This is a genomic window from Mycobacterium colombiense (genome assembly GCF_003284935.1).
Classification (GTDB): domain Bacteria; phylum Actinomycetota; class Actinomycetes; order Mycobacteriales; family Mycobacteriaceae; genus Mycobacterium; species Mycobacterium arosiense_A.
Genome location: NZ_QMEV01000009.1, coordinates 1 through 56,445, shown reverse-complemented (window position 1 = coordinate 56,445; position 56,445 = coordinate 1). Strand labels below are relative to the sequence as shown.

Annotated in this window: 56 protein-coding genes, 1 tRNA gene and 3 pseudogenes (2 of these 60 cut by a window edge); 31 read left to right on the top strand and 29 right to left on the bottom strand. The window is 65.7% G+C overall.

The window, feature by feature from the left end:
* Window positions 1–11 carry the 5' end (the start) of a hypothetical protein gene (locus DQP57_RS06915; protein WP_165821767.1) on the bottom strand. The gene continues 571 nt to the left of window position 1, outside the view, so 11 of the gene's 582 nt are visible here — the first part of the coding sequence; its start codon is at window positions 9–11; the stop codon falls past the left edge of the window.
* Window positions 1–492 carry the 5' portion of a hypothetical protein gene (locus tag DQP57_RS06910; protein ID WP_240631690.1) on the bottom strand. Its footprint begins 9 nt before the window's first position, so 492 of the gene's 501 nt are visible here — the first part of the coding sequence; the start codon lies at window positions 490–492; its stop codon lies beyond the left edge, outside the window. The genes DQP57_RS06915 and DQP57_RS06910 overlap by 20 nt, the downstream gene beginning before the upstream one ends.
* 118 nt (window positions 493–610) lie before the next feature.
* Between DQP57_RS06910 and DQP57_RS06905 the strand changes: the two genes are divergently transcribed.
* Complete coding sequence (locus tag DQP57_RS06905; RefSeq protein ID WP_112632298.1) at window positions 611–1,576, top strand: DMT family transporter; 966 nt, start codon at window positions 611–613, stop codon at window positions 1,574–1,576.
* Here the strand turns inward: DQP57_RS06905 and DQP57_RS06900 are convergent.
* From DQP57_RS06900 to DQP57_RS06865, 8 genes are all read right to left on the bottom strand, one after another.
* Entirely contained in the window at window positions 1,564–1,977 is a 414-nt protein-coding gene (locus tag DQP57_RS06900) for a hypothetical protein (protein ID WP_240631689.1), read from the bottom strand. The genes DQP57_RS06905 and DQP57_RS06900 overlap by 13 nt on opposite strands.
* 140 nt (window positions 1,978–2,117) lie before the next feature.
* Complete coding sequence (locus tag DQP57_RS06895) at window positions 2,118–3,959, bottom strand: alpha/beta hydrolase (protein WP_112632297.1); 1,842 nt, start codon at window positions 3,957–3,959, stop codon at window positions 2,118–2,120.
* A gap of 317 nt (window positions 3,960–4,276) precedes the next feature.
* On the bottom strand, window positions 4,277–4,483 hold the full coding sequence (locus DQP57_RS06890) for a hypothetical protein (RefSeq protein WP_112632296.1): 207 nt from the start codon (window positions 4,481–4,483) through the stop codon (window positions 4,277–4,279).
* 621 nt (window positions 4,484–5,104) lie between these two features.
* The gene (locus DQP57_RS06885) at window positions 5,105–5,902 is read right to left on the bottom strand and encodes a hypothetical protein (RefSeq protein ID WP_240631688.1); all 798 of its coding nucleotides are present in this window, start codon (window positions 5,900–5,902) and stop codon (window positions 5,105–5,107) included.
* A gap of 35 nt (window positions 5,903–5,937) precedes the next feature.
* Window positions 5,938–8,280: a hypothetical protein gene (locus DQP57_RS06880; protein ID WP_112632295.1), complete on the bottom strand. Its 2,343-nt coding sequence runs from the start codon at window positions 8,278–8,280 to the stop codon at window positions 5,938–5,940.
* Window positions 8,281–8,527: 247 nt separating this feature from the next.
* Window positions 8,528–8,842 carry a hypothetical protein gene (locus tag DQP57_RS06875; RefSeq protein WP_112632294.1) on the bottom strand — a complete coding sequence of 105 codons (315 nt, stop codon included), beginning with the start codon at window positions 8,840–8,842 and terminating at the stop codon, window positions 8,528–8,530.
* A 306-nt stretch (window positions 8,843–9,148) separates the two neighbouring features.
* Entirely contained in the window at window positions 9,149–9,568 is a 420-nt protein-coding gene (locus tag DQP57_RS06870) for a hypothetical protein (protein ID WP_112632293.1), read from the bottom strand.
* Window positions 9,569–9,647: 79 nt separating this feature from the next.
* Entirely contained in the window at window positions 9,648–9,878 is a 231-nt protein-coding gene (locus DQP57_RS06865) for a helix-turn-helix domain-containing protein (protein WP_112632292.1), read from the bottom strand.
* 174 nt (window positions 9,879–10,052) lie between these two features.
* Between DQP57_RS06865 and DQP57_RS06860 the strand changes: the two genes are divergently transcribed.
* The 3 genes from DQP57_RS06860 to DQP57_RS26565 all read left to right on the top strand — a co-directional run bounded on the left by DQP57_RS06860 (window position 10,053) and on the right by DQP57_RS26565 (window position 11,833).
* Complete coding sequence (locus DQP57_RS06860) at window positions 10,053–10,331, top strand: DUF732 domain-containing protein (RefSeq protein ID WP_165821766.1); 279 nt, start codon at window positions 10,053–10,055, stop codon at window positions 10,329–10,331.
* Between the two features lie 498 nt (window positions 10,332–10,829).
* Window positions 10,830–11,207, top strand: a complete 378-nt coding sequence (locus DQP57_RS06850; RefSeq protein WP_112632290.1) for a DUF732 domain-containing protein — start codon at window positions 10,830–10,832, stop codon at window positions 11,205–11,207.
* A 98-nt stretch (window positions 11,208–11,305) separates the two neighbouring features.
* A complete protein-coding gene (locus tag DQP57_RS26565) occupies window positions 11,306–11,833 on the top strand; it encodes a hypothetical protein (protein WP_133259224.1) in 528 nt (175 codons plus the stop codon).
* Between the two features lie 578 nt (window positions 11,834–12,411).
* Here DQP57_RS26565 and DQP57_RS06845 read toward each other — a convergent pair.
* A complete protein-coding gene (locus DQP57_RS06845; RefSeq protein WP_112632289.1) occupies window positions 12,412–12,792 on the bottom strand; it encodes a DUF732 domain-containing protein in 381 nt (126 codons plus the stop codon).
* A 348-nt stretch (window positions 12,793–13,140) separates the two neighbouring features.
* On the opposite strand from DQP57_RS06845, the gene DQP57_RS06840 reads away from it, so the two are divergent.
* Window positions 13,141–13,485, top strand: a complete 345-nt coding sequence (locus DQP57_RS06840) for a hypothetical protein (RefSeq protein WP_112632288.1) — start codon at window positions 13,141–13,143, stop codon at window positions 13,483–13,485.
* A gap of 493 nt (window positions 13,486–13,978) precedes the next feature.
* A complete protein-coding gene (locus DQP57_RS06835; RefSeq protein ID WP_430918253.1) occupies window positions 13,979–14,620 on the top strand; it encodes a recombinase family protein in 642 nt (213 codons plus the stop codon).
* A 90-nt stretch (window positions 14,621–14,710) separates the two neighbouring features.
* Here the strand turns inward: DQP57_RS06835 and DQP57_RS06830 are convergent, their stop codons facing one another.
* A complete protein-coding gene (locus DQP57_RS06830; RefSeq protein WP_205869058.1) occupies window positions 14,711–16,267 on the bottom strand; it encodes a hypothetical protein in 1,557 nt (518 codons plus the stop codon).
* Between the two features lie 513 nt (window positions 16,268–16,780).
* Window positions 16,781–17,638, bottom strand: coding sequence for a hypothetical protein (locus DQP57_RS06825; protein WP_112632287.1), 858 nt, complete (start codon window positions 17,636–17,638; stop codon window positions 16,781–16,783).
* Window positions 17,639–18,496: 858 nt separating this feature from the next.
* On the opposite strand from DQP57_RS06825, the gene DQP57_RS06820 reads away from it, so the two are divergent.
* The 4 genes and pseudogenes from DQP57_RS06820 (at window position 18,497) to DQP57_RS06810 (ending at window position 22,584) form a co-directional block, all read left to right on the top strand.
* Window positions 18,497–19,588, top strand: a complete 1,092-nt coding sequence (locus DQP57_RS06820; RefSeq protein ID WP_112632286.1) for a hypothetical protein — start codon at window positions 18,497–18,499, stop codon at window positions 19,586–19,588.
* A gap of 506 nt (window positions 19,589–20,094) precedes the next feature.
* A pseudogene (locus DQP57_RS27605) lies at window positions 20,095–20,193 on the top strand (DUF2510 domain-containing protein); the annotation flags it as partial.
* Window positions 20,194–20,322: 129 nt separating this feature from the next.
* Window positions 20,323–21,804, top strand: coding sequence for a 3'-5' exonuclease (locus tag DQP57_RS06815; protein WP_165821764.1), 1,482 nt, complete (start codon window positions 20,323–20,325; stop codon window positions 21,802–21,804).
* A 288-nt stretch (window positions 21,805–22,092) separates the two neighbouring features.
* Window positions 22,093–22,584 carry a hypothetical protein gene (locus tag DQP57_RS06810; RefSeq protein ID WP_133259223.1) on the top strand — a complete coding sequence of 164 codons (492 nt, stop codon included), beginning with the start codon at window positions 22,093–22,095 and terminating at the stop codon, window positions 22,582–22,584.
* A gap of 50 nt (window positions 22,585–22,634) precedes the next feature.
* Here the strand turns inward: DQP57_RS06810 and DQP57_RS06805 are convergent, their stop codons facing one another.
* The gene (locus DQP57_RS06805) at window positions 22,635–22,859 is read right to left on the bottom strand and encodes a DUF2188 domain-containing protein (RefSeq protein ID WP_112632283.1); all 225 of its coding nucleotides are present in this window, start codon (window positions 22,857–22,859) and stop codon (window positions 22,635–22,637) included.
* Window positions 22,860–23,234: 375 nt separating this feature from the next.
* Between DQP57_RS06805 and DQP57_RS06800 the strand changes: the two genes are divergently transcribed.
* Window positions 23,235–23,912, top strand: a complete 678-nt coding sequence (locus tag DQP57_RS06800) for a hypothetical protein (RefSeq protein WP_112632282.1) — start codon at window positions 23,235–23,237, stop codon at window positions 23,910–23,912.
* Window positions 23,913–24,386: 474 nt separating this feature from the next.
* On the opposite strand, the gene DQP57_RS06795 is transcribed toward DQP57_RS06800, so the two are convergent.
* From DQP57_RS06795 to DQP57_RS06785, 3 genes are all read right to left on the bottom strand, one after another.
* Entirely contained in the window at window positions 24,387–25,577 is a 1,191-nt protein-coding gene (locus tag DQP57_RS06795; RefSeq protein ID WP_165821765.1) for an AAA family ATPase, read from the bottom strand.
* A gap of 20 nt (window positions 25,578–25,597) precedes the next feature.
* Window positions 25,598–26,488 (bottom strand): bifunctional DNA primase/polymerase, encoded by an 891-nt coding sequence (locus DQP57_RS06790; RefSeq protein WP_112632280.1) that lies wholly within the window; start codon window positions 26,486–26,488, stop codon window positions 25,598–25,600.
* A 74-nt stretch (window positions 26,489–26,562) separates the two neighbouring features.
* Window positions 26,563–26,742 carry a helix-turn-helix transcriptional regulator gene (locus DQP57_RS06785; RefSeq protein ID WP_346427293.1) on the bottom strand — a complete coding sequence of 60 codons (180 nt, stop codon included), beginning with the start codon at window positions 26,740–26,742 and terminating at the stop codon, window positions 26,563–26,565.
* Window positions 26,743–26,873: 131 nt separating this feature from the next.
* On the opposite strand from DQP57_RS06785, the gene DQP57_RS06780 reads away from it, so the two are divergent.
* The gene (locus DQP57_RS06780; RefSeq protein WP_112632279.1) at window positions 26,874–27,359 is read left to right on the top strand and encodes a helix-turn-helix domain-containing protein; all 486 of its coding nucleotides are present in this window, start codon (window positions 26,874–26,876) and stop codon (window positions 27,357–27,359) included.
* Between the two features lie 10 nt (window positions 27,360–27,369).
* Window positions 27,370–28,584 (top strand): tyrosine-type recombinase/integrase, encoded by a 1,215-nt coding sequence (locus DQP57_RS06775; RefSeq protein ID WP_112632278.1) that lies wholly within the window; start codon window positions 27,370–27,372, stop codon window positions 28,582–28,584.
* A 4-nt stretch (window positions 28,585–28,588) separates the two neighbouring features.
* Here DQP57_RS06775 and DQP57_RS06770 read toward each other — a convergent pair.
* Window positions 28,589–28,672, bottom strand: a tRNA-Tyr gene (locus DQP57_RS06770).
* Window positions 28,673–28,741: 69 nt separating this feature from the next.
* Between DQP57_RS06770 and DQP57_RS06765 the strand changes: the two genes are divergently transcribed.
* The 4 genes from DQP57_RS06765 (at window position 28,742) to DQP57_RS06745 (ending at window position 33,741) form a co-directional block, all read left to right on the top strand.
* Window positions 28,742–29,233, top strand: a complete 492-nt coding sequence (locus tag DQP57_RS06765) for a YajQ family cyclic di-GMP-binding protein (protein WP_066866403.1) — start codon at window positions 28,742–28,744, stop codon at window positions 29,231–29,233.
* Window positions 29,234–29,339: 106 nt separating this feature from the next.
* Window positions 29,340–30,851, top strand: coding sequence for a flavin-containing monooxygenase (locus DQP57_RS06760; protein ID WP_112632277.1), 1,512 nt, complete (start codon window positions 29,340–29,342; stop codon window positions 30,849–30,851).
* Between the two features lie 70 nt (window positions 30,852–30,921).
* On the top strand, window positions 30,922–31,947 hold the full coding sequence (locus DQP57_RS06755; RefSeq protein WP_112632276.1) for an NAD(P)H-dependent glycerol-3-phosphate dehydrogenase: 1,026 nt from the start codon (window positions 30,922–30,924) through the stop codon (window positions 31,945–31,947).
* A 288-nt stretch (window positions 31,948–32,235) separates the two neighbouring features.
* Window positions 32,236–33,741 carry a SulP family inorganic anion transporter gene (locus tag DQP57_RS06745; protein WP_205869059.1) on the top strand — a complete coding sequence of 502 codons (1,506 nt, stop codon included), beginning with the start codon at window positions 32,236–32,238 and terminating at the stop codon, window positions 33,739–33,741.
* A gap of 20 nt (window positions 33,742–33,761) precedes the next feature.
* On the opposite strand, the gene DQP57_RS06740 is transcribed toward DQP57_RS06745, so the two are convergent.
* The 3 genes from DQP57_RS06740 to grcC1 all read right to left on the bottom strand — a co-directional run bounded on the left by DQP57_RS06740 (window position 33,762) and on the right by grcC1 (window position 36,044).
* Entirely contained in the window at window positions 33,762–34,004 is a 243-nt protein-coding gene (locus DQP57_RS06740) for a helix-turn-helix domain-containing protein (protein ID WP_112632274.1), read from the bottom strand.
* 41 nt (window positions 34,005–34,045) lie between these two features.
* On the bottom strand, window positions 34,046–34,909 hold the full coding sequence (htpX, locus tag DQP57_RS06735) for a zinc metalloprotease HtpX (RefSeq protein ID WP_112632273.1): 864 nt from the start codon (window positions 34,907–34,909) through the stop codon (window positions 34,046–34,048).
* Between the two features lie 127 nt (window positions 34,910–35,036).
* Window positions 35,037–36,044 (bottom strand): nonaprenyl/(2E,6E)-farnesyl/geranylgeranyl diphosphat synthase, encoded by a 1,008-nt coding sequence (gene grcC1, locus DQP57_RS06730; RefSeq protein ID WP_112632272.1) that lies wholly within the window; start codon window positions 36,042–36,044, stop codon window positions 35,037–35,039.
* Between the two features lie 22 nt (window positions 36,045–36,066).
* Here grcC1 and menJ point away from each other — a divergent pair, with 22 nt between their 5' ends.
* Together menJ and DQP57_RS06720 are read left to right on the top strand one after the other, a co-directional pair.
* A complete protein-coding gene (gene menJ, locus DQP57_RS06725) occupies window positions 36,067–37,314 on the top strand; it encodes a menaquinone reductase (protein ID WP_112632271.1) in 1,248 nt (415 codons plus the stop codon).
* Between the two features lie 111 nt (window positions 37,315–37,425).
* Window positions 37,426–37,842 carry a DUF732 domain-containing protein gene (locus DQP57_RS06720; protein ID WP_112632270.1) on the top strand — a complete coding sequence of 139 codons (417 nt, stop codon included), beginning with the start codon at window positions 37,426–37,428 and terminating at the stop codon, window positions 37,840–37,842.
* Between the two features lie 6 nt (window positions 37,843–37,848).
* Here DQP57_RS06720 and DQP57_RS06715 read toward each other — a convergent pair whose 3' ends face one another.
* Complete coding sequence (locus DQP57_RS06715) at window positions 37,849–38,541, bottom strand: demethylmenaquinone methyltransferase (RefSeq protein WP_112632269.1); 693 nt, start codon at window positions 38,539–38,541, stop codon at window positions 37,849–37,851.
* Between the two features lie 58 nt (window positions 38,542–38,599).
* Here DQP57_RS06715 and DQP57_RS06710 point away from each other — a divergent pair, with 58 nt between their 5' ends.
* Entirely contained in the window at window positions 38,600–39,424 is an 825-nt protein-coding gene (locus DQP57_RS06710) for an SDR family oxidoreductase (protein WP_112632347.1), read from the top strand.
* Window positions 39,425–39,431: 7 nt separating this feature from the next.
* Here DQP57_RS06710 and DQP57_RS06705 read toward each other — a convergent pair whose 3' ends face one another.
* The 6 genes from DQP57_RS06705 to DQP57_RS06680 are packed head-to-tail and all read right to left on the bottom strand — an operon-like array spanning window position 39,432 to window position 46,262.
* Window positions 39,432–40,586 carry a glycosyltransferase family 4 protein gene (locus tag DQP57_RS06705; protein WP_112632268.1) on the bottom strand — a complete coding sequence of 385 codons (1,155 nt, stop codon included), beginning with the start codon at window positions 40,584–40,586 and terminating at the stop codon, window positions 39,432–39,434.
* 51 nt (window positions 40,587–40,637) lie between these two features.
* Window positions 40,638–41,195 (bottom strand): DUF3592 domain-containing protein, encoded by a 558-nt coding sequence (locus tag DQP57_RS06700; protein WP_240631687.1) that lies wholly within the window; start codon window positions 41,193–41,195, stop codon window positions 40,638–40,640.
* Window positions 41,196–42,842 (bottom strand): 2-succinyl-5-enolpyruvyl-6-hydroxy-3-cyclohexene-1-carboxylic-acid synthase, encoded by a 1,647-nt coding sequence (menD, locus tag DQP57_RS06695; protein WP_112632267.1) that lies wholly within the window; start codon window positions 42,840–42,842, stop codon window positions 41,196–41,198.
* A 56-nt stretch (window positions 42,843–42,898) separates the two neighbouring features.
* Entirely contained in the window at window positions 42,899–43,684 is a 786-nt protein-coding gene (locus DQP57_RS06690; protein WP_112632266.1) for an alpha/beta fold hydrolase, read from the bottom strand.
* Window positions 43,681–44,598 (bottom strand): o-succinylbenzoate synthase, encoded by a 918-nt coding sequence (locus DQP57_RS06685; protein ID WP_240631695.1) that lies wholly within the window; start codon window positions 44,596–44,598, stop codon window positions 43,681–43,683. The genes DQP57_RS06690 and DQP57_RS06685 overlap by 4 nt, the downstream gene beginning before the upstream one ends.
* A gap of 59 nt (window positions 44,599–44,657) precedes the next feature.
* Window positions 44,658–46,262 (bottom strand): amidohydrolase, encoded by a 1,605-nt coding sequence (locus DQP57_RS06680; protein WP_112632264.1) that lies wholly within the window; start codon window positions 46,260–46,262, stop codon window positions 44,658–44,660.
* Between the two features lie 77 nt (window positions 46,263–46,339).
* Here DQP57_RS06680 and fadD8 point away from each other — a divergent pair, with 77 nt between their 5' ends.
* Window positions 46,340–47,941, top strand: coding sequence for a fatty-acid--CoA ligase FadD8 (fadD8, locus tag DQP57_RS06675; RefSeq protein ID WP_112632263.1), 1,602 nt, complete (start codon window positions 46,340–46,342; stop codon window positions 47,939–47,941).
* Between the two features lie 69 nt (window positions 47,942–48,010).
* Here fadD8 and DQP57_RS06670 read toward each other — a convergent pair whose 3' ends face one another.
* On the bottom strand, window positions 48,011–48,550 hold the full coding sequence (locus tag DQP57_RS06670) for a TetR/AcrR family transcriptional regulator (RefSeq protein WP_112632262.1): 540 nt from the start codon (window positions 48,548–48,550) through the stop codon (window positions 48,011–48,013).
* A gap of 87 nt (window positions 48,551–48,637) precedes the next feature.
* Here DQP57_RS06670 and DQP57_RS06665 point away from each other — a divergent pair, with 87 nt between their 5' ends.
* The 10 genes and pseudogenes from DQP57_RS06665 to DQP57_RS06620 form a co-directional block, all read left to right on the top strand.
* Window positions 48,638–49,579: an aldo/keto reductase gene (locus DQP57_RS06665; protein ID WP_112632261.1), complete on the top strand. Its 942-nt coding sequence runs from the start codon at window positions 48,638–48,640 to the stop codon at window positions 49,577–49,579.
* A 14-nt stretch (window positions 49,580–49,593) separates the two neighbouring features.
* Window positions 49,594–50,049, top strand: coding sequence for a nitroreductase family deazaflavin-dependent oxidoreductase (locus DQP57_RS06660; protein ID WP_112632260.1), 456 nt, complete (start codon window positions 49,594–49,596; stop codon window positions 50,047–50,049).
* A 13-nt stretch (window positions 50,050–50,062) separates the two neighbouring features.
* Window positions 50,063–50,965, top strand: coding sequence for a 1,4-dihydroxy-2-naphthoyl-CoA synthase (locus DQP57_RS06655; protein ID WP_112632259.1), 903 nt, complete (start codon window positions 50,063–50,065; stop codon window positions 50,963–50,965).
* A gap of 40 nt (window positions 50,966–51,005) precedes the next feature.
* Window positions 51,006–51,902, top strand: a complete 897-nt coding sequence (locus DQP57_RS06650; RefSeq protein ID WP_112632258.1) for an SDR family oxidoreductase — start codon at window positions 51,006–51,008, stop codon at window positions 51,900–51,902.
* A 52-nt stretch (window positions 51,903–51,954) separates the two neighbouring features.
* The gene (locus tag DQP57_RS06645) at window positions 51,955–52,362 is read left to right on the top strand and encodes a VOC family protein (RefSeq protein ID WP_112632257.1); all 408 of its coding nucleotides are present in this window, start codon (window positions 51,955–51,957) and stop codon (window positions 52,360–52,362) included.
* 97 nt (window positions 52,363–52,459) lie between these two features.
* Window positions 52,460–53,660: pseudogene (locus tag DQP57_RS06640) on the top strand (inorganic phosphate transporter); the annotation flags it as partial.
* A 40-nt stretch (window positions 53,661–53,700) separates the two neighbouring features.
* Window positions 53,701–54,000, top strand: coding sequence for a hypothetical protein (locus tag DQP57_RS06635; protein ID WP_112632255.1), 300 nt, complete (start codon window positions 53,701–53,703; stop codon window positions 53,998–54,000).
* A gap of 56 nt (window positions 54,001–54,056) precedes the next feature.
* Window positions 54,057–54,359, top strand: coding sequence for a DUF3349 domain-containing protein (locus tag DQP57_RS06630; protein ID WP_112632254.1), 303 nt, complete (start codon window positions 54,057–54,059; stop codon window positions 54,357–54,359).
* 68 nt (window positions 54,360–54,427) lie between these two features.
* On the top strand, window positions 54,428–55,519 hold the full coding sequence (gene menE, locus DQP57_RS06625) for an o-succinylbenzoate--CoA ligase (RefSeq protein WP_240631694.1): 1,092 nt from the start codon (window positions 54,428–54,430) through the stop codon (window positions 55,517–55,519).
* 11 nt (window positions 55,520–55,530) lie between these two features.
* Window positions 55,531–56,445: pseudogene (locus DQP57_RS06620) on the top strand (hypothetical protein); the annotation flags it as partial.

Genomic DNA, 56,445 nt, shown 5'->3' with positions numbered 1-56,445 from the left:
TTCGCCGACAACGCTTTTCGTCCTGAAGGCGGCGAGCGCGGTGCAAGCCACCAGCACGGCGGTGGCCGCGGCCTCGGCAATCAGCGCGCCGGAGTTCAGCACCTGGCGGTCCGGCACCAGTGAAATGCCCATCTCGTTCTTGGCGTCGCCGCCCAATACCGCCGGATACACCAGACACACGGCGGCGGTGACGAACGCGACGACCGCGCATCCGCACCCGACGAACCCGAGCACCCGCACTCGCGCCGACGCGATGACCGCAACGGCGGCCGCTAACGAGGCGATCAACACGATCCATCCCGGCACGCTGTTCACCATGCCGGCGAGCAGGTGGCCATACGTTTCGCGGTCCTCGCCGATGTAGATGCCCAGCCCATTCCACCGAATGGGTAATCCCAGCCGGCTGACGTCGACCCAGGGCAGCAGTGTCAATGCGGCTGACGCGATGGCCGCCGCGACGGCCACCGCGGTGATCACCTTGGTACGCAGCATGTTTCCTTTCGATCGGCCGGGCGGGACGAAGTTCGCGCCGGCCACTCAGGGTAGGCGCTCTGCCTCGACACGGAAAGGGCGAGTTAACTGCGCGGAGGTCAGGGGTATCCCACGGGGCATGGGGTGGGTAACCGGGCACGCGGTCGCGATCTTCTCGGCTTTGCTTTCGGCGTTCTGGGCTGCGGTGGGAATCGTGGTGCGGCAGCGCGCGACCCAGCGCGTTCCGGGTGATGAGGCGATGTCCGCGGCGATGGCGACCACGCTGGCCCGCCAGCCGCTGTGGTGGGCGGGGACCTTTGCCGCGGTGGCCGGTTACGTGTTCCAGGCCGTGGCGCTGGCGCACGGATCGCTGCTGTTGGTCCAGCCGCTCCTGGTGTCGTCGCTGCTGTTCGCACTGCCGCTGAGCGCGGCCCTGTGCCACCAGCGCATCAGCGGCGTGCAGTGGGGCTGGGCGATGCTGCTGACGGCGGCACTGGCCGTTTTTCTGCTGGTGGGCGAGCCCCGAGAGGGGCACAGCCGTCCCCCGATACCGGCGTGGACGCTGGCCCTGGCGGTCACGGTCCCCGCGGTGATCGCCTGCGTCGTCGCGGCGCACCGCGCCGCGGGCCGGGTGCGAGCGTCGCTGCTGGGGGTCGCCGTGGCGATCCTGCTCGGCATGATCGCCGTGGTGACCAAGGTATGCACCCACCGGTTCGCGATGGGCGGTTGGCATGCGCTGTTGACCGTCCCGGCCCCGTATGTGCTGGTCGGGCTCGCGGTGACGGTGACGGTGGTGCAGAACTCCGCGTTTCATGCCGGCGCACTGCAGGCGTCGGTGCCGATCATGTTGGTCGGTGAACCGGTGGTCGCCGTCGTGCTCGGGGTGGTGGTGCTCGGCGAGCACCTGGCGGTGGGCGGCGCGACGTCGCTCGTCCTCGTCCTCGCGGTGGTGGCGATGGCGGCGGCCACCGTCGCGCTGGGCCGCAGCCAGGCGGTCGAAAACGGCGACGCCGCGGGCGAGGAACCCGCCGCACCGCCGGAGCGCGACGAGGCCGGCCTGGTGGCGGTCGGGGCCGGCCCGCGGGGTGGGCGTTACGCCAACTGATCCTGTGGTACCGGTTCGGGCAGCGTGTTCGCCTTCGTGGTCATGTCCCGGCATTCGCCGTAGATGGTGATCGATCCCCCCGAGTTCTGGACCGGCGAGTAAGGATCGAATACCGCCGTGACGCCCTGCTTGCTCACCGCGGAGGCATGCGTGCGGAAGTCTCCCGGCCCGCCCCAGCCGTGTTGTTTCAAAGTAGCGATCATCTGCTGGATCTCGGCTCGGGACGCTTCCAGGGTCGGCGCGTGGTCGTAGGCGATGCCGACGACTCCCCGGAACGGCGCGACGGCCTGGTCATTACAGGAGTCGCGGCTGAAATGTGCCGAGACGCCTTTGAGTCCCAGCGTGGTGGCGATCTCGCGTGCCGCACTGACCACCTGGGCCCTGGATTGTTCAGGAGTCATCGGGTTGGGCACTCCTTCACTCAGATTCCTTACGCTGCTGCAGGATTGAAGCGCGAGGGTAAGCATCCCCGCTGCGACGAGGGCAAGCAGGGACCGCCAGGTGGCGCTGCTGATTCCCCTTGAGGTGTTCATGGCTGTTCTCAATGGTAGTGGCCTCCTGTCGGGCGTCGAAGCGCCTCCGGGTCGAATTCATCGGGGAGCCAGTAGCTGCCGCGGTGCTGTGCGGTCATGTTGTCGTGTTCGAGTGCGTCACCGTGACCGGAGGCGATGTCGGCGATGCTGAACAACGATTCGTTGCCGGGGGTGAAGTAGGAGCTGTGATCCTTCAGCGGGAAGGTCAGTCCCGGTGCCTCGGCCTTGAACCGCGTCGAACCCCAGCCTTCGACGGCCGGGTCGCTACCGAGGCCCACGGTGACTCCGGTTCCGGGCAGGTGCCCCTGGATGCCGCCGAAGTGGGTGATCGGGTCCGTGGACGCGGCGCCCACATAGACGTGTCCGCCTTCGGGGAGGTGGAAGAAACCGGCGTTGCGGGCCAGGTCCGTTCCCGGACAGCCCACGAGGACAATGTCATTGGCGTGCATCCCGGATCCCGCCGCGGCGTCGGCCACCGTCGTGGAGCCATAGGAATGACCCACGACGGTGACATGTGAGTTTCCCGGTTGGTGCGTGACGCCGAGCGCATTGACGTCCCCCGCCAGCAGGCCGCCCCCGTTTCTGGCGAGGGTCGTCTGCCCGATCTGGGGGTCGAGCGCGCTGTCGGGGGCGTGATAACCCATCCACACCAGAACCGAATTCGATTTGTTGGGATCGGCTCGTTGAGCCTCGTTGTAGATGTTTCGTCCATCCGTGTGACTCAGATAGCCGTCACGCACGCTGCTGCCCGTGCCCGGTACGAGCACGGTGGTGTTGTCGGCCTTGTCGGGGTTGCCGATGGCGATGGCTTCCCTGCCGCGACCGTCGAACGCCTCGGGATCGTAGGTCTGCAGGAACACCGGGTTCTTGCTGCCATCGGGGTTCGTACCGTTCGTGTTGAGGCCGTCCTGTGTCTTGAGTGCGTTGTTGTAGCGGGTAATGGCAGACGGCGTCAGGCCGTACAACTCCGGGTGTTGGGTCACCTGGTCGACGCCGACGTGGGCGCGGTCAGCGGCGTTTTGCACGCGCGCGATGTCGTCGTTCATGACCGCCCGGTTGACCGTGTCGCGGTTTTCGGTCTCAATGCCGTTGAGGTTTCCCAACTCTGGCGGGTGCTGCGCGAGCAATTGATCACGCTGTTGCTGGCTGAGGGAATCCCACCACCGCTTGACGTCTTCGGGTTTGGTGTTCGGCGGCGGGATCTGAATCTGTTCGGGTTTGTCCTGCGCGTCCACCGGCTCGAGAGGCTTGGGGTCATATCCGTCGGCGCGCAGATTTCCCAGCGAGTTCTGCAGCGTGGCCGAATAGCCGTTGCGTATCGCGGTCAGCTGGTTGAGCGCCTCTTTGGTGTCGTTGACCGCGCCCGTCTTGATGGCATCGATGAGCGCATGGAGTTCTCGCTGGCTCTGCGCGTCGGGGTAGTCTCGCAGATCCTGCTCCGCCAGATCGATCAGGTGGTCGAGCTGTTCCAATTGGCTTTCCAATTGGGCGATTTCGTGGGCTCCGGCCTGTTGCGCGTCGGCCAACGAGGCGGCGATATTTTCCAGGTCGGCGCCGATCTTGGGCAGCTGTTCAGACTGCGCGCCAAGCGATTTGACGGTGCGCTGCACCTCAGCGGAGTCGTTGATCGGGCTGCCGCCGCCCTGGTGATTCCACGCGGCGTTGAAGCGTTGCTGCGCCTGCGCGAATGCGTGGTCGGCCTCGGCCGTGTGGCGGCCCGCCCCATGGAAGGCCTCCGCCAGACGCGCGATCTGGGCGGGGCTACCGGCCTGCAGGGTTCGGTTGATCGCCCACGGGTCGCCACCGGCCCCCGCGATCAGCTCCCCGATGGACAGATGCTTCAGCTGCATCGCGTCCCCATACCGCGCACGGGAAAAAGATTACCGCCGCCAGATTGTCGATCAATTCACTTTTGCCGCCCGGCACCTGCGACCGGAGTCGCATCGACGGTCTTGGCCGCAACCGCACGACCTATGTACCAAGGGATTTCGCCCCGAAGCCGGTAGGCTTTATGGACGGTCAACCTCACCACGGCTTTGCGGGACGCGACCGTGAAACGTTCGTAATAGTCAGCGCGACAACGCAATCCGACATAGGACACCCTCCCGGCGGACTTGGGGTTGGAGGAAGCGCCGAGAGGGTGCCTGCTTTTGGCGATGGTGGTGATTCACCTGGCGCGGGTGTCGCCTTCCACTACGAATGAGAGCCGATCGACGAAGGCGAGATCGTCGGCGAGCTTTTCGAGCAACTCGGCGGCGCGAGCCTGTCGGACACCGGCCAGGCGAACCCGCGCGGCCTCGGCCCACTCGCGGGCAGTGGTGAGTGCGGTGCGGCATTCGCGCAGCGCGCCGAGAGCGTCGGGAGAACCAGCCATGATCGCCCCCCTGGGTGATGCTGTGCTGGATGGATTCCCCCCGGTACGCCCGCCGACACGGGCTTGACCGAATTGTTACAACTTGTCTCGTATAAATTGCGCACGTGTCGCACAACGGGCGTCGGCAGCGAGCGCGAGCCATCCACGGCGCCCCGGAAACCTGTGGTGGCAGGTACAGGATTCGAACCTGTGAAGCTTTCGCGACGGATTTACAGTCCGCTGCTCTCGCTGTTTGCTGGTTCAAGCCGCGTTGGCTGACGAACAAAGGGCGAGGTCAGTCGGTTGGTTCTGTTGACGACCGAAAGCTGTCACAACTCTTGTTGCGGACGGCCTGCGGACGATTGCCGGTACCGCGCACGGAAGGCGCATGGTCCCCATGGCTGGCTCGTGTGATTTCTCCAGCTCGACCCACTCCTCCCGGTGATCATCGATGGCCAGCCCATTCGCAAAAGAGATCTCGTTGAACTGAGCGGCTAGCAAGCTAAGCCGACCATGGTCGTGCCCGCCGCCCAATCCGATCACATGATGTGCCGGTGCGATCGCGGTGCGCTCACCTGGGCAGCATTCGAAACAGTTGGACCGGCCAGCGCAAACCACCGGCACTGCGCGGCCAACAGAGCATTATGACGCCGCGTTCGGGGCTGGCCAGCCGGGAGAGGCCGGTTGAGTGGGGAAATCGGCGCGGGGATATTCGCCTCCGCGCAGGAGATCGGGGTGTTGGGGTGCTTTGGCTCGGCACTGTTCAGTGTCCGTTGCGACATCAGGCCATTCCGATGAGAGCCCGTATTCGGCAAAGTAGCCACCCTGATGGCTGGTGATCCTCCAACCGCCGAACACGTCGATCGACGGTGCGCGCGCCGGACCCTGCTGGGCGGGCAATTGTGGTCCGGGGTTGGTGGGAGCCGTCATGGTGATGCGCATCGGGTCAATCCCCGAATCGGGGGGCGGCGCGGCGATATTCGGGGTGTAACCGTGGCCGTGTGCTTGTGCGGTGCCGAACAGGTACTCACAGGCAACCACCGTGACGTCACGGCCAGATGTCGCGATGGAGAGGATATGGGCTTGTTGGGTCCCCACCCATGGTCCTTCCGTTTTTCGATCAGTCTTTGGCCACAGGAACCGTGTGCCGGTTGGGTCATCGATTGATTTGTTGGGGTCCACCGCCTGTTTGAACCCGGGGTACAGATACTTGTCATCACCCGTGATGGAGACCAGCAGGTAGGACTCGGTGTAAGCCCGCACCACCACGGCGGGCCAAGTGGTTACGTCGATCCCTGGTTCTGCGGTCCACACCACGCTGAAATCGTTCAGTATCGGCGGCCATCCGATGGGCGGCGCCGCAGATGTGGGCGACGCGACCTCGCCGGAATGGTCGCCGGAGCCGCAGCCGGTGGCCACCGAGACAGCGATGCTCGACATGGCCGTGAAGGTGCGTAATACGCGCCGGAGGCTTATCACTTCTTGCCCGGGGGTTCTGGTACACCGATGACGTTGTTGTAGCGGTCGACCATGTATTGATCCGGTGACATCTTCTCATTCGGCGGCAGGTCAAGTGTCTGAGACAAAGCGGGTCCGATGACGTTGTTGTATTGACCGGCGGTGAGGTCAGGATGTTTGGCTTGCATCTCGTCGAAGGTCGCTAATCGCCCGTAGGGATGATCACCGTCATAGACGACATATTCGGGCGGCAATCCTGAAATGTGTTGGTTTGCCCCGAGCATGGCATCGAGCATCTCTTGGTCGGCGCTGCCGATGTCCATCGGTTGGATCGGCGTCTGACCCGGTGCCGTGGGTGCTGGTCCCAGTATGTCATTTTCGAGGTTGTGCCCGATGATTCCGATCGCGGGCCCGGTAACTTTGCCGACTCCTGGAACCCATCCGCCGACCGTGCTGGCGGCTTGCACGCCGTCTTCGTAGGCCAGTTTTTTCGAGTCATATTCCGAGAGCTGTTGGTGGTAGCCATTTTGTTCGTTGGCTTGGAAGGCATTGTGGGTGCCGACGTCGACCAAGCCCCGGAGGGTGGCAGCGTCGTACAGCTGGTCGCTGTAACCGTCGTGATGGGGGTTTAGCGCAAAGGATGAATCGTGCAGCAGCGCTTGTGTATACGCGTTTTTGTTGAAATCTCGGGCGGCGGTGGGGTCGCTGTCGATCACCGAGAAGACGCCCTTGGCGACAGGCAGCGAGCCGGAATGAATGTCGCCCTTTTCGTCCAGGGGTTTGCCGAAATCTGGCAGTCCGCCCGATGTTCCGGCGACGTTGTTGATGTAGGGGTCTAGGCCGTGGCCCATCGCCTGGACGAGGTTGGGGTTCACTTGCCCCAGCGTGTGGTTGCCCGGAAGATGTAATAGGTCTTGGGAATGGTGACCGACGTAATCCGAATATGCTCGTGCGGTCTCACCGGCGATCTTGGCCTCGGGCCCTTGGGCTGAATCCCCGGTCCAGGAGAAAAGCGACCCAACCGCTTGGCCATTGTCCTTCCAGGCGTGATGGGTGAGGTTCTGCAGGAACTTGTCGTGGTCGCCACCGGTCATGGTGTCGTGAACTACTTGGTGATCGGGCGACATCGCGGATAGCACGTTGGAAACTGTCGGATCCATGGCGGGATCGCGCTCGATGTTTTGGCCTTGGCTAGCGGGGTCGTGTTGCCAGTACGGGGTGTCCATCATGGCCCCCGCTTTGTGGATCATCGCCCGGTCGAGGTCCGTGTTCGTCTGGAACGACTTGTCACCGTCCTTGACGATGTTGGCGATGTCGTTGGTTTGGCGCATGTATTCCAGACCCGAAGAGTTCAGTGCCTTTTGGACACTTTCTGGCAACTGCGCCGCCCCGCCTTTGATGGTGTCGGTGCCCTGCTTCGCCCCGACGGTGAGTGGAGTCTTGGGGAAGGTGAGGTTGGGGTTGCTCATCAGCTGCCAGGAGTTGCCGATCATGCCTTTCTCGTCGCCGAGCCGTTGTTCGGCGGTGTTGAGTGCATCGATCGACATACCGTGCTCTTGGGCTTGCAATTGGCTCAACACCGAGGCCTGCTCGGCAGTTAGCGGCACCTTCCCAGCTAGCTGGTCGGGAGTGATGGAGTGGAGCACCCCGTTGACGCGGGCGGCGGCCCCCTTATCGCCCCCTAGGGCATCGGTAACGTCTTGTCTGGCTTGGTCGGGCGTCTCAGGCTCGTGGGCATCAGCACCGAACGTCGATGTGGGATCGTAGCCGTCGTCGGCCAGATTTTTCTGTGCATGACGCAACGAGCTTGAGTACGAATCGCGGATGTCATGCAACTTGCCCAGGGCGTCTTTGGTGTCGTTGACGGCGGCCCTTCTGAGGGCGTTGATGATCGAATGCAGCTCTTTCTGGCTTTCCGCGTCGGGGTGATCCCGCAGATCCTGCTCCGCCAGGTCGATCAGATGGTCGAGCTGCTCCAACTGGCCTTCCAATTGGACGATCTCTTGGGTCCCGGCCTTTTGCGCATCGGCCAACGCGGCGGCGATGTTTTCCAAGTCAGCGCCGATCTTGGGTAATTGTTCAGACTGCGCACCAAGCGATTTGACGGTGCGCTGCACTTCAGCGGAGGCGTTGATCGGATTAGGGCCGCCATCCTGGTGGTTCCAGGCACCATTGAAGCGTTGCTGAGCCTGCGCGAACGCGTGGTCAGCCTCGGCGGTGTGGCGGCCCGCGCCGAAGAAGGCCTTGGCAAGGTTAGAGATCTGCCCGGGCTGGCCCGCTTGCAGAGTCCGATTGACCTCCCACGGATCACCGCCAGCCCCAGCGACCAGCTCCCCGATGGTGAGATGCTTTAGCTGCACCGCATCTCCATACCGCGCTGCCGCGATTGCTCAACCGCATCCCAAACACGTCGGCCAAGGCAACAAGCCCCGCAGCGCTGCGAACCGCTACCGACAAGCATCGCCACCCTTCCGTGCACGAGAAAAGATTACCGCCGCTAGCTTGTCGATCAATTCACTTTCGGTCTGCGGGGCGGCGTAGGTGCTCAAGCCGTATATTTCGTCGATTTAGGCAGCCAGACACCAATTCGACGAGAAACCTCTTAGCTCAGGGCGCGTCGGCAGCGGCACCGTGGTCGTCGGCCAAAGCGAGGGCTTGGAAGACGGACTTCAGCTCCCGGAAGGAGAACCAGCGGTGCCGGTAACAGCACGTCGCGATGTCTCGAAGCATTTCGACGGTGAAATACCGATAGCCGCCCGGAGAGCGCAACGGCCGCACGACTGTCCCGTCTGGCTGCGTAAATTCACACTTGCGCACCCGCTGATCAAGCCACGAGTAGCTTCTCGTGAGCACGATAGCTGCTTCTCGGGCCGAGTATGTCGGCTCCAAACCGGTGACTTCGGTGCTGTCGGCTGGCATCATTGGACCTCCATTGGGTGGGCTGGCAGCCAAAGCTGCGCAATACCTTCACAAATTCAGAGGGGAACCAGGCCGGAATACAGTCCGAGGAAAATCTCCGTAAAGCCCCGGTACTACCTCTCAGCTGTGCCTGGCGAAGCGTTAGGAGAGGACTTTGCGCGATATGAGCTGCGGCTTTACCCACGAGGTCCGCACTTTTGCCCTCAAACCGGCACAAAACCATCGCAACAGATGGAACTGAAGGACGACGCACTTCGCGTGGACAATTAGCACCTCGGATCCAGGCCGGTCGACGTACCCCCGTCTGAGTCACCGTGTCTCACGACGCCGGAATCCGCTCGGTATCGCTCTTTCCAACGCTTCCTGCACGAGGTCGCCGATCGCCTCGGCCGTCGGCGGCGCGATCTCCCTATAGGCGTAAGCCAATTCAACGTCGACTTCACCGCCGTCTTCGGTATTCGACCGCTGCGGGTGCAAACCGACGTAGAAGCCCGCCGCGCGACCCTCGCGGTGCCGCTGGATCGGTGACAATGTGGCCTCGCAGTCGGTAATGACCACCTGGACGCCGCCTTCCAGGTTCGCGATCATCGTCATGCAGCTGCCAGTGGCCTCTACTCGAAAGCCGGTGCCAAAACGCTTGGCTAATTCGGCGCAGATGTCGGCGTAGCCGAAGTCCTCGTCGTCGCTATGGGTAATGGTCTCGCTCCTACAGCCTGACCGGTCAACCAAGATGGCCTCTGCTGCATCAAAACTTCCGCAGAATGCGGTTGTGTTCCCGCCCGCGACGGGAGACTGAATTCCGTCGGCCTCAGTCCAGGTGCGAGACGATCTCCTCAAGCGTCGTGCCGATAGCCTCGGCAACGTGCCGGAGTTCGATGACATCTAATCGGCGTTCACCCGACTCATACTTTGATACGAAACTTTGTGGCACATCCAGCCGCTTCGCGACATCCACCTGGGTGAAGCCAGCTTCCCGGCGCAGCTGCCGCAGCAGCGTGCATAGCTCCTGGTACTGCTCCGACCAGATGGATTTCTCCACTCGGTCAGCGCACCGTGAACCTGCTAATATCCCAATTTAGGATATTCGAGCCAGTCGCTGTTTCCCTCAACCATCGTCTTCAAAGTCGCATCACCGTCACTGATTGGGCCGATCAGGAATGCAGAAATGATCCATGCGAGGCAACTGACCGCTGGGGCTATGGTCCTGCACCTCATGTTGCTGCCCACCGGCGTCGCTTACGCCGACAGCAACGACGACGACTTTGTTCGGCGATCGAACAATGCCGGTGTCACGGGAGCTCCTGCGGACCTAATCCGTGTTGCACACCAGGTCTGCGACGGTCTCGATAACGGAAATACTCCGGACGCCATCGCAGATGCTCTTGTTGCTCAGCTGGGGCTGCGACCCGATCGCGCGGCGATCTTCGAGTCGCTTTCAGCCGCCCATTACTGCCCGAAGTACAGCAACCTGCAATTCAAGAATCCCCATTAGACCTGCTGTCCGTCGCCGCCAGGATCTAGGAGTGAGCGTGAGTAGATACATCGCTATTTCCGTGGCGGTTTGCGGGTTGATTACTGCGGCGATCACACCCGCCGGAATCGCATCCGGATCACCGTGCGACGGCGCAGCATGCGTCCCCAACGTCACGCAGAACGCTGTTCCGAATGGACCATGCCTTCCTCGGAGCCGGTACGACTTCGGTGTGGACCCCGTTGGCAACGCCTTTATTTGCCTCTCGGCCGGTTCCTGGGTGGCGGCACCACCGCTGGTAGGTGTGCGGACGCTTGGAAGCCGATGTTCTGGGCAGCTTTCGGCGCAGTCACCGGACGGCATCGCGATGCTTTGCGAAGACGGCGTTTGGAGCTGGGGACCAGATATTCCGCGGTGAGGACCGGAGTTTGGAGGTGGATGTGTTCCGAGTCATGAAAACGATTGGACTGCAGGCATTTGGCGCAAAGAGGCCCCCCTTCCCGCCGTGAGGAACAAATCATGATCCCGATCAAGAAGACGCGAGCACTGGTCACCGCGCTAGCGGTGGTAGCGATGGTGGCGGGTGGGACGATCGTCCAGGCTCCGGCCAAAGCCGATATAAGCTGCCCCAACGGATTCGTGCCGCCGAGCGTGAACGCAGACTGCTACTTTCTGTACATGATGGCGCGCGACAATATTCAAGCGAATAGCCAAGCCGATTTGATCACCGGAGCGCATGCTGCGTGCGCCGATATGGCAGCGGACACGAGGCCGGATCCGGTCATCGACGAGGCCCCTGTCATGCAGCGCGCCAATCCCGGTTTGACCTTCCAAAAGGCTGCGTTATTCGCCGGTCTCGCCGCCGCAGCCTACTGCCCGCAGGTCATCAGGCGCTAGGGCGTGCAAGCTCGGGTGAGTTCGGGATCGACGGTAATACTCAGTCGGACAATCACATTGGCCAGCACAACGGAACGTAAGGGGCGCGATCTGAAGACGTGCGGCTCCTGGGGGCCCGGCTCTGGTCAAGCGGCTATCGAGGCAGTGGCAAAGAAACATTCGGGCGCTACACGGGCGGGCAGATGACGCGGGGCGTGGTCACCTGCGGCTCTGCGCGGCGGCAAAGAACGCTTCGTCTAAAACCGATCTTGGGCCTGTTAGTAGCGGCAATCTCGGCCGTAGCGGGAGCCGCCTGCGCAAGCGACAATCCGGATAAGGCCGAGTACAACACCGCAAAAGACCGCTGCAGAACTGCGGTAGCCCAACGCCTCACGGCACCGTCAACGGCGAAGTTCCCGGAGGTGGGGTGGGGCAACAAAGTTCAGCTCACGGACGGGGATGTTTCTTTCATGCGTTCCGAATTCCCGAAGTTCGACCCATCCAGCGTGTCGGCAGTCTGGGTGGTGTCGGGAGCCGTGGATTCCCAAAACAGTTACGGCGCAATGATTCGCACGAATTTCGAATGCAGAGAAATCTTCATTGGCGGAAATTTTAGCTCTGGCTACATCGATAGCCTGGGGAAATAACCCGCGGTACCGGAAACGGAGTTTCACACGATGCCCAGTACCAGCTGAACCTACGCAATTGCCTGTCCTACCTTCGCTTGCACGATCGCGCTAGCCGCCCCAGCCTGGGCCGACGAAATCTTAAGCGGCACTTACACCTACGTGAACGAGACTGGCTTCACGTCGACGTGGACGGTCACTCCGTGCGGCTCCGGGTGCGCCCACGTGTTTACCAGCCATAGCGCAGCAAACTACGACCTCATCGTGAGCGATGGCCGATGGACCGCTACGGTCAACCCGCCAGACGCCGTGCATTGCCGGAATGGCACCTCGGCCGAGGCGACGGTCAACATTTCGGTCGACGCTGCAACACTGACGGGCACGAGTACTAATTCCAGCACATCCGGAGTCTGCGGCGACCCCCCGAGGACGTACGGCCCCGACAAGTTCACCCTGACCAAAGTGTCGTAAACCACCTACTCACAGGAGCGAAGCCGCACTCGAAACTTGGGATCGGTACCGGCAGCGGGACGCGCGATTCCCCTGCAGCTAATGGCTTTTGCGTTTGCAACGGACCGCAGGGCCTTGTCCGGTCATCATCAGACCACCGATCCCGGGTGCATCTCTCCTCCGGCTGGGGCGTGCTCCCTCGGTGCGTACTGGGGGCACAGAAACTTCACGGAGTCGGCGACGAAGCGCAGAGATTGGGGGACGTCGACCTGATTGGTCTCGCGAAATTTGGCGGCGAGCTGGTCGTAATTCCAGTCGCTGTCCAAGAACTGGTCGCAGACCCACCTTCCGTTGGCGATGAGGTCGTGGTCGGCACCCGCCATCCCGTCGGCCCTGATGGCGGCAATGAAGCCCGCCTCGTCCATCGATGCTTTGGCGAGGTTGTTGGCCACGCAATAGCCGAGGATGAACAGCAGGAGCATAAACACGGTGGCCGCCTGGCGGGCGGGATTGTGTTCGCGGTGGTTCATCGGCCCTCCTCGTTGTTTAACTTCCCAGAGGAACGTGCGCGACGTGCTAGTTATTCAAAATCAGGCTCGCAAATTTGCTGTTCGGTAGCCTTCCGGGAGCGCTCTTCACCCGAGAATCATTTGTGATTCACAGTGACTGAACCCTTGCCCAGATAGAGCTCCCGATGGAGCCCAGGCCGACCACGTGCCCGGTATTGCAATCTGCTGCGTGCGATGACACTGTGCAATAGCCTGTCACCCGTGAACAGGATTTACTTGCGGCATGAGAATGTCTCACGCCCTAGCCATGGATCAGCGCCGCATTTTCGAGGATGGGTTTCGGGCGGATGTCTGCTATCGATCCTGTTGATGACCGCCGGTTGGAATCTGCCTGTCGCATCGGCCGATGAAGGGACACCGGTGGTGGTTGACTGCTGCCAGGGGCCGCAAGTCAAGCCGCAACACATCATGTTGCTCGGCGACAACACCTGGAACATCGACAACCTCGTCTGGACCAGCTGGGGCGGCGCTGGCGCAAGAGGCACCGGCATCGAGTTCCGGGTAGCCTGCGTTCCGAACTGTGCGCAAGGCTCGGCGACCTATTCTCCGGTTACGATTACGCTCACCGGCGCAACCCCTCCCGACTTCCGTTACACCAGCGCGGTAATCACCAACCAAAACACAGGCGGATCTGAAACCGCGTCGCTCCGGTAGAGCGACTGCTCTTGCATCGGCTGCAGCTCCGGTATTCCCGATGCTGGTGATAACTGTGGCGCTGGCAATCGGCAACGGTGCAATACAAGCCACTGGCTTTATTTACCTACCTGCTGCCCTAGGGCCTACTTAGCGTTCGGGCATAGGCGCTGGCTCCCTCAAGTGGAGCCGATGTTCTGCGGCGAACACCTAGTATTCGTCCATGCCATTGACCAATGGTCAGACGTTCGCCGGGTACACCATCATTCGCCCTTATCAGCGATTCGTGCTAATCGGCGCCAATGCCAGGAGGCTTCCAAGCCTCCCTAGGCGGGATCAACGTGTAGCTGAAGAAGAAAATATCCCGCGCCGCGTTCCACTCCTTCCGGAGTCTTTCCCACCGGATACTTCGGTCGGCATTGCGGGCGTTGGGCTGTCTCAAATATGACCACATTCGAGACATCGTCCAGCGGTAAGCGCTGCCGGTTCGACACTGCAGGTGGCGGTGTCTCAAATGTTGGTCGCAGAAATAGATGCCGCGAAAATCCCGTTCACCACATTTATGGAGCAGTCGTCTCGCGCTTCGGTGACCGCGGGCCAGCGGATCGGCTACACCCGCATTTCGACCGTCACCCAAACTCTCGATCAACAGAACGACGCACTCGCCGCGGCCGGGGTGTCGAAGACGTTCTCCGACATCATGTCCGGTGCCCGTGATGACCGCCCCGGTCTGGCCGCGCTGATGGCTTACGTCCGTGAGGGCGATACCGTCGTGGTCTGGAAACTCGATAGGCTCGGACGCAACACGCTCCACATCTTGGAGACGGTCAAGGCCTTGACCAACCGGGACGTCAAATTGATTTCCACCAGCGATGGCATCGACTCGTCAACTCCGGCGGGACGCATGATGATCGGAGTCCTCGGGTCGTTAGCCGAGTATGAGCGGGAGCTCATTAAGGAACGAACAGCGTTGAAGCGGGCAGCATCTCGCGCTAACGGCACCAGCTTCGGGCGACCACGAAAGGTGGTTGATGCCGAGCACATCATGACCGCCAAGCGGATGAAATCCGATGGCCACACGGGGAAGACGATTGCGAAGTTCCTCGGGGTTAGCCGCGCCACCCTGTACCGGTATTTCGCCGAGGAGGTCGTCTAATCGTCCTCCACCACACCGTCGTCCGCAGGCGACCAGCGTCCGCGTAGCCACGTGACCTTATGCGACCAGGGTTAAGCTGAGCTCACTTGCTCATGCGGGGTGCCATCCGAAAAGGGCTTGGTGGAATACTGCACGCTCTGGCGGTGGAGGTTCGGTCTCGCCGGGTCGAGCTTGAACACACCCAAGCAATGGGCTCGGCGCCGACGCCGACTTGGGCTTGTTCCGCAAGATGAGCTTGGTGAACGCCTCGACGAGCGCCAGCCCGGCCCCCATCAGAGTGAATCCCGCCGTGGCGAGGTCGGCCACCGTCACCGGGGTGTCCCAGGGTTTGATGGGTTCGGTAGTCCATGTCCCGAGCGCATCGAAGTGTTCTTGATCCATGCCGTTGTTCGCGCCGGGCGCGAGTTCGGGCATGACGTCGAGGTTGAGGGCGATGTTCACCAAGCTGCCGTAGTGGCGTCCAGGGTGCTGATCGACCGGCAGGATGCCGTCGTGGATGTGGTTGCGCAGGACCTTGCACACACCCGCGTAGACATGAAGCCGGGCTACATCCGCCAACACAGCAGCGTCGTACTCCTTGTTCAGGTGATCGGTGAGATACCCTCGCCCATCAAGGGATTGACGGAACTTCGACGGGTCGCGGGTGGAGTCGATAAGCAGCGGGTAGCGCCTCCCGTAGATATCAAAGGCGGCCGCGAGGTAGAGCAGTTCCCGGTCGAATGCTTCGGCTGCGGTCTCGACAACGTCCGGTCCCTGCTTGGCAGTTGCCGGGTTGGACAGCGCCGCGAGCATGTGGTCGAGGGCGCGGGCAGCGCGGGCAAGCCGGACCCGTATCGATTTGAGCGCGGTGACCGTCTCCACGTCACCCTGGCGGCTGGCGATGGTAGGGAAAACGTCGAAGTAAGGCATTGCAGATACCACGCCCCAGTCGTAGAAGTTCGCGATGGTCGCGGTAGATTCGGTCGTTTCCCAGGAGCCGCCGCCGACCAGCGATCCGCGTTGCAGGTTCACGATCGGGTTCGCGGTCGTTCGCAGGTAGTGGCCGATGAGGGCTACGGCGTCGTCCGGGGTCACACTGGCGACCAAATCATTGTCGGCGACATCAGACCGTCCCGCAGTGGGTGCGTTGGTCACGACGGCATCGATTCCTACCGCACCCGCCGCGGCGGCATATGCGGCCGCGTGGTGTCGTTGGTCGAGGCTAAGCGGGTCCGCGTTCGCTGGTGCGGTCTGAGCATCGAGTTGCTGGTAGACGTCGAAGAAGTGCACCCGAGTCGCCGACCTTTGTTGTGCGCTTTCCGTTTTGACGCCGAACACCACGGTGTCGAGCTCCCGCGCCGCGCTCTCCACCGATGCGAACCCGATCTGACGGACCACGGGCTCATGCAGCACATCGGCCCAAGCGCTGGGGACCTCTGCTCCGTCGGGGACCAGGAGTTGCACCTCGATTTCGTCGCGCCGCAGGAACCTGGCCAAGTATCCATTGGGCGGACTTGGCACGGTCGTGACGTCGATCCCCAGCCGCAGCGGCCTGGTCGCGGGCCGGAGCGGAAACAGCGGCCGAATGTTTTCGGACTCCTTGAGCGGCGGGCGAACATACCGCATGAACCGATTGTTCGGCTGGCCGCTGGGGATCGTGATCGTCATGAACCCGATGATGTCACCCGGTACCGACGGCCGGAGGGCGCCGCTCTGGGTGATTCACTCGGATACGACGTCACCGCCGTCTGCATACTGGTGCCTATGACGGACACCGGCGAAGATCGGGCCTTATGACGAATGGACGGCGTGTTCGAGATCGCTGCAGCCGAGTCTGCGCGTGCGAGCTACACACACAGCCGTCGCCGCCTACGTGTGGGGGGGTCGGCGGCTTCGTGACTAACGCCGACACCGGTGGAAGACAATTTGCGATGGTGGCGCGATCCTCATCAAGGGCAGTGTGGCCGCGGCCTACGAGTCCGTGCTGACGGGTGCTCTGCTCCGATGAGGTGCATGGGTCCGGCTCACTTAACCAAGTTCCTGTTCTTACCGGCTACCAAGACCTCGGGGTCTCCGGGCTCCGCGGGCTGATCCTCGACAAGCGAGGAGCACGGCACTGCGAGACTGTGGCGGGTTTGGCCCTCGGGCGGACACGCTGATCAACGGTGGTCGCTGGTCTTATCAAGCCGAAAAGCTCTGCAGATCTTCCGGATTGAGGTTGCGGATGCCCGCGGCGATCTCGAATCGCGCTATTGATGTTCCTAGCACAATCGGCCCAGGCAGCTCCGAGCTAAAGGAAAACGGATCTCCGCCGACTGGCATCGGGGCCGCTGCACCCATGCCATGTATCCCGTCCAGGGATTGCAGGTCGGAGGCATCGATAGTCCCCAACCGCGCCATGAACATGGGCCCCTCCTGGACTGCTTCGCTGGCGGGCAGCTGAATGATGTTGTTGCGCAATATCTCCGCGGTCTTCTTATCTGAGTAGGCGGCCGAAAGGTCTTTATCCGTCACGAAGATCGCCATGTTGTCGAACGTCGGCTTGAAGAGGTATTCCCAACCCGAGTGGTAAAAGCCGCTTTTGGTGTGCCCAACGCCAAGAAGCGCGTTAGCCAACTCGCGAACGTAATCCCAAAGCACCTGTAGCGAGGCCCGCAGTTCTGTGCGGCCCGTATCGTCTTGCGGCAGGAGATATAGCCCTGGCTTAGCGTGCATCAGTGCAGAGCGTTCGTCGGCGTACATGTTGGTGTAGATCCAGTCGATCGGCGCTGCCTCACCCGCAGGCGCAAGCTTCGTGACAGCGACGAGCGAGTCGGCCATCTGAAGTGCCGCTGTGAACCAATCCTTTTCCGACTCGGCGGGCCGTCCATTTGGGCGCATCCGTCGGGGTCGGACGTCACTCAGCAAGCGCTCCAAGGCGAGAAACATGTTCCGGTAGGCATCGAAGAGGTATTCCGAGGTGCGTGCCATCCGAATGAAGCGCAGCGCGTCGTGCTGGGCCGGGGTTGGTAGCGGCGCGGGAGGCACCGGATCCCGCATTGGTCGGTGACCGTCGCGGTGGCGTTGAACTGTACCCTTGTCGTGTAGATGATCCTTGCGCGAAGAATGACTCCTACACTTCGGTCGTCCCACCACACCAGGCAATCGTCAGAATCAATACGAGCCGCGTTGCACCAACCGCGCATGCACATGTAATCGAGGCCGCTGTTGGCTGCTCGCAGTGCTTGCGTGTGCGTTCCGTCGAAACCAGTCGACGAGGAAGGGCCATATGTGACGACAATCTTGGATTGAGCTGCAACGGCTGTTGTCCATCCGCCAAGCGATACCGAGGCGCTTGTATTCGGCTCGCTCCGAAGCAAGAAAACCGCCCCGTGACGGAACGTATCAGCTTCATCTTGAAGCGGAATCCCAGCGCAATCCCCAACTGTCACGCCCGATTATGGCGCTGCTACAAAGGTCGACGGTCAACACCACGCCGAGCACACTGCACCGGGCGCGGGGAAGGACATGGGGTTCTGCCCATACCGGAGCCACTCGTAGGCCATAAAATTGTGTTGCACCGGTGGTGGACACCGAGCTCAGTCCGGGAAGGGGCCACCGGCATGACTGACCAACCTCACGCAGCACTGACCAAGCAGCTGGGGCCGCGGCCTGTCATTGCCGGAGGATGGACGTGGACCTGGCAGCGGTGCGGCCGCTATGCGTACCGAAAGTGCTTGACGCACTCGACCAATCCTGATCACTTGGTCGCGAAGGTACCGTCTCCGACTCGTATGCCCTCCCTGCGAATCGTCAACAGCCATGTCGGAGTGAGCCCCACGATCAGTGAAGCCTAGAAAGCCCTAGGGTGCCGAGTCGCGGCCAAGCTCCGTCAGCATCGAATGCGATACTTCGGCGATGTCAAAGTGGCTCTCCGCCAGTGATCGCGTACGGCTCGCGTCTCAGCTGGTTTCCGAGCTTGAGAACCAATTCTCGACGGCTGTGCACGCAGCGGTGATCAAGCAGTTCGGCATTCAGACGAAGCGGTCACCCGACCACCTGTTTCACACCCTCTTGGAGGACGCCGACGACGACAGCCTCGCTGCGTTAGGGAGGCATTTCACCCTTGACGTACCCGAGAAGACGCACAACGAGCCAGCCGAAAGCCCTTCACCAGACATCAACGCCTACGCAGAGCTCGTCTCCGCAGAGACCGCACTGAGGGAGGTGATCAGACTCGCGGTACCGGAGTGGATCAAGGACTTGACCCAGGATGAAGTCGCAAAATTAAAGGAAAAGCAGACCGAAGAAGACAAGCGCCGCGACGGCATCACTGTGGCCGAGGACATGCTTGATTACACCGAGATCTACCAGCTCGAAAAAACCATCAACAAGAACTGGGACGCAGTGAAGCCCGTCCTTCAAGACAAGAAGCGGACCGACGTCTACCTCAGCATCATCTTGGACATCCGAAACTCGATAGGTCATTCGCGCCCCGTGTTTGCTGCGGAGCGGCTGTTGTTGGCCGGGGCTGCAGGGCAGATTCGAAACCAGCTTGCCCGCTACAAGGCCATGAACGATGGACCGCATCGTCACTACCCATCTTTGAACTCCGCACGCGACGGAATGGGGACGGTCGCTCCGTCGAACCCGTCATTGTCTGTTTCTCAGGTGGATCCGTTCAGCCCACCGCCGCGGCTCGAAGTCGGCAATACGGTGACGTTCGAATTGGAAGCTACCGACCCGCGCGGGCGCGAACTCATCTGGACGGCTTACTCGGTACCTGGCGATCAGACACCCTCCATGGCAGGCCACGGAGATTACTACCCCGTGATCGCTGAGACGAGAGGCGAACGAGTCAGCTTCACCTGGACTGTCAGCGAAAACGAGGTGGGCGAGGGTCGCATAATTGCTATCACCGTAGCCAATACCGGAAAGTATCATCGCCAACGGAAGTGGGATGACGGCTGTGTCTTCCAATACCACGTCAATCCACCACCAAACGCATAACCCCGCCGCGCAAAATTCTCCTGGGTTTCGGCTTCAGCGCCGCCAATCCACCGAACCCCGCCATATTGCCCGGAATCGTCGTGGTTGATGGCGGGCAAAAGCGGGCAGCGGTAGTCGCCCGAAGTTCTCGTGACCAAGCACGGCGGGCCGATTCTCGTCGGCGTGTCCACACCGACGATCATCTCTATCACGTGGTCGGTGAAGTAAATGTTGGCCTACGCCAGCAGCGGCTGCCATCCACGATCGATGAGTCGGGTCGGCTGCCGGTGTCCTGATCAGCGAGGTGAAGGTACAGCTCCCCTTGGGCCAAGTCGACGCCGTCACCGCGGCCGATTGTCAGGCGATGTGCCGTCATCGCCTGGTGCGCGAAAAGCCTCGGACACTGTGGACGGGGCGACAGACCAGATCATCGGTCCAATTTGGCCGAATTGCCGCACACTCTGAACCGTCCTCTGTACGGTCACACCACCGAATATCGACGTTGAGCACCGGACTGGGGTTGCGGCGTGTCTGCACCGGCTAATTGGTATCCCGATCCTTGGCGCGAGGCCGAGCTGCGGTGGTGGGATGGAGCACGGTGGACCGGGTGGACGCACCCTCCTGCGCCGCAGGCGAGACCCGAGCCCGTCGCCGGAACCTTCCCTCCGAGTCGCGAAACGGTCGGGTCGACGAAACGTGTCACGGCCGTAGTTGATGATGCCCGAACTGAATTCAACCGTAGCGGTCTCGAAGACGTGCTGGCCGGTGTCGATCGTTTAGCGGTCATCGATGTCGAGACCACAGGCCTTTACCGGACCGACCGGGTCGTCGAGATAGCCATCATGGTCATGGACGCCTCGGGGCGGGTGATCGACGAGTTCGACACGCTGGTGAACCCCTACCGCGATCCGGGACCGACCTGGATCCATGGCATCACCGCCTCAATGCTGGTCGATGCTCCGGCGTTTGACGACATCGCTGGACATGTCGCCGCGCGCCTGACAGGGGCGGTTGTTGTTGCCCACAATTTGCGCTTTGACACTCGAATGCTCGGCCATGAGTTGGTCCGTGCGGGAATCGATGTTGATTGGGGACAGGGATTAGACACCCTGGACGCCACCGGTTGCAAACTTGGAGTTGCGTGCGCTGAATACGGCATCGCCCAGCAGGGTGCACACCGTGCTCTGTACGACGCCCGGTCTACCGGCCAGCTTCTGCTGGCCGTGGCTGAGGCGTTTACGACAACTTGTCATCCGGCTGTTGCCCGACCTGTGCAGGACGAGCTACCCCGGCGCATACTGACCCGCGATGGATTTACCGAGGTCAGAGCCGAGGCCCCCTACCTCGCCGACTTGGCCCGCGGCGTTTGCAGCCACTCCGACGTGGCAACGTATGTGACCTTGCTCGACCGGGCCGTAGCAGATTTGCAACTCACCGCGGCCGAACGACGTGAACTGGCCCATCTCGCCGACGAACTCGGCCTCGATACCCGTCGCCGCGAGCGGGCGCATCGTGAATTCCTCAACGGACTGATCGACGCCGCACTGGAAGACTCCATCGTCACGGACGTTGAACTCGATCAGCTTTGCAGGCTAGCGGCGCTGCTCGACCTCGACGATCAGCTGGTAACCCGCCGCACCACCCCCTACCGGCTGGTCAAAGACGAAATCACGCTCCAACCCGGTATGCAGGTATGTTTCACGGGTGCCGCGGTCGACGGCGCAGGCAACTTGATCGACCGTGAGACCGTTTTATACCCCCAAGCCCGCGAGCACGGCATCATTGCCAAAGACTCGTTCACCAAATCATGCGACCTAGTCATTACTGCTGACGTCGCCTCCCAATCGTCCAAGATTAGTAACGCTCGCCGTCACGGAACTCCGGTCGCCACTCTCGCCGACTTCCGTCACTCACTAACCACTGGGTCTCCGCTGGCCGTGACCCGACTTTCGACTGCCGGTGTCGCCCAGGTGTGCAGAGAGTGCGGCACTTCGTGGATGGCGGCCCGCCGCTCCAGCAATCCCGTATGTCCCGGATGCCGCGGAGCGGCACGAAAGCCGGACCCGACGGCGAAGCGGCAACTGCTCAAGGACAACGTCGCTGCGGCGCCTCCGCCAGCCATGCAAACACTAGTCTGCGCAGACTGTCTGGAGACCTGGGAGCGCCCGCGGGTCCGCGGCCGCCAGCCTCACCGCTGCCCAGCTTGTGTCAGTCGGGATGCCGGGGTGCGGGCGTAATGCAGATCCTTGCTGTCGTCGATGCGAACGCTGCAGCGAATACCGTCATCGAGTGCCACGTCGATGTCGGCTCTCAGCTCCTGGCATCGGTCGGACGTGTGACGATTGGGTGTTGACTAACCAGCAGGACAAGGTCCAGCTGTTTACCCGGGTCGGGCCCATCACCACGGCCGGACCATTGAGACCAAGCCCCTATTGGGGCCCCCGAGCACCTTCACCAAAACCGACAGGCTTCCGTTCCCGTGCGATAGACAGAGCTGCGAAACCTCGCGCGAAAGGATCTCTGCTTTGACAGTCTTCGTTGGAATCCTCGGCGTAATAGTCGGTGCGATGCTTCAAGTCGCGCGCGATCAATGGCAACAGCGGCGAGAGCAAAAAGCCAAGCTGCGCACAGCTGTTCGACTGGTGACCAGCGAGTTATACGTTGCTAAAGCGATCGTCGCGCCGATATCGGAGACCGGCAGCTGGGGCCCAGAGCAGGATGTTTTGCCCACGACTAACTTGGCCGAGCAGGCTGGCGTACTGGCGGCAGGACTTTCGACTCATGATTGGAAGCTGTTCGAGGGTGCTCTATTGGGCATCCAACACATCAACCGGATACGAGCCCGGCTCGAACAGTCGGGGGGAACGTTTACCGAATACGAGCTGAAGAGGGCAGCCGCGATACACGACCACGTCGTGCTAACAATCGACGCCTTCGAGCGGGCGCTAGGCGAGGCTCCGGCGATAGCCGCAGCTTCCCGTCCCGCGACAGCGGACAGGTTGGGCGAAGTGCAGTAACCGAGCCGTTGCTGGTGTCCGAGCTGGGGCGATAACAAACCGTGCTCGGATCATCCTTTGGGCGGGTAAGGATCGTTGCCGTACGAGTTTTTCTCGGCTATCTGCCCATCCTTGTTATGGATGGTGTGCTCCACGCCTCGATCCCTCGCCATCTGACGACCGACGGCTTGCTGCTCGGCCTTGGTTCCTCCTGTGTGCGCCGCCCGGCTACTGCCTTCGACCTTCGATTTCCACGTCCCATCTTCGTAGTACGTGCTGATGTCGCCCTTGGCCATGTCGCTCTCCTACTCGGGTTAACTACTTGCTCCATTGTCCAGCTCGGACTGACATAAGTGTCCGAGCGACTCTCATTACCCCCAGACACGGTGCAATTCCGGCGTCCAAAGAGCGGCCAAAATTTCCCGAACGCCAGCGAGACGCCGTGCTGCACCAGAAATTCCGACCTAAAGAATCAGCGCCATTGCCGGTCCGGGCGCGGTTGCTTCAGGATCTTCCCCGGCCCTGCAGCATCGCCGCCCTGTACGCGCTGGCGATGCCCGGGATGCCGCGGCGTTGAGACGTTAAGAGCACCACTCCCGCGAGGGTGCTGCAAAGGATTTTCAGCCACCCCCTCGTGACCAGCTGTCGGTGGCCGACCTTATGTTGCCAGGATGCGCTGGTACGCCCGCCCCGACACCGACCCCTACCGGCTGAGACACACACCTCGGTTGGCATCATGGAACAAGGCGGATGATCCAGATCAGATTCGCCTGCGAGCTTTTCTCGATGACACCGAAGCGCTTATCGCCAACTCGCGGATCGACAGTCCGTGGACGCTGCGACTTGACGTCGGGATTCCAGGTGGAAGGGATCTTCTCTCCGCGGCGGACCTCGACAATTACGCCCATCCGCTCGCCAATCGGTTGAAGGATCCCGGCCTGGTGTCGGTGTGGTGCACCAAGCAACACAGCGAGAAGTCCTTCGTGCGAATCGACGCCGCGCGTGCGGTTCCTCCGCCATCGGTGGACGTGGTTGTCGCGAGAACGACTGCGTCGACATCGGCTACCGCATACAAGGAGCAGATCCACGCCGCGGTCGCCGGTGAACGACAACTTCCAGATGGATCGGTCAAGCTGGAACTCGCTTTTCTCGTTGGCCCTAGCAGGAACTGGCTGAACCTATGGAAGCCGACGATCGACGCATTGGAACCGCTGCTCGGGCGCGATCCCTCAGAGAGTCGCCCCTGGCATCCACGGGACGGCAGGATCACCGAGCTGGGTATGCACCTGACGGTTGACCCCGCAGTTCGCCACGATGTCGCCGTCGGTATAACAGCCGCACTGGCCTGAAGGGGGTGCATTCCATACCGGGTGTCCTGCTGGTGGGCGAGGATTTTGGCCGTTCGGTCGAGGTCACACTTCACCGATACCGCGGAACGCCGTGCTGCAACAGAAATTCAGGCCTAGCGCCATTGCCTGTCCGGGCGCGGTTGCCTCAGTAGCTTGTCGGTGCCTGCGACATAACCGCTCGGTACGCGCTGGCGATGCCCGGGATGCCGCGGCGCGGGTGGCCGAAGGCAGTGATGTCGTCCGACGGGGCACCTTAAAGAAACACGGCAGGGTTCCCGTATGAGTTCGCTACCACTGCTAACTGAGTGACTGCGCCCCTAAGGGGCGCAATCGTTGCACTCAGTGCTAGCCGAGTAGGGGCAGTAACCCGAGCGCGCGCACTTAGTGGCCGCATTCGGTGCTGCGATCTATCGCATTTTTCCTGGTCAAATGGGGTATAACCGGGTGCGGCAACGAGGGTGGCCGCGCGCTTACTCACTTACCAGCCCCGCATTCGGGGTGGACACCGCGGGCAAGGCCCGAAATTGGTCGCGAGCACACCGAGCAGGGATTCGCCAACGAATACATATGTGCATTTCGGCGGCCTGCGGCGCAGCTCAGAATGCCCTGCCGAAGACCGAGCGCCAGGGCAGGGTCGATTGTGCGGGCGGAGCGGCCGTACTTTTTAGCGGCAGAGAGAATTCCATTCCGGCTCATCCCGGTGACGTCGCCGTGGATTCGTTGCTCCACGAGGATTTCGACGATCTCGTCGAGCACCTCCTGCTCATCAGCTTTGCGCGCACGGGATTGGCGGGTGCCGTCGGTGTAGGTCAACCGGCGGGTGTCAACGTCGAATTGCAGATAGCCCTCTGGGATGTCGACGTCGCGCCCGTAGGCGGTGAAATACCGCGGCGAGTCGGGTTCGTCTTTCTCTCGGACCAGTCGCCAGGTTGCGTCGGGCCAGTCCTGCAGCCGGGAATCACCGCGGGCTCGTTCCCCAGAGTGACCCATGTGGTGCACCACAAGGGCTTCGTTGATTCCCGAGTCCGCTAACAGCGCGTCGAAGGCGACCAGAAACCGCCCGGCATCGTGGTTCTCGTCGAGGCCCAGGGCGTCCAGCACTGGGCGCAGGCAATCCAGGATCAGGTAATCGGCCCCGCGGAGGCGTTGGGCCCACTCCGCCCGCACGCCCTCGTTGAGGATATTGAACGCGCCGATACGGCCTCGCAAGGTGACGACGTCTACGCAGTCGGTATTGATGATGCCTTGGTCTCGGAGCCAGCGACGCATGATGTTCTCCGACAGTTCGTTGTCGATGAGCAAGGCGCGGTGCGATTGAGTGGTCACCGGGAACCGGCCTAAAAATGGGTCGCCGTCGGCAAGAGATCGCAGTAGGTTCCCAACGAGGGTGCTCTTCCCGGCCTTATATTGGGCCGACAGCAGCACACGTCCTTGGGCTGGTGCTAGCCGGTCAATGCGGTACTGAGAGTCGGTATCGGGTTCACCGAGTAGGTCGATCAAGCGCCGGATCGGCGGAATGGGAGACGGAGGGTGGATCTCTTCGTCGAAACGCAGCTTCGCCTCGTGCCTGGCGCGCAGTTGGCCGAGGTGGTACTCGATCTCGTCCTGCGGGTCGAGGTCGCGGCCCGGACGCGTGCTACTGCTGCCCATCGTCTCGAACTGCATCTCGCGGCAGGGTCCGCTTATCACCATCGGCTCTCCTGCATGAGGGCCGTTGCGATCGCATCGCTGATCGTCCGCTCGATCTCCGAAGACGGCAGTCCGGCACCAGAAGCGGCGTCGGCCAGGGCCGTATAGACGGCATTGTCCTCTTGGAGCAGTCCGTCCTCGGCAGCGCGGCATGCTGCCCAGTACAAGGTCGAATGCCGTTGGCCCTCGGCGGCGTTCGCAACTGCACGTACGAGGCCGCGGCAGTTCCACCTGGCCGCCGCGGGAGACAAACGTCTGGCGTAACGCCGCGGGCGATTCTGCGGCGATGGCCCGGGCTCCGCGGCCATCTCGGTCAGCCACTGCGAGGCGGCCGCGATGTCGGCCACCGGCATCCTGAAGGTGTAGGGCTTTTCAGTGAGGAAATGCTGGCTCGGTGGCATGACGACGAAATTTCGCTCGTGGCAGAGGATGTCAACGCCACGGCACAGCTTGCTACGTACGGGTCCGTGAACGCCGTCGAACCAGAGGTGGCGACCGCCGTCGCCACGGCCACTGTATGTGGTCATCGTCTCCGGCAGGCGACCGTACTCGGCTTCCAGCTGGGCCAGTGCGACATCGCCACCGTGCCGCGGGTCGATATCGAGGACAATCTGGCCAGGGCGGGGCCGGGCACCGATCCCGTGGTCGGGATGATCAGTCCAGTACCGCTCAGCCCACTGCACGTCGGTGCTGGCGTCGTAGAACCCATGGCCCTGCAATCCGCATTCCCCGCGGCACTTTCGGCTCTCTGGGCTGAATAAGGGGTGGGCGTTGCGTATTGCGGGGACCTTGCTGTGAGGGAACAGCGGAATGGTCGCGAACCCATATTCCCGGTAAATGACGGCTACCTCGCGATTGTTTGGGGCGATTCTGTACCAGTTAGTCATGGATTCTCCGCCGGGCGTTGGCCCTGTTGCTGCTGGCGCAGGCCGCCGTCACCGCGGCATACCGACGGTTGGCGTCACCGCCCTGCTTCCTGTTCCGCCAGCCATGCCAGCACCGAAGACTTTCTCCAAACGCGCCGCCTGCCAATTTTGAAGCTGGTCGGTCCGATGCCGATGCATGCCCAATAACGCCAGGTACTGGCCTTGGTCCCGGTCCACTTCTCCAAATCGAGTGCACCCATGAATTCCTTGTCCACCAGACGGTCCCTTCCTTACGCACCGAGCAGGTTCCCTTCCTTCCCAATTTGTCATATCCTTGTTTTTGGGAATACCGTCAGTGTGACTGCGCTTGCCATGACGGTCAAGCCGAATTAGAAAAGTTGCGGAAATGGGAACACAGAAGTGGGCGGACGAACGTTTCGGGAAAAGGGTCAGAACGCTGCGAGAGAGTCGGCGCTGGTCCCAAGCGGAGATGGCGAAGATGTTGGTGGACAAAGGCATCCAACCGATGCATCCAACAACTGTGGCGAAGATCGAGACCGGCGACCGGTCGGTGCGAATTAACGAGGCGGTGGGTATCGCCGACCTGTTTGAGGTCTCGCTCGACTCCCTGCTTGGTCGCGAAATCGTCAGCGAGAGCAGTGACTTCGCATATCGGTTAGGGATGCTGGTGTCCAGCGCTCACGAGTCGTACCTCATGGTGGGGCCGGTCATGCGAACTGTTCAGGAACCGCTAGACGAGCTCCCGGACGGCTTTGAGGGTGCCGACAATCTCCGAGAGATCGGCTACAACGCTCTAAACCACCTGAAATCCGCGCGAAAGACGTTAGCGGAGTTAGTATCTGCGTCGAGGGATTCCTTGCAGCGTGAGTAGGTGACGTCCGGTGAAGCGCAACCCAAGGGCCGGAGTCGAGGATCGCTGGACGAAGACCATCCGCGATGTAGATGGCACTATCCGCACCGAGCAGAGTGCAGGTTACGGCAAGGGAAGCCGCTGGCGCGCAAGGTACGTGGATGACCGCGGGAAAGAACATGCCAAGGGGTTCTCCCGCAAGGCGGACGCCCAACAATGGCTTAACAAGCAAGTAAGCAATCTGGTAACGGGCACCTGGACTGACCCCGCACTCTCTGGTGTCACCTTCGGGGTGATGGCCCAGCGGTGGATCTCCACTAAGGCCGCCAGGGCACCCAAGACAGTGGCCGGGTATCGCTCACTGTTGGACACGGTGGTGCTGCCCCGGTGGGAAGCTGTCTCGCTGCGCGAGATCGAATTCGACGACCTTCAGGTGTGGATCAGCGGCCTCTCGGTGGACGGGTCATCGCGCTTTGAGGGTAAGGGGCTGAGTGCATCTCGGGTCCGGCAGGCCCATCAGCTGGTCGGTGCAGTGTTGAAGTTTGCAGTGCGGGCCAAGCATCTGACCACCAACCCCGCCGAAGGTATTGAACTTCCCCGGCTACCAGAAACCGAGCAACGCTATCTCACCCACGAGCAGCTGCACCGAGTCGCGGTGGCTGCAGGGCGGTTGCGGACCCTAATCCTTGTACTGGGCTATTGCGGCCTGCGGTTCGGCGAGGCTACTGCACTACGAGTCGCCGATGTCGACGTAACCGCCCGTCGAATACGGATACGCCTATCGGTTACCCATGTGCGGAAGACGGGGCTCGTGGAGGGGCCGACGAAAAACCACACCGCCCGCACCGTACCGGTACCGGCGTTTGTGGCTCGGTTGCTGGAAACCGAAATCAAGGACCGCGGCGAGGCCGCGCTGGTATTCCAATCCGCCCGCGGCGGTCACCTCACAATCGGGCAAGCCCGCTATGCCTTCGCGAAGGCGGTGTCCGCGGTGGGTGGTGTAAACCAACTTCGGCTGCATGACCTGAGGCACACGTGTGCCTCTCTGGCTATCCGCGAAGGGGCCAATGTCAAGGTGGTGCAGAAACTACTCGGGCACAAATCAGCGGTGCTCACGCTGGACAAATACGGCCATTTGTTCCCCGATGACCTGGACGCCGTGGCGAACGCCTTTGACACCGCTGCGGACGCACTGCGGACAGCCGCGCCCTACGGACGCCCTACGGTCGGGACATGTAGCCCCTGACCTTTGGTGGCAGGTACAGGATTCGAACCTGTGAAGCTTTCGCGACGGATTTACAGTCCGCTCCCATTGGCCGCTCGGGCAACCTGCCGCCAGACAGGTTACAACGAGCGAGTAGACAAAGCACAAACGCCTATCACCGGATGAAGGGACGGAATGCATGGCGGACTCATCGTTCGACATCGTCAGCAAAGTGGATCGCCAGGAGGTCGACAACGCGCTCAACCAGGCCGCCAAGGAGCTGGCCACCCGCTTCGACTTCCGCGGTACCGACACCACGATCGCCTGGAAGGGCGACGAGGCTATCGAGCTGACGTCGTCCACCGAGGAACGCGTCAAGGCGGCCGTCGACGTCTTCAAAGAGAAGCTGATCCGCCGCGACATCTCGATGAAGGCCTTTGACGCCGGCGAACCGCAGGCCTCGGGCAAGACCTACAAGATCAACGGCTCCCTCAAGCAGGGCATCAGCAGCGAGAACGCCAAGAAGATCACCAAGCTGATCCGCGATGACGGCCCCAAATCCGTCAAGACGCAGATCCAGGGTGAGGAAATCCGGGTCACCAGCAAAAAGCGTGACGACCTGCAGGCCGTCCAAGCGCTGCTCAAGCAGGCCGACCTGGACGTGGCGCTGCAGTTCGTCAACTACCGCTGACGGGGCGGGCGCGCGCCGGTGTGAGGCGGTTTCGCGGGTTCCTAGCCCGACCAACCGGTGGGTCTCTAGGCTAGTGACGAGTCCCACGATGTGAGCGAGGTTCGCGATGACCGTGAGTCCCCAGCAAGCCGCAGACGGTGATGCGACCGAGGCCGGGTACACCGACGTGATCATCGTCGGTGCCGGCATCTCCGGCATCGACGCGGCCTACCGGATCACCGAGCGCAATCCGCAGCTGACGTACACCGTGCTGGAGCGGCGCGCGCAGATCGGCGGGACGTGGGACCTGTTCCGCTACCCCGGGGTGCGCTCGGACAGCAGCATCTTCACCCTGTCGTTCCCGTTCGAACCGTGGACCCGGAAAGAGGGCGTGGCCGACGGCGTGCACATCCGCCAGTACCTGGAAGCCACCGCGCGCAAGTACGGCATCGATCGGCACATCCGGTTCAACAGCTATGTCCGCTCGGCCGACTGGGACTCCGCCACCGACACTTGGACCGTCACCGTCGAGCAGGACGGGGCGCGCAAGCTCTACCGCGGGCGCTTCGTGTTCTTCGGCAGCGGCTACTACAACTACGACGAGGGCTACACGCCCGACTTCCCGGGCATCGAAGAGTTCAAGGGCACCGTGGTGCACCCCCAGCACTGGCCCGAAGACCTGGACTACACGGGCAAGAAGGTGGTGGTGATCGGCAGCGGGGCGACCGCCGTCACGCTGCTGCCCTCGTTGTCGGACCGCGCCGCCAAAGTCACCATGCTGCAGCGCTCGCCGACCTACCTCATTTCGGCGTCCAAGTACGGCACCGTCGCCGCCGTTTCCCGAAAGCTGTTGCCCCGCAAGCCCGCCCATCTCGTCGTGCGCATGTACAGCGCCCTGACCGAGGCGGTGTTCTTCGCGTTGTCGCGCAAGGCGCCGGGGTTCGTGCGCTGGCTGCTGCGGCGCAAGGCGATCAGCAGCCTGCCCCCCGGCTACGACGTCGACACCCACTTCAAGCCGCGCTACAACCCGTGGGATCAGCGGATGTGCCTGATCCCCGACGCCGACCTGTACAACGCCATCGCCGCGGGATCCGCCGAGGTGGTCACCGACCACATCGACCACTTCGACGCGACCGGGATCGCGCTCAAGTCCGGCGGACACCTCGACGCCGACATCATCGTCACCGCCACCGGGCTGCAGCTGCAGGCGCTGGGCGGGACCGCGATCAGCCTGGACGGCAACGAAATCAAGACCAGCGACCGCTTCGTCTACAAGGCGCACATGCTCGAAGACGTGCCCAACCTGTTCTGGTGTGTCGGCTACACCAATGCGTCGTGGACGCTGCGCGCCGACATCACCGCACGAGCGACCGCAAAACTCATGGAGCACATGGCCTCTCACGGCTACACCCACGCCGCCCCGCATCGCGGTAACGAGCCGATGACCGAGAAGCCCTCGTGGGACATCAACGCCGGCTACGTGCTGCGCTCGGTGCACATGCTGCCGAAGTCGGGCACCAAGCGGCCATGGAACGTGCGGCAGAACTACCTGGCCGACGCCCTCGACTACCGCTTCGACCGCATCGAGGAGGCGATGGTGTTCGGCCGGGTCGACGACCGCGCGCCGCTGGCGGGCTAGCGGCGCCGCGCGTGGACGGGTGTTCGTGAACTGCTACTAAATCGCAGATGTCCGCAATACGCTGATCGCCATGGCATCTGAGAAGCGCGAACCCAAAGTCGTTGTCCTCGGTGGCGGTTCCTGGGGCACCACCGTGGCATCAATCTGCGCGCGTCGCGGGCCGACGCTGCAGTGGGTGCGCTCCGAGGAGACGGCCACCGACATCAACGACAACCACCGCAACAGCCGCTACCTCGGCAACGACGTCGTGCTCAGTGACACCCTGCGCGCCACCACCGACTTCGCCGAGGCGGCGAACTCCGCCGACGTCGTCGTCATGGGCGTTCCCTCGCACGGCTTTCGGGGGGTGCTGAGCGAGCTGGCCAAAGAACTGCGGCCGTGGGTGCCGGTGGTGTCGCTGGTCAAGGGGCTCGAGCAGGGCACCAACATGCGGATGTCGCAGATCATCGAGGAGACGCTGCCCGGCCACCCCGCGGGCATCCTGGCCGGTCCGAACATCGCGCGCGAGGTGGGCGAGGGCTACGCCGCCGCGGCGGTGCTGGCGATGCCGGACCAGCACCTGGCGACCCGGCTCTCGGGCCTGTTCCGCACCCGCCGCTTCCGCGTGTACACCACCGACGACGTCATCGGGGTGGAGATGGCCGGGGCGCTGAAGAACGTCTACGCCATCTCGGTCGGGATGGGCTATTCCCTGGGCATCGGGGAGAACACCCGCGCGCTGGTGATCGCCCGCGCGCTGCGCGAGATGACCAAGCTGGGGGTGGCCCTGGGCGGCAATCCCGAGACGTTCCCGGGCCTGGCCGGCCTCGGCGACCTCATCGTCACCTGCACCAGCCAGCGCAGCCGTAACCGGCACGTCGGTGAGCAACTGGGGGCGGGCAAGCCCATCGACGAGATCATCGCCTCGATGAACCAGGTCGCCGAGGGCGTCAAGGCCGCCAGCGTGATCATGGAGTTTGCCAACGAATTCGGCCTCACCATGCCGATCGCCCGCGAGGTCGACGCCGTGATCAACCACGGCTCGTCCGTCGAGCAGGCCTACCGGGGCCTGATCGCCGAGGTTCCCGGCCACGAGGTGCACGGTTCCGGCTTCTGAACTGGTCGTTCAGGGCTGGCCGAATTCAAATCTTTGCATTCTCTATGGGCGCGGCCCTTCGGCTTGACCGGTCTTTGCCAGCAAAATACCGTCGATCCAGGCGGCCAGCGGTATCCGGGCGCGATCCTGCGGGTCGGCCCGGCGTAATCGTTTGTACGCCAGCGCGTTACGAAGAGGTAATGAGCGCAAGGTGGGGCGGATATCCGAACACCCCCCGCTAACTCCTACCGAGGGACGCGACCGGTGCACAACGTTGAACAGTCGGGTGAAAAGACCCGTGAACGTCGGCTGACAGAATCGCGCGTCGATCGGCTGCGCGGCATCATCCGCCACGACCTACCGTCATCGCTCGTCGTTTTCCTGGTCGCGCTGCCGCTGTCGCTGGGGATCGCGATCGCTTCGGGCGCCCCGGTGCTCGCCGGCCTGATCGCCGCGATCGTCGGCGGCATCATCGTCGGCTCGCTGGGCGGATCCCCGCTGCAGGTCAGTGGCCCCGCCGCCGGGCTGACCGTCGTCGTCGCGGACCTGGTGTCCGACTTCGGTTGGGGCATAACGTGTTTGATCACCGTTGCCGCCGGAGTCGTGCAGGTGCTGCTGGGGCTGAGCCGGGTGGCGCGCGCGGCCCTGGCGATCTCACCGGTGGTCGTGCACGCCATGCTGGCCGGCATCGGGATCACGATCGCCCTGCAGCAGGCGCACGTGCTGCTCGGCGGGAAATCCAAGAGCAGCGCCTGGCACAACCTCATCGGGCTGCCGGGTCAGATCATCGGTGCGCACCGTCCGGGGGTGATCCTGGGCGTGCTGGTGATCGCCATCCTGGTGGGGTGGCGATGGGTTCCCGCCACATTGCGCCGCATTCCGGGTCCCCTGGTCGCCATCGTGGGGGTGACGGTGATTTCGGTGGTCTTCAAATTCCACGTGCGCCGGATCGACCTCGAGGGGTCACCGCTGGACGCGCTGCGGTTGCCGGAGCTTCCCCACGGCAACTGGGGCGCGGTCGCGATCGGGGTGATCACGGTGGCGCTCATCGCCAGCGTCGAGAGCCTGCTGTCGGCGGTGTCGGTCGACCGGATGCACAACGGGCCGCGCACCGACTTCAACCGCGAGTTGGTGGGGCAAGGAGCCGCCAACATCGTGTCGGGCACCATCGGTGGGCTCCCGGTGACCGGCGTCATCGTCCGTAGCTCGACAAATGTCAACGCGGGCGCCAAGTCTCGCGCCTCGGCGATCATGCACGGTGTCTGGATCCTGCTGTTCACCATCCCGTTCGCCGGGCTGGTCGAGGAGATCCCCACCGCCGCGCTGGCCGGTCTGCTCATCGTCATCGGTATCCAATTGCTCAAGCCGGCGCACATCGAGACCGCCATGAAGCACGGCGATCTGGCGGTCTACGTCGTGACGGCCGTCAGCGTCATCTTCCTCAACCTGCTGCACGGCGTCATGATCGGGCTCGCGCTGGCCATCGCGCTGACCGGATGGCGGGTGATCCGGGCCAAGATCGAAGCCGCGCCGTCCGACGACGGGTGGCGGGTGAGCATCGAGGGCGCGGCGTGCACCTTCCTGGCGCTGCCGCGGCTGACGCGGTTGCTGGCGTCGATTCCGCAGGGCACGACGGCGACGGTGAGCATTGCGGTCCACTACCTCGATCACGCCGCCCACCAAACGATCACCGATTGGCAGCAACAGCACGAGGCGACGGGCGGGACGGTGCACATCGAGGGCGTTACCGACACGGGCCGGCGCGACGCGCACCAACCCCTGATCGAAGCCGAAAGGCCCGGCGCCGCAGCGTAATTGGCCTCCGCGCGGCCCGGTCAGTCGACGTCGATGCGGATGTGCAGCCGCTTGCCGCACACCTGCGCCAACCGTTGCAGCTCGTCGACACGGGGCACCTCGGTGCCGTCCTCCCACGCGGCGACAGCCTCGTGGGAGATGCCAAGCGCCTCGGCCAGCTGGGCCTGGTTCATCCCCGCACCGGCGCGTGTTTCGAAGATCAAGTCGGGCAGGTCTAACGCCAGGCCGGCTTCGTGAATGTCTATCGAGTTGGGTTCAGTCATCGCCAATCACCATCCAATTCCGATGGTACGTGGGTCTGGGCCTACCGCCCGGCCATTTGCTCCAGCCGGCGGATGCGGTCCTCGATCGGCGGGTGCGTCGAAAACAGCGACCCGATCCGCTCGCCCGCGCGAAACGGGTTGGCGATCATCAGGTGGGCCTGGCTGGCCAGCTGGGGCTCCGGCGGCAGCGGGGCCGCCTGCACCCCGCCGGAAATCTTGCGCAGGGCCGACGCCAGGGCCAGCGGGTCACCGGTCAGCACCGCGCCCGATTCGTCCGCCTGGTATTCGCGTGATCGCGACACCGCCAACCGCACCACCGTCGCGGCGATCGGTCCGAGCAACGAAACCAGCAGCAGCGCAAAGGGATTCTCGCCGTCGCGATCGTTACCGCCGAACATGCCGGCGATCATGGCTATGTTGGCCAGCGCGGTGATCACCGAGGCCAGCGCGCCGGCGATGCACGAGATCAGGATGTCGCGGTTGTAGACGTGCGAAAGTTCGTGTCCCAGTACGGCGCGCAGCTCGCGCTCGGTGAGGATGCCCAGAATGCCGGTGGTGCAGCAGACCGCCGCGTTGCGGGGGTTGCGTCCGGTCGCGAATGCGTTGGGCGCGTTGGTGTCGCTGATGTACAACCGGGGCATCGGCTGGTGCGCGGCGGTCGCCAGCTCGCGCACGATCCGGTACATCGCCGGCGCCTGCACCTCCGACACCGGCTGCGCGTGCATCGCCCGCAACGCCAGCTTGTCGCTGTTGTAGTAGGTGTAGACGTTCATCCCGATGGCGAACAACACCGCGAGGAACATCGCGGTCCTGCCGAACAGCGAGCCGACGAACACGATCAACGCGGACATGCCAACCAACAACGCGAACGTCTTGAACGTGTTGTGATGCGGATGCCAGGTCATCGGTGTCTCCTTGCGAACACTCGGGTGCGCGTTATTGCCGATTACAGCTCATTGAACGCCCGAGGCGGCCCCGTTGGTTCCACGGCGCGGTTGCGGGCGCCGCCAGCCGAAGGGTGGCAACCCGCTTCTAACCGTGCCGGCTGATGGTGTAGTCGACCAGGGTCTGCAACGCGTGCCGGCCCGGGACGTCGGGCAGCAGGGCCAGCTCCCGGCGCGCCTGGTCCGCGTATTCCTGGAGCGACTGCTTGGCCTTGGTCATGCCGGGCGACGCCCGCAAGAGACCCAGCGCCTCGGCCACCGCGTCGTCGTCGTCGATCGGCCCGACCAGCAGTTCGCGCAGCCGCGCCGCCTCGGGCCCGGGTTCGCGCAGCGCGTAGACCATCGGCAAGGTGTGCACGCCTTCGCGCACGTCGGTGCCGGGCAGCTTGCCGGACTCGTGGGAATCGCTGTCGATGTCGATGATGTCGTCGGAGATCTGGAACGCGGTGCCCACGATGCCGCCGAGGCGGCTCAGCCGCTCCACGTGATCGGCGTCGGCACCCGAGAACATCGCGCCGAACCGGCCCGCCGCGGCGATCAGGCATGCGGTCTTCTCGTACACCACCTTCAGGTAGTGCTCGATCGGGTCGGATCCCGCCACGAACCCGCGGGTCTCGCGCATCTGACCGGTCACCAGCTGGGCGAAGGTCTCGGCGATCAGCCGCACCGCCTCGGGACCCAGCCGCGACACCAACCGGGATGCCGTGGCGAACAGATAGTCCCCGGCCAGGATGGCGACGTTGTTGCCCCAGCGCACGTTCGCGGTGGGTGTGCCGCGGCGCACCTCCGCCTCGTCCATCACGTCGTCGTGGTACAGCGTGGCCAGGTGCACCAGTTCGATGACGGCGCCGGCGATGGTCACGTCCGCGCTGTCCGGGTTGGGCCCGATCTGCGCCGACAGCACGGTGAACAGGGGCCGGAACCGCTTGCCGCCGGCCTTGAACAGATGGGTCAGCGACTCGGTCATGATGTCGTCGGCGCTGCGAAATTCCGCCTCCATGAGCTGCTCGATCCGCCCCACGCCGTCGCGTACGGTCGCCGCGAAAGCCGGGTCGCCGAAGTCAACGCCCGCCACCACCGTCGCCGGAGTACTCACGGGACCAAACATACTGGTGTGCATGAAGACGGGAGCGACCCGAGGCCTCAAGGCCCAAGTGGTGGTCGTGGGCGCAGGGCCCGCCGGGTCGGCGGCGGCGGCGTGGGCCGCCCGCGCGGGCTATGAGGTGCTGGTCGTCGATGCGGCGAGCTTTCCCCGCGACAAGGCCTGCGGCGACGGGCTGACCCCGCGCGCGGTCGCCGAGCTGGAACGCCTGGGGCTGCGGGACTGGCTGGACACCCGGATCCGGCATCGGGGGCTGCGGATGAGCGGGTTCGGCGGCGAGGTGGAAGTCGACTGGCCGGGTCCGTCGTTCCCGTCGACCGGCAGCGCGGTGGCCCGCTTCGAGCTGGACGACCGCATCCGCAAAGTCGCCGAAGACTCCGGGGCGCGGATGCTGCTTGGGACCAAGGTTGTTGCCGCACAACATGATTCGTCAGGCCGCGCGACGTCGGTGACGCTGGCCGACGGCACCGAGGTGGGCTGCGGGCAGCTGATCGTGGCCGACGGGGCCCGGTCGCCACTGGGCCGCAAGCTCGGCCGACGCTGGCACCAGGACACGGTGTACGGCGTCGCCGCCCGGGGGTATCTGACCACCGCGCGCGCCGACGACCCCTGGCTGACGTCGCATCTGGAACTGCGTGGACCCGACGGCGCCAAGGACACCGTGCTGCCGGGTTATGGCTGGATCTTCCCGCTGGGCAACGGAGAGGTGAACATCGGCGTCGGCGCGTTGTCGACGTCGAGACGGCCCGCCGACCTGGCGCTGCGTCCGCTGATCGACTACTACACCGACCTGCGCCGCGACGAGTGGGGATTCACCGGCCGGCCCCGCGCGGTGGCCTCGGCGCTGCTGCCGATGGGCGGCGCGGTGTCGGGGGTCGCCGGTGCCAACTGGATGCTCATCGGTGACGCCGCGGCCTGCGTCAACCCGCTCAACGGCGAAGGCATCGACTACGGGCTCGAGACCGGGCGGTTGGCGGCGGCGCTGCTGGAGTGCGCCGACCTGTCGCAGGTGTGGCCGTCGCTGCTGCAGCAGCACTACGGTCGCGGCTTCTCCGTCGCGCGCCGGCTGGCGCTGCTGCTGACGTTTCGGCGGTTTATGCCGTCGACCGGGCCGATCGCCATGCGCTCGACAACGCTGATGACCATCGCCGTGCGGGTGATGGCCAACCTGGTCACCGACGACGACGCGGACTGGGTGGCCCGTGCCTGGCGCGGCGGCGGGCGGCTGTCGCGGCTGCTCGACCGCCGCACCCCGTTCAGCTGACCGAGTGTGCGTATCGCCGCTGGTCGGCGGCCTGGCCGCGGTGCGCCGGGGCGGCGATCGGCGATTGACTTTCGTCCGCGCACCCGCAGCGAGGCGTGTATAGTCCAGCTAATGAAGGGAACGAGGCTGGCTACTATCGGAGCCGCTGCCGCCGCCGCTGCTGCTGCTATCGCGCTGGCCGGGCCGGCGCAGCTTTCCGCGCCCGCGCAGGCCGACCCGCCGCCGACGGCGCCATACCCGACACCGCGCACACCGTCGCCCCCGAGCGACTACGACGCGCCGTTCAAGAACACCGTCAACGGCTTCGGCATCTACCAGCCGCAGGACCAGTTGGCGTGGCTGGGCAAGATCACCTGCGAGCGCATCGGCAGGGGCGTGGACGGCGACGCGTACAAGTCGGCCACGTTCATCCAGCGCAACCTGCCCCGCGGCACCACTCAGGGCCAGGCGTTCCAGTTCCTCGGTGCCGCGGTCGATCACTACTGCCCCGACCAGGTCGGCTTCGTGCAGGCCGCCGGCAATCACTAGGACTTTTCAGCCCACCGGCTTGTAGCCGGCGTGTAGCGCGACGATGCCGCCGGTCAGATTGCGCCAGCGCACCCCCGACCAGCCGGCCCGGGCGATCTGCTGCGCCAACCCCGCCTGATCCGGCCACGCCCGAATCGACTCCGCGAGGTACACGTACGCGTCGGGATTGCTCGACACCGCCCGGGCCACCCGCGGCAGCGCGCGCATCAGGTACTCCTTGTACACGGTCGCGAACAGCCCATTGGTGGGCGTGGAGAACTCGCACACCACCAACCGCCCGCCCGGACGCGTGACGCGGGCCATCTCGCGCAGCGCGGCCTGGGTGTCGACGACGTTGCGCAGCCCGAAACTGATTGTCACGGCGTCGAATACGTCGTCGCCGAACGGCAGCCTGGTGGCGTCGCCGGCGACCTTCGGCACGTGGCGCGCGGCCCCGGCCGCCAGCATGCCGACCGAGAAATCGGCGGCCACACACCACGCCCCGGACTTCTGAAGCTCCACGGTGGAGACCGCGGTGCCCGCGGCGAGGTCCAGCACCTTCTGGCCGGCGCCGATGGCCAGCGCCGTCCGGGTGGCCTTGCGCCAGTACCGGTCCTGGCCCATCGACAGCACGGTGTTGGTCAGGTCGTACCGGCGCGCGACGCCGTCGAACATCGATGCGACGTCCCGGGGGTCCTTGTCCAGTTCCGCGCGATTCACCAAAGAGACGCTACCTGCTCGGGGAATGGGGTGGCGCCGTCGGCGTTGTATGGGGGGCGTGACGGAAAAAGTGTGGTTTATCACCGGGACATCGCGGGGTTTTGGACGGGCGTGGACGATCGCGGCGCTCGAGCGCGGCGACAAGGTCGCCGCCACCGCGCGCAACACCGCCGCGCTGGACGACCTGGCGCGCAAGTACGGCGACGCGCTGCTGCCGATCCGGCTGGACGTGACCGACCGGGCGGCGGACTTCGCGGCGGTCAAGGGAGCGCACGACCACTTCGGCCGCCTCGACATCGTGGTGAACAATGCCGGCTACGGCCAATTCGGGTTCGTCGAGGAGCTTTCCGAGCAGGACGCCCGCGATCAGATCGAAACCAATGTGTTTGGGGCGCTGTGGATCACGCAGGCGGCATTGCCGTATCTGCGCGAGCAGCGCAGCGGCCACATCATCCAGGTGTCCTCGATCGGGGGCATCACCGCCTTCCCGTTGGTCGGCATGTACCACGCGTCGAAGTGGGCGCTGGAGGGCTTCTCGCAGGCGCTGGCCCAGGAGGTTGCGCCGTTCGGTGTACACGTCACGCTGATCGAGCCGGGCGGTTTCGACACCGACTGGGCCGGGGACTCAGCCAAGCACGCCGATCCGATTGCGGCCTACGACGACGTCCGCGCCGCCGTGCAGGCCGAGCGCAGCCGCCGGTGGGCCAGCCCGGGTGACCCGTCGGCGTCCGCGGCCGCCCTGCTCAAGGTGGTCGACGCCGAAAAGCCGCCGCTGCGAGTCTTTTTCGGCGCTTCCCCGTTGGAAACCGCCAAGGCCGACTACGAGAGCCGGCTGCGCAACTGGGAGGAATGGCAGCCCGTCGCGGAGCTGGCGCAGGGCTAGCCGCGCGCTACTCCCCCTGCGCGTGACGGGTGGACAGCAACTGGCGCCGGGCAAACGGTGACAGCACCGCCTCGTAGTGGCCGAGGAGCTCGTCGCAGATGACCGGCCAGCTCCGGCCGACCACGGTGCGCCGGGCGGCCAGGGCGTAGCGCGGCCGCTCGGCGATCAGGTGTGCGACCGCGTCGGGCAACCGGGGCTCGAACTCGTTGACGGCCAACAACAGACCGGTACGCCACGGGGTGACGAGGTCACGTGGGCCGCCGGCGTCGGGGGCGATCACCGGCAACCCCGACGCCAGCGCTTCTTGCACGACCTGACAAAACGTCTCGTGCTCACCGGGATGCACGAACACGTCCATGCTGGCGTACGCCGCGGCGAGTTCGTCGCCGTAGAGCGCACCCGTGAAAACCGCTGTCGGCATTGCCGATTGCAGCTTCGCGCGGTCGACACCATCGCCGACGATGACCAGCTGAACCGCGTCGTTGGCGGCCAGCCCGGCCAGGCGCTCGACGTGTTTCTCCGGCGCGAGCCGGCCCACGAATCCGACGATGGGCTTGCCCCGCGGCGACCAGTGCTGGCGGAGCGCCTCGCTGCGCGCGGACGGCGCGAACCGCAGCACGTCGACACCGCGCGCCCACCGGTGCACACGTGGAAAGCGATGCGCGACAAGCGCTTCCATCGTCACACTGGACGGCGCCAGGGTGCGGTCGGCAAGGCCGTGCAGGTGCCGGAACCAGGCCCGCGCGGCCCGCGCGGTCATCGGGATGCCGTAGCTCGCCGCGAAGCCCGGCACGTCGGTCTGATACACCGCCACCGTCGGCACCCCGAGCCACCGCGCCGCGCGCAGCCCGCCGTAACCCAGCAGCGCCGGGGACGCCAGGTGCACCACGTGCGGATCGAATCCACGCAACACCTTCACCAGCCGTGGGGTGGGCACCCCGAGCGGCAGGCTGGTCACCTTCGGGAACATCCGCGACGGCACGCGGTGGACGCGGATGCCGTCGTAGATGCGGTCGGCCGGGGGCCGGCCCGGGGGCGTGTCGGGGGCGATGACGAGGGCTTCGTGACCCGTCCGGCGCAGATGCTCGAGCACCCGGATCACCGAGTTGCTGACACCGTTGACCTCGGGGAGGAAGGATTCCGCGACGATGGCAACGCGCACATCACTACCGTGTCAGCATCGACTGTCGACAAGGTTGCCTGGGGGCATACGTCACGCGAAATTTGCAGGTCCGGCACCGTCGGCGACCGGGCTGTGCGGTTGATCACGGGGCGCGTCGCGCCGGTCGAGCCGCTTGTCCAGCAGCGCCAGCGCGACCAGGATTGCGGCCGCGGCCAGCCAGCCCACCACCGCGATGGAGCCGGCCGGGATGATCGCCAGTCCGGCATTGCGGTGTTGCACGCGCACCAGGTTCGGATCGTTCTTGTTGTACTCGACGTAAATCCGCATCCCGGTGGCCAGATGGGACGGATAGAGCACACCGAGCTCGGGTCGATAGGTGACCCGCTCGGGGGTGACGAATTCGATGGTGGAGCGCCGCGGCCCGGCGCTGAGCACCTCGGCCTGCGCGACGCCCATGTTGTGGGTGATCGCAAGGTCGTCGCGCCAGGCGCCGGCCACCAGCAACAGCGACTGCAAGGTGACCAGGCCGATGACGATCAGCACCGCGATCCGGGCCCACCGCAACACAATCCGGGCGCGTGTTTTCGGCGGCTCATCACTGCGCCCATGAATCAGTATGCGCAGCAGCACCTTTGGAGGTATCGCCATCTACAGCGCGGCCTTGATGGCGGCGTGCAGTTGCCGCAGCGACGACCGGTCGGCCTTGACCTCCAGCACCCGCATCCCCGGTCCGGGTTCGTCGAGGGCCGCCGGCAGGTCGCCGACCTCGATCTGGCGGCTCTCGACGTGATAGGCGCGACACAGCGCGCCCACGTCGACGTCGTGCGGGGTTCCGAAAACCCGTGAGGACACGTCGGAGAATCGCGGGTCACCCTGCTCGAGCAGTTCGAAGATGCCCCCGCCGTTGTCGTTGGAGACCACGATCGTCAGGTGGCGCGGCGTGGGCTCGGTGGGCCCGATCAGCAGGCCGGAGCTGTCGTGCACGAAGGTCAGGTCGCCGATCAGCGCGACCGTGCGCGCCGGGCCGTCCGGCCCACCCTCCCGCTCGTGGGCGAGAGCCGCGCCGATCGCCGTGGAGACCGTGCCGTCGATGCCGGCGACGCCGCGGTTGGACCGCACCCGGATGCCGTGGGTGTCCAGGCCGACCAGCGCGGCGTCGCGGACCGGGTTGGACGCCCCGAGGACCAGCTGATCGCCCGGCGCCAACGCGTCGGCCACGGCCGCGGCGACGTGCAGGCCGGTGGTCAGCGGGTGCGCCGCGAGCTGGCCGCGGACGGCGGCCAGGGCGTGCCGGTTGATCTGCGCGCAGCGGTCCAGCCAGGCCGGGCTTGGCGCGCCGGTGGTGACCGCCCGCGTCCCGGTGGCCTGCGAATTTCCCGAGACGTCCGGCCAGCGCGGCCCGGTGGTCAGCGCGAACACCGGCACCTTCGGGTCGGCCAGCAACGCCGACACCGGCCGGTGCAGGGTGGGCCGGCCGAGCATGATCACCTGCTTGGGCCGCAGCAACGGCAGCGCCAGGGGGTGCAGCGGGTTAGCCGGGGCGGGCGCGGTCGGCTCGGCGACCGTCGGCAGCTGCGCGAGGTTGGGCTGCGCGCCCGCACCGTGCCCCGCGATGACGACCGTGTCGGGCGACAGGTCGATGTCCAGCGGCTGGTCGAAGGTGACCGGCGGGGTGTAGGTCCACGGCCGGCCGCCGGGGCGCCCCTGCGGTGTCGTCCCTTGGGGTTCGGGGTCGGGCACCAGGGGCTCGCGCAGCGGGATGTCGAACTGCACGGGCCCGGCGTTGGCGGTGCGGGACCCGGTGGCGGCCGTCAGCACCCGGCAGGTGGCCGATCGCCAGGTGGCGTTGAGCGAATCCAGCCGCTCGGGGGCGTCTTCGGCCAGGCCCAGGCTGATGGTGGCCCGCACCTGGGTGCCGAAGTAGCCCAGCTGCTCCATGGTCTGGTTGGCCCCGGTGCCCAGCAGCTCGTAGGGCCGGTTGGCCGACAGCACGATCAGCGGGACCCGGGCGTAGTTGGCCTCGATCACCGCCGGGCCGAGGTTGGCGACGGCGGTGCCGGACGTCATGGCGACGCACACCGGCGCGCCGGCGGCGATGGCCAGTCCGATCGCCAGGTAGCCGGCGGTGCGCTCGTCGATGCGGACGTGCAGGCGGACCCGGCCGGCCCGGTCGGCGTCCTGCAACGCGAAGGCCAGCGGGGCGTTGCGCGAACCGGGGCAGAGCACGACGTCGCGGACGCCGCCGCGAATCAGCTCGTCAACGACGACGCGAGCCTGTGTCGTCGAGGGGTTCACTCCTACAGGGTGTCATAGCACCTGGAGCACGCGCCCAACGCGGAGTTGCTGGGCGCCTACCTCTGCTCGGCGAAGAACTTGAGCATCGCGGCGTTGACGGCGTCGGGCCGCTCGAAGAAGCCGAGATGGCCGGTGTCGGGGATCTGCACGTAGCGGCCGTTGGGCAGCGCGTCGGCGACCTCGCGGCCCAGGTACGGCGGGGTGAGCACGTCGTCGGAGAAGCCGATCACCAGCACCGGCGTCGCGATGCTGCGGTAGGCGGTCAGCCGGCTGGTGTACGGCGCGACATCGAGCTGGGCCCGCATGCCCGGGGTGGACTTGACGGGCCAGGTGGAGAACATGGCGATCCAGTCCGCGACCGCCGTGTCGTCGTTGAGCGTCTTGCGGGAAAAGTTTTCCAGCAGGCGGATTTTCGCCTCGTAGGCGGCCGGCAGCGCGACGCCGGCGTCGGCCAGTTCGGCCTCGGCGTCACGGAAGAACTGCCGGGCCCGGTCCATCCGGCCGCGGGTGCCCATCAGCACCGCCGAGCTGACCAGCTCGGGCCGGGCCAGCATGAGCTCCTGGGTGATGAACGCGCCCATCGACATCCCGACGATGCGTGCCGGGGCCGCGTTCAGGCCTTCGATCAACGCCGCGGTGTCGTCGACCATCGTCTTCGTCGAGAAGCCCTCCGCGTTCTCGGTGGCGCCGATCCCGCGGTTGTCGAAGGTGATGACGCGGTATCCGGCCGCCAGGAACGCGGGGACTTGATAGGGGTGCCAGGTTCGTCCGGCGCCGCCGTGGCCGGCGATAAAGACCACGGGCTCACCGGAGCCGCGGTCGTCGTAAGCCAGGTTGATCACCCGGACGACGGTACAAGCAACTGATGGCAGGCCTTGACCCGGTCGATCCACCACTGCCGCCGCTCCGGCGCCGCCCGCAGCGCGTGCAGGCGCGCCGGATCGGGCGTGACCGGCCCCACCGGCAGGGCCCCGTCGACGGGCCCGGCGGTCTCGGCGACGTCGTCGACGAACAGCCCGCCGGTGCCCAGCCCGCAGGCGTGACGAAGCCGCGGCAGGGCCGCCGCGGCGGTCAGGCCCGCGGCGATGCCCACCGCCGAATCCAGCGCGCTGGAGACCACCACCGGGATGTCGATCTGCGCGGCGATCGCCAGCATGGCCGAAATCCCGCCCAGCGGAGCGACTTTGAGCACCGCGATGTCCGCGGCGCCGGCGCGGACCACGGCCAGCGGGTCGTCGGCCTTGCGGATGCTCTCGTCGGCGGCGATCGGCACCTCGACGCGGCGGCGCAGCGCCGCGAGTTCGGCGACCGTCGCGCAGGGTTGTTCGAGGTACTCCAGCGGGCCGTCGGCGCTCAGCGCCGCCGCGGCGGCCTGCGCCTCCTCGACGCTCCAGCCGCCGTTGGCGTCCACCCGCACGGTCGGCACCAGTTCGCGCACGGCGTTGACCCGGGCGACGTCGTCGGCCAGCGTCTGTCCCGGCTCGGCGACCTTGACCTTGGCCGTGCCGGCCCCGGGGAAGCGGGCCAGCACCTCGACAACGGCGGCCGCGGGCACGGCCGGCACGGTCGCGTTGATCGGCACGCGGTCGCGGCGGGTGGGCGGCGGGCCGCGATACGCGGACTCGATCCCGGAGGCCAGCCAGTGCGCGGCCTCGCGCGGCTCGTATTCGAGGAACGCACCGAACTCGCCCCAGCCCGCCGGGCCGTCGATCAGCGCGACCTCGCGGGTGGTGATGCCGCGAAACCGCACCCGCATGGGAAGGGCCACCACATGCAGGCGGTCCAGCAGGTCTTCCAGCCGGGGCGGGCGCGGCGTCACGCGCTGTAGACCCTGCGGCCCGCCAGATACGTCGCCCGCACCTCGAGGTCGGCGATCTGCTCGGGCGGCACCGCGCGCGGATCGGCCGAAAGGACCACCAGGTCGGCGTACTTGCCGACCTCCAGCGAGCCGATCACGTCGTCGGAGAACAGCTGCCAGGCCGCGTCGATGGTCTGGGCGCGGATCGCCTGGTCGACCGTCAGGCGTTCCTCGGGTCCGAGCACCCGGCCGCTCGGCGCCGTGCGGGTCACGGCCACGCTGATGTTGCGCAGCGGCTCCTCGGGCGTGACGGGCGGGTCGTTGTGCAGCGAGATGCGCATCCCGGTGGCCACCGCGGATCCCGCTGGCATCCAACGGGTTCCGTGCTCCTCGCCGAAGAGGCCGTCGACGATGACGTCGCCCCAGTAATGGATCTGGTCGACGAAGATGCTGCAGGTCACCCCGAGGTCATGGGCGCGGCGCAGCTGCTCGGGGCGGATGGCGCCGACGTGCTCGAGGCGCAGCCGGTGGTCGTCGCGCGGGTGGCGGCGCAACGCCTCCTCGTACACGTCGAGGATGGTGTCCACACCGGCGTCGCCCTGCACGTGGCAGGCCATCGGCCAACCCAGCGGGAAGTACGCGCCGACGATTTCGCGCAGCTGGTCGGCGGTGTAGTTGGCGCAGCCGCACGAACCCGGCGCGACGCCGATGATCCGGGTGGCCTCGGTGTCCAGATACGGAAACGACAGGTCGATGTTGCCGATCCACGGCGAGCCGTCGACCCAGATCTTGATGCCGACCTGGCGCAGCATGTCGTCGCCTTGCCCGGGCGTGGCGGCCGTCGACATCTGCGGGTTGGAGATCTCGTAGGTGCGCAGCCGCACCGTGAGCCGGTCGCGCAGCTGCTCGACCACCGGCCGGAAGTTCGGGTCGAACGCCATCTCCGAACAGGTGGTCAGGCCGGCCCGGTTGAGCCGGGCGCACTCGGCGAGCAGCATCCGCGGATAGTCGGCGAAGTCGATGGCCCCGCCCAGCAGCGGGAACACCGCGCCGGTCTCCTCGGCGGTGCCGTCGAGCTCGCCGTTCGCGTCGCGGCCGTATCGCGCGCCCTTGGGGTCGGGGGTGTCGCGGCTCAGCCCGTGCAGCTTGGCGGCGCGGGAGTTGAAAAAGGCCTTGTGCCCGGAGTTGTGCAGGATGACCAGCGGGGTGTCCGGTGCGATGCCGTCGAGCCAGCCCAGCGTGGGTTCGGGAAGGCCGTTCTGCAGCAGCGGATCCCAGCCGTTGAGGAAGGCGCCGTCGGAGCCGCGGCGGGCGACCTCGGCGTGGATCGCCGCGACGACGGCGTCGGCGTCGCGCATGGTGACGGGGCGGATGTCGACGATGCGGTCCGACAGCGCGACCGCCTCCATCAACGGATGCCCGTGTGCCTCAACGAAACCCGGCATCACGCAGCCGTCACCGGCGTCGACGGTCTGGGTGTCGGGGCCGGCGAATTCGGCGACCTCAGCGCGGGTCCCGACGGCGACGATCCTGCCGTCGGCGACGGCGAGCCCCTCGGCGGTGGGCCGCGCCTCGTCGACGGTCAGGATGGTTCCGGTGACGACGAGATCTGCCTGCCCCATGGGTAGGGATCGTAGTGATCCGCGGGGTCATCGAGGGTGCGGCTGACCCAAATTGCAACACGTTCTAGTCTGGCCGTATGAGTGACGATCTGTTGCGCCATCCCATTCATTCCGGACACCTGACCGTCGGTGCGCTCAAGCGCAACAAGGACAAGCCGGTGTTGTATCTCGGTGACACCACGCTGACCGGTGGTCAGCTCGCCGAGCGGATCAGCCAATACATTCAGGCGTTCGAGGCGCTCGGTGCGGGCACCGGCGCCACCGTGGGGTTGCTGTCGTTGAACCGGCCCGAGGTCCTGATGATCATCGGCGCCGGACAGACCCAGGGATACCGGCGCGTGGCGTTGCACCCCCTCGGCTCTCTGGACGACCACGCGTACGTGCTGGGCGACGCCGGCGTGACGTCACTGATCATCGACCCCAACCCGATGTTCGTCGAGCGCGCGCTGGGCTTGCTGGAGAAGGTGCCCGGCCTCAAGCAGGTCCTGACCATCGGCCCGGTCCCCGAAGAGCTGGGCGATTCCGCGGTGGACCTGGTGGCCGAGGCCGCGAAGTATTCGCCAAAGCCGTTGGTGGCGGCCGACCTTCCGCCCGATCACATCGGCGGGATGGCCTACACCGGCGGCACCACCGGTAAGCCCAAGGGCGTACTGGGCACCGCGCAGTCGATCACCACGATGACCACGATCCAGCTCGCCGAATGGGAGTGGCCGGAGAACCCGCGCTTCCTGATGTGCACCCCGCTGTCGCACGCCGGGGCGGCGTTCTTCGTGCCGACCATCATCAAGGGCGGCGAGCTGGTGGTGCTCACCAAGTTCGACCCGGCCGAGGTGCTGCGGGTGATCGAGGAGCAGAAGATCACCGCGACCATGCTGGTGCCGTCGATGATCTACGCGCTGATGGACCATCCGGATTCGCACACCCGTGACCTCTCCTCGCTCGAGACGGTCTACTACGGCGCCTCCGCGATGAACCCGGTGCGGCTGGCCGAGGCCATCCGTCGCTTCGGGCCGATCTTCGCCCAGTACTACGGGCAGTCCGAAGCCCCGATGGTGATCTCGTACCTGGCCAAGAAGGACCACGACGAGAAGCGGCTCACCTCGTGTGGGCGGCCCACCCTGTTCGCCCGCACGGCGCTGTTGGACGCCGACGGTAACCGGGTGCCGCAGGGCGAGGTCGGCGAGATCTGCGTGTCCGGGCCGCTGCTTTCCGGCGGGTACTGGAACCTGCCGGAGGAGACGGCCAAGACGTTCAAGGACGGCTGGCTGCACACCGGCGACATGGCCCGCGAGGACGAGGACGGCTTCTGGTTCATCGTCGACCGGGTCAAGGACATGATCGTCACCGGTGGGTTCAACGTGTTTCCGCGCGAGGTCGAGGACGTGGTCGCCGAGCACCCGGCCGTGGCGCAGGTGTGCGTGATCGGAACGCCCGACGAGAAGTGGGGCGAAGCCGTGACCGCCGTGATCGTGCTGCGGCCCGACCATCCCTCCGACGACGAGGCGGTGGCGCGGGTGACCGCGGAGATCCAGGCCGCGGTCAAGGAGCGCAAGGGTTCGGTGCAGTCGCCCAAGCAGGTGATCGTCGTCGAGTCGGTGCCGGTGACCGCGCTGGGCAAGCCGGACAAGAAGGCCGTGCGCGCGCAGTTCTGGGAGGGCGCCGCCCGCTCTGTGGGCTGAGTTCGTTCGCGAGCGTGAAACCAACTTCACGCTCGCGCCCGAGCGTGAAAGTAACTTCACACTCGGCGGCTACGGGGTCACGCCCGCGACAAGCAGGTCGAGCATGCGCCCGGTCTGCTCAGGTGACCCGCTGACCAAGAAGATGCCGATCAGGCTGGACACCACGTCGTCGGCGTGCACGTCGGCGCGCAGGCTCGCGTCGTCGGCGCCGGCCCGCAACAGCGACTCGACGGCGCCCACGATGCTCTCGCGGGTCTGGCTGGGCGCAAGGGCGCCGGAGTCGAAGATCGCCTGCAGAGACTCGGCCATGCCGCGCTTGGCGGCCACGAAGCTCGCGTAGCGGTCCATCCAGCGCCGCAGCGCGATCGCGGGTGGATGGCGCCCGAGCAGCTGGTCGGCGGCGGCGGCCACCTCGGCGAGCTCGGCGCGGTACACGGCCTCGACGAGAGCCTCCCGGTTCGGGAAATGGCGATACAGCGTGCCGATCCCCACCCCCGCGTCGCGGGCGATCGACTCGAGCGGGACCGACGCCCCGTGCGCGGTGAACGCCGCCGTGGCGGCCGCCAGCAGCCGTTCGCGATTGCGGCGCGCGTCCGACCGTCCGACCAAAGCGGAGGCTCCTCCGGTTCTGTTAGGCTGTGAAGGCGGAGGCCCCTCCGCTTTCACCAGTGTGTCACCAAATCGTTCAGGAGCACCATGACAGACCAACACCGGCCCGGCGGCATGGGCACACTGGGCACCACGCCCGTCGCCCGCATGGGCTACGGCGCCATGCAACTGTTCGAGGCGACGACGGTCGACGACGCGGCCGCGGTGCTGCGTCGCGCGGTCGAACTGGGCGTCAACCACATCGACACCGCGTCGTTCTACGGCCCCGGCGAGGTGGACCGCCGGATCCGCGCGGCGCTGGCCCCCTACCCCGACGACCTCGTCATCGTCAGCAAGGTCGGCGCGCGCTACACCGGCGAACAGCCGATCCCGCTGGCTCCGGCACAACGGCCCGCCGAGCTGCGCGCCGCCGTCGAGGACGACCTGCGCCAGCTCGGCCTGGACCGCGTCCCGGTGGTCAACCTGCGCCGGCTCGACGCCGGGATCGGGATGACCGCCGAGGGCGACCAGATCGTGGACCTCGACGACCAGCTGGCCGAGATGATCGCCCTGCGCGACGAGGGCAAGATCGGCGCGATCGGGATCAGCAGTGTGACGCTGGACGTGCTGCGGCGAGCGCTGCCCGCCGGCATCGTCTGCGTGCAGAACGCCTACAGCCTGCTGGACCGCTCCCAGGAAGCCGCGCTCGAGTTGTGCGTGGACGAGGGCATCGCGTGGGTGCCCTACTTCCCGCTCGGCTCGGCCTTCCCCGGATTTCCGAAGGTCGCCGACAACCCGGTGGTGGCCGACATCGCCGGCGAGTTGGGCGTCACCGGCGCCCAGGTCGGGTTGGCCTGGATCCTGGCGCACGCCCCGAACACGTTGCTGATTCCCGGGACCCGCTCGGTCGCGCACCTCGAAGAGAACATCGCCGCGGCCGGCGTCACACTGAGCGCCGAGGCCATCGCCCGGCTCGACGCCGTCGCCACCCCCGGCGCCGATCCCTGGGCGCAGGGCGTCGAACCCTTCCTGGAGCGGCCGCCCGCCTGACTACTGTGTCAGGCATGGCAAGCGCTGACGGGCTCAAGCCGCCCTGGTGGCTGAAACCCGCGAACAAGGTGTTCATTCAGCTCTCCCGGCTGGGGCTGAGCTTCGGCGGGGAAAGCCCGGTCGTGTTGACGGTGCCCGGCCGCAAGTCCGGGACGCCCCGGTCGACGCCGGTGACACCGATGACCGTGGACGGCAAACGCTATGTGGTGGGCGGCTTTCCGGGCGCGGATTGGATCCGCAACGTCCGCGCCGCCGAATACGCGACGCTGGCCCGCGGCCGGCACCGCGAGCGGGTGCGGATGGTGGAGCTGTCCGCGGACGCGGCGCGCCCGTTCCTGCGGGCGTTTCCCACCGAGGTGCCCACCGGCGTCGGCTTCATGAAACGCTCCGGGCTGGTCACCGACGGCCGCCCCGAAGAGTTCGAGGCGCTGGCCGGCGTGTGTCCGGTATTCCGGCTTGACCCGGCATAGGAGTTCGAAGACCTTGAGTGACAACCCCTTTGACGCCCACCAGTGGCGACCGGTCGACGGGTTCGGCGACCTGACCGACATCACCTATCACCGGCACGTCGACGACGCCACGGTGCGGGTGGCGTTCGACCGGCCCGAGGTGCGCAACGCGTTCCGGCCGCACACCGTCGACGAGCTCTACCGAGTGCTCGACCACGCCCGGATGTCCGCGGGAGTCGGCGTGGTGCTGCTGACCGGCAACGGCCCGTCGCCCAAGGACGGCGGCTGGGCGTTCTGCTCCGGTGGCGATCAGCGCATCCGCGGGCGCAGCGGCTATCAGTACGCCAGCGGCGAGACCGCCGACACCGTCGACACCGCCCGCGCCGGCCGGCTGCACATCCTCGAGGTCCAGCGGCTGATCCGGTTCATGCCCAAGGTGGTCATCTGCCTGGTCAACGGGTGGGCGGCCGGCGGCGGGCACAGCCTGCACGTGGTGTGCGACCTCACCCTGGCCAGCCGCGAACACGCCCGCTTCAAGCAGACCGACGCCGACGTAGGCAGCTTCGACGGCGGCTACGGCAGCGCATATCTGGCCCGTCAGGTCGGCCAGAAGTTCGCCCGCGAGATCTTCTTCCTCGGCCGCCCCTACACCGCCGAGCAGATGCACCAGATGGGTGCGGTCAACGAGGTCGTCGACCACGCCGAGCTCGAACGCGTCGGCGTGCAGTGGGCGCGCGAGATCAACGCCAAATCCCCGCAGGCGCAACGGATGCTGAAGTTCGCGTTCAACCTGCTCGACGACGGCTTGGTGGGCCAGCAGCTGTTCGCGGGCGAGGCCACCCGGCTGGCCTACATGACCGACGAGGCCGTCGAGGGCCGCGACGCCTTCCTGGAAAAGCGCGACCCGGACTGGAGCCGGTTCCCGCGCTACTTCTGAGCCGCGGGGCCTGCCGGGCAACCGCCTAGACTCGCGTCACGTGAGCAAGAGTCCCCTTCGCCGGATCGCCGACCAGTTCGTGCTGGCGACCATGCGCCCTCCGATGGCGCCGCAAGTGCTGGTCAACCGTCCGCTGATCAAGCCGATCGAGCTGGGCGGCAAGCGGATCCTGCTGACCGGGGCGTCGTCGGGCATCGGCGAGGCCGCGGCCGAACAGTTCGCCCGGGCGGGCGCCACGGTGGTCGTCGTCGCCCGCCGCCAGGAACTGCTCGACGCGCTCGCGGACCGCATCATCTCGGCGGGCGGTGACGCCATCTCGATCCCGTGCGACGTCTCGGATATGGACGCCGTCGACGCACTTGTCGCCGACGTCGAACAGCGACTCGGCGGAATCGACATCCTCATCAACAACGCCGGCCGGTCCATCCGCCGGCCGCTGGCCGAGTCGCTGGAACGCTGGCATGACGTCGAGCGGACGATGGTGCTCAACTACTACGCGCCGCTGCGGCTGATCCGGGGGCTGGCTCCCGGAATGATCGAGCGCCGCGACGGCCACATCATCAACGTCTCGACGTGGGGCGTGCTGTCGGAGGCCTCACCGCTGTTCGCCGTCTACAACGCCTCGAAGGCCGCGCTGTCCACGGTGAGCCGCGTGGTGGAAACCGAGTGGGGCGACAAGGGAGTGCATTCGACGACGCTGTACTACCCGCTGGTGGCCACCCCGATGATCGCGCCGACGAAGGCCTACGAGGGCATGCCGGCGCTGACGTCGGAGGAGGCCGGCGAGTGGATGATCACCGCCGCCCGTACCCGCCCGGTGCGCATCGCCCCGCGGATGGCGATAGCCGCCAAGGCGCTGGACACCTTCGGCCCCCGCTGGGTCAACGCCGTCATGCAGCGCCAGAGCATCCAGCCGAACCGCAACAGCGACGGCTGATCCGGCCGCTCATCGGGCCGTTCGAACCCGGCACTGTGATAGACACGACGCTATGGAGATCCTGGCCAGTCGGATGCTGCTCCGGCCGGCGGACTATCAGAAGTCGCTGACCTTCTATCGTGACCAGATCGGCCTGGCAATAGCTCGTGAATACGGCGGAGGCACAGTCTTTTTCGCCGGGCAGTCGCTGCTCGAGCTGGCCGGTTACGGCTCCCCGGACCACTCGCGCGGCCCCTTCCCCGGCGCGCTGTGGCTGCAGGTCCGCGACATCCAAGCCACCCAGGCCGAGCTGCGCGGCCGAGGGGTGACGATCGCGCGCGAGGCGCGCCAGGAACCGTGGGGCCTGCACGAGATGCACGTCACCGACCCGGACGGGATCACGCTGATATTCCTCGAAATACCCTCCGACCACCCGCTACGGCGCGACACCCGAAATGAACGACCGGGAAATTCCGGTTAACTGAGAGGTAACATCTGGCGACGAGTCAAGGTACACCCGCGTTTCGAGTGCCCCAGCATTCGACAATGGAAACCTCCTACCACCAGAATCAGGCGCTGTGAACATCCAATTGTTCCTCTTGATCATTGTCGTAATCACGGCACTCGCTTTCGATTTCACCAACGGCTTCCACGACACGGGCAACGCGATGGCGACCTCCATCGCCTCTGGTGCGCTCAAACCCAAAGTGGCGGTCGCGCTCTCGGCGGTCCTCAACTTGGTGGGCGCGTTCATGTCCACCGCCGTCGCCGCAACCATCGCCAAGGGCCTCATCGACGGGCACATCGTCACGCTAGAACTGGTCTTCGCCGGCCTAGTCGGCGGCATCGTCTGGAACCTGCTGACCTGGTTGCTCGGCATTCCCTCCAGCTCCTCACACGCCCTGATCGGCGGCATCGTCGGCGCCACCATCGCGGCCGTCGGCGCACACGGCGTGATCTGGAAGGGCCTCGTATCCAAGGTGCTCATCCCGGCCGTCGTTGCCGCCGTCCTGGCCATCGCTGTCGGAGCGATAGCGACCTGGTTGGTCTACCGCGTCACGCGCGGCCTCGACACGAAGCGCACCGAGGCCGGATTCCGGTACGGCCAGTGGGGCTCGGCCTCGCTGGTCTCGCTGGCGCACGGCACCGGCGACGCGCAGAAGACGATGGGCATCATCTTCCTCGGGCTGATGTCCTACGGCGCGGTCAGCAAGACCGCCGCGTCGCCGCCGCTGTGGGTGATCGTCTGTTGCGCCCTGGCGATGGCTGCGGGCACCTACCTGGGCGGCTGGCGGATCATCCGCACCCTGGGCAAGGGGCTGGTGGAAATCCAATCGCCGCAGGGCATGGCCGCCGAGTCGTCCTCGGCCGCGGTCATTCTGCTGTCCACCCACTTCGGTTACGCGCTGTCGACGACGCAGGTCTGCACCGGTTCCGTCCTAGGCAGCGGGCTGGGCAAGCCCGGCGGCGAGGTCCGCTGGGGAGTGGCCGGCCGCATGGGCGTTGCCTGGCTGGTCACCCTCCCGTTGGCCGGGCTGGTCGGCGCGGTCACCTACTGGATCGTCCACATCATCGGCGGATACCCCGGCGCGATCATCGGGTTCTCGCTGCTGATCGCGGTCTCGGCGACCATCTACATCCGGTCGCGCAAGGTCAAGGTCGACCACCACAACGTCAACGCCGAATGGAAGGGCGACCTGACCAGCGGGCTCGAAGAGTCCGACGATCAGCACCCGCACTCGGGCGCCGGAACCGCGTCCGGCGGCGGCACCACCCCCCGATTCGGCTCCGACGATCCCACCATTAAGGCGAATGCGTGATGAGTCACTTCAGCGACTGGTTCAACTACCAGGCCTCCCTCAAGATCCTGCTCTTCGCCATGTTGGCCGGCGCCGCGTTGCCGGGGTTGTTCGCCCTGGGGCTACGGTTCCAGGCGATCGGCGCCGGAGAGGTCGGGACCGACGGCGGCTCGCCGCAGAAGAACCCGATGCTGCTGGCGGTCGCGTGGGCGATCTTCGCCATGGTATTCGTGGTGATCGCCTTCGCGCTGGCCTACATCTCCCGCGACTTCATCGCCCACCAAACCGGCACCGCGTTCCTCGGGGCGAAACCCAAGTAGCATCGGTTAATGCCCACCGAGTTACCGAACCGGACACCGGGGGGAGCTGTGTCAGCGTGAACGGATTTCTCAATTCCATCGTCTCCTGGCTGCGCGCGGGATACCCCGAAGGCGTCCCGGCGACCGACACCTTCCCGGTGCTCGCGCTGCTGGCCCGCCGGTTGTCCAACGACGAAGCCAAGGCCGTGGCCTGCGAGCTGGTTCGGCGCGGTGAGTTCGACGATGTCGACATCGGCGTGTTGATCACCCAGGTCACCGATGAGCTGCCGTCGCCGGAGGACGTTGAGCGCGTGCGGGTCCGGCTGGCGGCCCAGGGCTGGCCGTTCGACGAAGCCGACGAGGCCGGGGACCCGGCATAGCCGGACTGCGCGCGCTGCACGTCCCGCCGGGCGCGGCGGTTTCGACGCTGTTGCCCGCCCTGGAACGGGTGCTCGACGGGCGCGATCCCGCACTGGTCGCCCTGCCCGCGGGCGACGATCGCGAGTCGGCCGCGCTGCGGGCCGGCCTGCGCGTCGGGCAATCCATCGACGACGACGTGGCCGTGGTCGTGGCGACGTCGGGCACCACGGGAATTCCCAAGGGCGCCTTGCTGACCGCCGCCGCCCTGACGGCCAGCGCGGCGGCCACCCACGACCGCCTCGGCGGGCCGGGCGGCTGGCTGCTCGCCCTGCCGCCGCACCACATCGCCGGGATGCAGGTCTTGGTGCGCGGCGTGCTCGCCGGAACCGCGCCGGTCGAGATGGACGTCACCTCGGGTTTCGACGTCGCCCAATTGCCCGGTGTGATAAGGAGATTGGGCCCGGGGCGGCGGTACACGTCGCTGGTCGCCGCGCAATTGGCCAAGGCGCTGGGTGACCGAGCGGCCGCGGCCGCGCTCGCCGAGCTGGACGCGGTGCTGCTCGGCGGCGGCCCCGCGCCGCGACCCGTCCTCGACGACGCGGCCGCGGCGGGCATCACCGTGGTCCGCACCTACGGGATGAGCGAAACCGCCGGCGGGTGCGTGTACGACGGTGTCCCGCTGGACGGGGTGCGGCTGCGTACGGTCGACGGCCGCATCGTCATCGGGGGTGCGACGCTGGCCAAGGGCTACCGCAACCCGGTGGACCCGGACCCCTTCGCCGAGCCGGGCTGGTTTCGCACCGAGGACCTCGGCGCCGTCAGCGATGCCGGCGTGCTGACCGTGCTGGGCCGCGCGGACGACGCGATCAGCACGGGCGGGTTGACCGTGCTGCCGCAGCCGGTCGAGGCGGCCCTGTGCGCCCATCCGGCCGTGCGCGACTGCGCGGTGTTCGGGGTGCCCGACGACCGGCTGGGGCAGCGGGTGGTCGCCGCGATCGTGGTCCGCGACGGATCCGCCGCGCCGGGCCTGGACGACCTGCGCGCGCAGGTGACCCGCACCCTGGACGCCACCGCGGCCCCGCGCGAGCTGCATGTCCTTGCCGCGCTGCCGCTTCGGGGCATCGGCAAGGTCGACCGCGCGGCGTTGGTGCGCCGGTTCGCCGCCCCGAGCGATCAATAGGCTGTTCGTCCGTGAGGATCGCTCGACGGGAGGCAGCGCGCGAGGCGGTAGCGGTCACGGTCGGGGTGGCGTTGGTGGCGGCGGCGTTCGTGCTGCCGCGGCTGAACCTCGGGGTGCGGCCACGCCTGGACGTCGGCCGGGAGAAATTCGCCACCCATGCCGGCTCCGCGCCGATCTTCGGCGAATGGCTGATCCACGCCGGCTGGGGAACCGCGCCGGCCATCGCCATCGCGATCGCCGTCGTCGCGTGGGGACCCGTTCTGGCGCAACGCCTTTCGTGGCGGGCGCTGACGCTGGGCAGCTGGGCCACCGCATGCGGCTGGGCGTTCGCGCTGGCGATGATCGACGGCTGGCAGCGCGGCTTCGCCGGCCGGCTGACCACCCGGGACGAATACCTGTCGCAGGTGCCGGGCATCACCGACATTCCCGCCGCGCTGCGCACGTTTTCCAGCCGGATCGTGGACTACCAGCCGAACTCGTGGACCACCCACGTGTCGGGGCATCCGCCCGGGGCGCTGCTGACATTCGTCTGGCTGGACCGCCTCGGCCTGCACGGCGGCGCCTGGGCCGGGCTGCTGTGCCTGCTGGCCGGCTCGAGCGCGGCGGCCGCGGTGGTGATCGCCGTGCGCGCGCTGGCCGACGAGCCCACCGCGCGGCGCGTCGCCCCGTTCGTCGCCCTGGCGCCGACGGCCATTTGGGTGGCGGTCTCGGCCGACGGATATTTCGCCGGGGTGGCGGCGTGGGGCATCGCGCTGCTGGCCGTGGCGGTGCACCGCCCGGTCCGCTTCCCCGCGCTGACGGCCGCGGGCGCGGGCCTGCTCCTGGGCTGGGGCGTGTTCTGCAACTACGGCCTGATGCTGATGGGGCTGCCGGCTCTGGCGGTGCTCGCGTCCGCGCGGCGGCCGGGCGGGCAGGGCGTGGCAGAA

Bases quoted from the DNA above. Each gene is read 5' to 3' on its own strand.
- DQP57_RS06905 (WP_112632298.1), top strand. From the start codon at position 611: ATGGGGTGGGTAACCGGGCACGCGGTCGCGATCTTCTCGGCTTTGCTT.
- DQP57_RS06900 (WP_240631689.1), bottom strand. From the start codon at position 1,977: ATGACTCCTGAACAATCCAGGGCCCAGGTGGTCAGTGCGGCACGCGAG.
- DQP57_RS06895 (WP_112632297.1), bottom strand. From the start codon at position 3,959: ATGCAGCTGAAGCATCTGTCCATCGGGGAGCTGATCGCGGGGGCCGGT.
- DQP57_RS06890 (WP_112632296.1), bottom strand. From the start codon at position 4,483: ATGGCTGGTTCTCCCGACGCTCTCGGCGCGCTGCGCGAATGCCGCACC.
- DQP57_RS06885 (WP_240631688.1), bottom strand. From the start codon at position 5,902: ATGTCGAGCATCGCTGTCTCGGTGGCCACCGGCTGCGGCTCCGGCGAC.
- DQP57_RS06875 (WP_112632294.1), bottom strand. From the start codon at position 8,842: ATGATGCCAGCCGACAGCACCGAAGTCACCGGTTTGGAGCCGACATAC.
- DQP57_RS06860 (WP_165821766.1), top strand. From the start codon at position 10,053: ATGTTGCTGCCCACCGGCGTCGCTTACGCCGACAGCAACGACGACGAC.
- DQP57_RS06850 (WP_112632290.1), top strand. From the start codon at position 10,830: ATGATCCCGATCAAGAAGACGCGAGCACTGGTCACCGCGCTAGCGGTG.
- DQP57_RS06845 (WP_112632289.1), bottom strand. From the start codon at position 12,792: ATGAACCACCGCGAACACAATCCCGCCCGCCAGGCGGCCACCGTGTTT.
- DQP57_RS06840 (WP_112632288.1), top strand. From the start codon at position 13,141: ATGACCGCCGGTTGGAATCTGCCTGTCGCATCGGCCGATGAAGGGACA.
- DQP57_RS06835 (WP_430918253.1), top strand. From the start codon at position 13,979: ATGTTGGTCGCAGAAATAGATGCCGCGAAAATCCCGTTCACCACATTT.
- DQP57_RS06830 (WP_205869058.1), bottom strand. From the start codon at position 16,267: ATGACGATCACGATCCCCAGCGGCCAGCCGAACAATCGGTTCATGCGG.
- DQP57_RS06825 (WP_112632287.1), bottom strand. From the start codon at position 17,638: ATGCGGGATCCGGTGCCTCCCGCGCCGCTACCAACCCCGGCCCAGCAC.
- DQP57_RS06820 (WP_112632286.1), top strand. From the start codon at position 18,497: ATGTCAAAGTGGCTCTCCGCCAGTGATCGCGTACGGCTCGCGTCTCAG.
- DQP57_RS06805 (WP_112632283.1), bottom strand. From the start codon at position 22,859: ATGGCCAAGGGCGACATCAGCACGTACTACGAAGATGGGACGTGGAAA.
- DQP57_RS06800 (WP_112632282.1), top strand. From the start codon at position 23,235: ATGCGCTGGTACGCCCGCCCCGACACCGACCCCTACCGGCTGAGACAC.
- DQP57_RS06795 (WP_165821765.1), bottom strand. From the start codon at position 25,577: ATGCAGTTCGAGACGATGGGCAGCAGTAGCACGCGTCCGGGCCGCGAC.
- DQP57_RS06790 (WP_112632280.1), bottom strand. From the start codon at position 26,488: ATGACTAACTGGTACAGAATCGCCCCAAACAATCGCGAGGTAGCCGTC.
- DQP57_RS06780 (WP_112632279.1), top strand. From the start codon at position 26,874: ATGGGAACACAGAAGTGGGCGGACGAACGTTTCGGGAAAAGGGTCAGA.
- DQP57_RS06765 (WP_066866403.1), top strand. From the start codon at position 28,742: ATGGCGGACTCATCGTTCGACATCGTCAGCAAAGTGGATCGCCAGGAG.
- DQP57_RS06760 (WP_112632277.1), top strand. From the start codon at position 29,340: ATGACCGTGAGTCCCCAGCAAGCCGCAGACGGTGATGCGACCGAGGCC.
- DQP57_RS06755 (WP_112632276.1), top strand. From the start codon at position 30,922: ATGGCATCTGAGAAGCGCGAACCCAAAGTCGTTGTCCTCGGTGGCGGT.
- DQP57_RS06740 (WP_112632274.1), bottom strand. From the start codon at position 34,004: ATGACTGAACCCAACTCGATAGACATTCACGAAGCCGGCCTGGCGTTA.
- htpX (WP_112632273.1), bottom strand. From the start codon at position 34,909: ATGACCTGGCATCCGCATCACAACACGTTCAAGACGTTCGCGTTGTTG.
- menJ (WP_112632271.1), top strand. From the start codon at position 36,067: ATGAAGACGGGAGCGACCCGAGGCCTCAAGGCCCAAGTGGTGGTCGTG.
- DQP57_RS06720 (WP_112632270.1), top strand. From the start codon at position 37,426: ATGAAGGGAACGAGGCTGGCTACTATCGGAGCCGCTGCCGCCGCCGCT.
- DQP57_RS06700 (WP_240631687.1), bottom strand. From the start codon at position 41,195: ATGGCGATACCTCCAAAGGTGCTGCTGCGCATACTGATTCATGGGCGC.
- DQP57_RS06685 (WP_240631695.1), bottom strand. From the start codon at position 44,598: ATGCGGGTGCGGTTTCGCGGCATCACCACCCGCGAGGTCGCGCTGATC.
- DQP57_RS06680 (WP_112632264.1), bottom strand. From the start codon at position 46,262: ATGGGGCAGGCAGATCTCGTCGTCACCGGAACCATCCTGACCGTCGAC.
- fadD8 (WP_112632263.1), top strand. From the start codon at position 46,340: ATGAGTGACGATCTGTTGCGCCATCCCATTCATTCCGGACACCTGACC.
- DQP57_RS06665 (WP_112632261.1), top strand. From the start codon at position 48,638: ATGACAGACCAACACCGGCCCGGCGGCATGGGCACACTGGGCACCACG.
- DQP57_RS06660 (WP_112632260.1), top strand. From the start codon at position 49,594: ATGGCAAGCGCTGACGGGCTCAAGCCGCCCTGGTGGCTGAAACCCGCG.
- DQP57_RS06645 (WP_112632257.1), top strand. From the start codon at position 51,955: ATGGAGATCCTGGCCAGTCGGATGCTGCTCCGGCCGGCGGACTATCAG.
- DQP57_RS06635 (WP_112632255.1), top strand. From the start codon at position 53,701: ATGAGTCACTTCAGCGACTGGTTCAACTACCAGGCCTCCCTCAAGATC.